Raw genomic sequence first — 57,671 nt, forward strand, 5'->3', positions numbered from 1 at the left:
CAAACGAAATTCTTTATGTTCTAAATAGCGAAGACCACCATGAATTAATTTGCTACTTGCAGATGAAGTATGGCTCGCGAGATCGTCTTTTTCGCAAAGCAAAACACTTAAACCACGCCCCGCTGCATCACAAGCAATACCAACACCATTGATTCCACCACCAATGACCACCATGTCATATATTAATTGTTGTTGTGTATTCATCGCTCCCTCCCACTATACCTTTTTATTCAACAATGCTTCGTTTTCTTTGCTTTATTATTTTTCTCATTGATCATCATTTTTTGATCACGACACCTATGTTAGTCACAACATCCTTACACTGAGTTTTTGTATCCTTTATTAAATGAGAAGTTATATTTTAAATGTACGTTTAAACGGTTGCTGGCTCAAGCATGAAATCAATCATTTTATATACAAACCCTTATTCAAAGCAAAATTCATGACAAGCCGTTGATTTGTACACTTTTTCAACAAAACCTCTTTTTTAGTTTACATTTCATGCTTTTCGATACGCATAAGATATTTTTACACAATAAAAAAAGATGGATTTTAAAATGACGGAAGAAATTGTTACTCAATCAAATTTAGATACAAAGACCCGAGTGAAATCCATTCTCGGTGGTTCAGCTGGTAATCTTGTTGAATGGTACGATTGGTATGTCTATGCGGCATTCACCCTCTATTTCGCCCATGCTTTTTTCCCTCAAGGCAGCCAGACTGCACAGCTTCTCCAAGCTGCGGCCATCTTTGCAGTGGCTTCCTCATGCGGCCCATTGGTGCATGGATTATGGGGATCTATTCAGACAAAAAAGGTCGAAAGTCAGGTTTAACCCTCTCCGTCACACTCATGTGTATCGGCTCATTGATGATTGCCATTTCTCCAACGCATGACCAAATTGGTATTTTGGCGCCGATTATTCTTGTGGTTGCACGACTAATTCAAGGTTTAAGTGTCGGCGGTGAATATGGCGCCAGTGCTACCTACCTCAGTGAAATGGCTGACCGCGACCGTCGTGGTTTTTTTTCAAGCTTTCAATATGTGACACTGATTGCAGGTCAGTTGACTGCACTGTGCGTACTACTTATTTTGCAATGGTTGCTGACAGAAGAACAATTGCATGATTGGGGCTGGCGTATTCCGTTCTTTATTGGTGCGTGCTTAGCGGTAGTGGTTTTCCGTATTCGACGTGGCCTGCTAGAAACCCAGTCCTTCAAAAATGCACAAGAGCAAAAGGACCAGCCTGAATCAGGCTTATTTTCTCTATTTAAGCATTATCCGAAAGAAGCATTCACGGTGTTATTTTTAACAGCTGGGGGTACATTGGCTTTTTATACCTACACCACCTATTTGCAAAAATATCTGGTCAATACCTCTGGCTTTAGTAAACCTGAGGCCACGCAAATCACCACTTTAGCACTGTTTATTTTTATGTGCTTACAACCGCTAGCAGGTGGTCTATCCGATAAAATTGGTCGTAAGCCTTTAATGATCGCTTTTGGGATCTTAGGGGTGCTGTTCACCTATGTTCTATTTAGTGCATTAGGACAAACTCAAGATTATTGGACTGCATTTTGGCTCTGTCTCGCAGGTCTAGTGATTGTTACGGGATACACCTCGATCAATGCGGTTGTAAAAGCAGAAATGTTCCCTGCGCATATTCGCGCATTGGGTGTTGCACTGCCTTATGCTCTTGCAAATACCATCTTTGGTGGTACGGCAGAATTCTTCGCGCTGAGTTTTAAAGAAGCTGGTCACGAGTCATGGTTCTTTATCTATGTGACCATCATGATTTTTATTTCGTTATTGGTCTACGTCTTTATGAAAGACACCAAACACCATTCCAAAATTCAGGAGCATTGATCAGGGTTATTTGAAGATGAGTTATTGATCAATCTGATCAAAAACAGCATGTTTTCCCCATCAAAGCTTCAGTCTATGAGGCTTTGTTTTTTTCATTTAGTCGTGAAAAATGTATCTTGTCAAAAATATCGCATTTTATAGACTAAAGTCGCATGATTTTCTGCGACAACAGGAGTATAAATTAAATAAATATAGTTCCATCTCCCATTTCGACAAAATATATTGATTTAAACTTTTCCCAAAGAGTTTAAATGGATATGTTTTGCATTCATTCCTTGGAGAATGATGTGTCAAACTCATCTGAGCCAGTTGTTCCTGAACAATTGGATAGAAAAACTCGTGTCAAATCTATCCTCGGCGGATCTGCCGGCAACCTCGTTGAATGGTACGACTGGTATGTCTACGCTGCCTTTACCCTTTACTTTGCACCGCAATTTTTCCCTGACGGTGACAATACTGTAAAACTCTTACAAGCAGCTGCAGTCTTTGCACTCGGTTTCTTAATGCGTCCAATCGGCGCATGGGTCATGGGTATTTATGCTGACCGTAAAGGTCGTAAAGCAGGTTTAACGCTGTCTGTATCGTTGATGTGTGTCGGCTCACTGATGATCGCATGTGCACCAACCTACGATTCTGTAGGGATGCTCGCACCCGCTATTCTACTTTTAGCGCGTTTACTCCAAGGCTTAAGTGTCGGCGGTGAATATGGCTCTAGTGCGACCTATTTGACTGAAATGGCAGGTAAAAACCATCGCGGTTTCTTCTCAAGTTTCCAATATGTCACACTGATTTCAGGTCAGCTATTGGCTCTTTGCGTTTTAATTATCCTACAACGCAATTTCTCCGAACAAGCTTTAACTGAATGGGGCTGGCGTGTTCCATTCTTCATCGGTGCGGTGCTCGCTATTGTGGTGTTTTGGATTCGTCGCGGTTTAGTTGAAACTCAATCCTCTAAAGAAGCCCAAGAACAGGCTAAAAATGGTGGTCCAAAATCAGGTGCTTTAGCGTTATTTACCAAATATCCTAAACAAGCCTTCACTGTGATCATGTTAACTGCCGGTGGTACTTTAGCGTTCAACACCTTTACCACTTATTTGCAAAAGTATTTGGTCAACACGTCTGGCTTTGAAAAAACCACAGCAACTGAAATTACCACTGCTGCAATTTTCATCTTTATGCTTTTACAACCTGCTGTCGGTGCGCTTTCAGACAAAATTGGTCGTAAGCCAATTATGATCGCCTTTGGTGTGCTTGGTGTACTCTTCACCATTCCAATTTTCAACGGTATCGGTTCTACGACTAGCCCAACCACAGCATTTATGCTTTGCATGAGTGGTATGGTGATTGTCACTGGTTATACTGCGATTAATGCTGTAGTGAAAGCAGAGTTGTTCCCTGCACACATCCGTGCCTTAGGTGTTGCATTACCTTATGCCATTGCAAATACACTCTTTGGTGGTACAGCAGAACTTGTGGCTTTGAGCTTCAAAAATGCAGGCCATGAAAACTACTTCTTCTACTACATTACGTTCATGATTGGTTTATCTTTGATCACGTATGTCTTCATGAAAGATACGAAAAAACATAGCATGATCACTGACGATTAAGTCGCTCAGCCCTGCTATTCCACTTAAGCTCATCAAAGCCTATTTTGATGAGCTTTTTTTATATCAATTTCCATCTACTCATCGTTTCGGCTGCATCAAAGATTTAATCAAACTTCTTTTGCTTTCTTGGTTTTCCCATCGAGTCGACAGACGGACTATGGCATACTGAGCATACAAATACACACGGCGAATGAATGATGAAAAATATTTACAAAGTTTTAAGTTTGGGTATTGTTGCAATGTCGATGGCTGCTTGCCAAAGCACTCCACGTGCTTTTAATGGTCAAACAGGCTTTCAAATAGAGTCCAAATCTGCAGATAGCGCAACACTTGCATATACTTTAGCGGGTCGCCAAAACCAACAACTGGATGCCAATAAATTACAACGTGCTTGCCAAAAAGTATTAAATACGCAAAAGACCTATAAATTACAAATCTTAAGCGTGAACGAAATTGCAAATCCTGCTCTAGAAAATACCCAGTACGGCCGTCAAATTGGTAATACACGTGCGAACTTCGGTCTATCAAATACTCCTGATCTACGTAACTCTGAAAACTTAGGCGCGCGTGATGCACTCGATGCTCGCCCTGCAACCTTACGTGTGGTTCGCTATACCTGTTCTTAATCAAATTTGCAGTCTAAAAGACAAAAAATAAGACGCTTAAAGCGTCTTATTTTTTTATCGGTTCAATATTTATAGGGTTTTATAAAAACTCACATTTCGAAACTCAGGTGATTCATCCAAATCAGGCCATGTCGTTGCGCTTCGTTCATCGAGTTTTTCATATTTCGGATGACTAAAGTTTTTCACACGACTGTCTGCCACCCACACTTCTGGAGCAAACTTTAAAAATTCATCCAAAAAGAAACGGTTGCATTGGTCATACAGCACATCGGCAGCCAATAAAATATCGACTTGTTCGGCTTTATACAGATCGTCCAAATATTCAAGTTCGACATTATTCAACTCTGCATTGGCACGGCAGGCATCTAGGCTCACTTGGTCGATGTCACAGCAGATCACGCGTTTCGCCCCTGCCATTTTCGCGGCAATCGCCACCACGCCTGAACCTGCACCAAAGTCCAACACCACTTTATCTTTGACATGATGCGGCTCTGCCAACAACCACTGCGCCATTGCAAGCCCTGAAGCCCAACAAAAGATCCAATACGGCGTATCATTCCATATACGACGAATGACTTCATCATCCAATTTATCGGTTGGAAATACAGGCGGTATCAACCATAAAGAAATGGGGGTTTCAGGCAACTGTTGTGCATGTAATTCACAATGCGGAATGACTTCATGCAGTGCTTTCAGTAAATGTTCAGGGGCTTTGGGGAATTGGAAAGTACAGCTCATTGGAATTTTATTTTTCGAATATGCAGAATTTTAGTGTCATAAAAGCCTAAATTAAGATCGGAAGTTCCCTCTCCTTTTAAAGGAGAGGGTTAGGGAGAGGATTATTTATAAAAAAGCACCCTCACCCCAACCCTCTCCCACAGGGAGAGGGAGCAACATAGAATCAATTTGAGACGATCAGTTCCCTATACTTTTAGGAGATGAGAAGCACTGCTTCGCAAGAGAGAGGTCTAAAGATTAACCTAACGCTTTTTCAGCAGCTTCAACAGTTTGACGAATCAACGTTGTAATGGTCATAGGACCTACACCACCCGGTACTGGTGTATAAGCAGAAGCAATTTCTTCGATACCCACCAATTGGATATCACCTACACCGCCGCCATCACGTGGATGAAAGCCAGCATCAACAACCACTGCACCTGGTTTGATCCAATCTTTTTGAATCAATTCAGCTTTACCTACCGCACCTACAATAATGTCAGCTTGTTTAACAAAGTCAGCCAAGTTTTGAGTACGTGAGTGGCACGTAGTCACTGTTGCATTCGCTTCAAGTAGCATCGCAGACATTGGTTTACCCAAAATTGCAGAACGACCCACAACAACCGCGTGTTTCCCTGCGATTTCAATATTGTTTTCTTTTAGAATGGTCATGATACCTGCAGGAGTCGCAGAACCATATGCAGCTTCACCCATTGCCATACGACCAAAACCTAAGCAAGTTACGCCATCTACGTCTTTTTCAAGAGAGATCGCATCGAAACATGCACGCTCATCAATTTGAGCAGGTACTGGGTGTTGTAACAAAATACCGTGAACATCTGGGTTTGCATTTAATTTTTCAATTTCAGCAAGTAATTGTTCAGTTGTGGTTTCTTTAGGAAGCTCAACTTTTAATGAATCCATACCAACACGGCGGCAAGCATTCCCTTTCATACGTACATAAGTTGCAGATGCACCATCGTCACCTACCAAAATAGTCGCAAGAATTGGGGTACGACCAGTTTTCTCTTTTAGCGCTTCTACGCGAGTCAACAAGTCAGCTTCAATTTTCTTCGCCAATGCACGACCATCTAAAACTAATGCCACGGCACTTCTCCAAGTGATGATATGAATCAATTTTGCACATAATACATGATTATTTTAAATTTTTTACCTTGTATGCTGCTTTTATGCTCATACAGATGAATCTGCTATTGTTTTTTTTTCAGAGCTTGCTAATATACGCATCAACAAGACATGGCGGGGTGGCAGAGTGGTCATGCAGCGGACTGCAACTCCGTGTACGCCGGTTCGATTCCGACCTCCGCCTCCAATCTTGTTAAGCCCGAGTGGTGAAATCGGTAGACACAGGGGATTTAAAATCCCCCGCCCACAAAGCGTGCCAGTTCGAGTCTGGCCTCGGGCACCATTCTTCTTCTACTGAAGATGGTGTAATAAAGAACCCAGCGATAAGCTGGTTTTTTTATGCCTAAAATTTAACACACCAATAAAAAAAAGAGGGACAACGCCCTCTCTTCTTACTTTAGAACTGTATTTCTTAAATACTTTATTCTCAAAAATTTATATTTAAATTACTTCGACCACAATCTTACCCACATGATCACCTGTATCCATGGCTGCATGTGCTTCTTGAATTTGATCAAACTTAAATGTCTTGTAGATCATTGGCAGGCATTCACCTTTAGACCATAACGGAACAACATTTTCCTGAATGCCTTTAGCAATCTCTGCTTTTTCTGCAGTATTACGCGCACGCATGGTTGAGCCTGTAATGGTCAAACGCTTCATCATGATTTGCCCCAACTTCACTTCTTTGGCTTTTGCACCACCTAAGAAGGCGATATAGACCAAACGACCATCACGACGTAATAGATTGAGGTTCTGTGCTAAATACGGTGCACCCACGATATCTAAAATCACATCGACGCCTTGCTCAGCGGTCGCTTCATTAATCACTTGCTCAAAGTCTTGAGTTTTATAGTTAATGGCATGAGTGATATTTGAAATCGCAGCGACTTTTTCATCTGAACCTACCGTCGCAAAGGTTTTCATACCTAAAGCATTACACAACATAATCGCTGTAGTACCAATACCGCTAGTACCGCCATGAATAAGTACCGTTTCACCTGCTTTGGCTTTACCCATTTGGAATACATTCGCCCATACGGTAAAGAACGTTTCAGGAATCGCTGCTGCTTGAATAAAGCTTACACCTTCAGGAATACGAATGGTTTGGCTTTCAGGCACCACGCAATATTCTGCATAACCGCCACCATTGGTCAGACCGCAGACTTTATCACCTACTTGGAATAAAGTAACCTGTGCACCGACAGCAACCACTTCACCCGCCACTTCCAGACCCGGTACTGGTGTTACCCCTTTCGGCATTGGGTACAAGCCTTGGCGCTGTAAAATGTCTGGACGGTTTATACCAAAGGCATGCACTTTAACCAACACTTCATCCGCTTTCGCATCTGGGATGGCAACGCTTTCATACGCCAGTTTATCGACACCGCCCGGTTCAGTAATAATGACCTGCTGCATGCTTTGCTGTGACATTGTTTTTCCTTTTCAATTATTGACTATTCATCTATATCTGCACTATTTGAACATAGAAAGCATACAGATTGAATAACAATGGACTTATGTATAATTGGCTGACTATTTAGCAAATTAATAATAGGCAGCACATGGTTCAGGTTGTTGAATATAACGAAGATAACGCCAGCGACTATGAATGGTTCGATGGTTTTGCCGTGATTCGTTTCTATGCAGACTGGTGCGCGCCCTGTGTGCAGAACTTCCCTGTATTTGAGCAGTGCGCAAGTCAAATGTCCGCACAGCATGCACAGCTCAAATTTGGCAAGGTAAATATTGATTCCTCACCGATACTAACCTTGCGCTATAACGTTTATGGATTACCTTCAACCTTAGTATTTTATCGCGGGCAAGTCATTCAACGTATTGCAGGTGTCAAATCACTGACTGAATTAACAGCCATCATTCAAGATGCTATGCAGTCACACTCAATACATGACTAAATAGATGTGCCTTTTATTTGGATGCAGCCTCATTCGGCAGACGGACAAACTTCATTAGCGTATTACGCACCAATGGCAACACGATCAAAATGAGCGGAAAGGCCATCATCCACGACATGCTCCATGCGCGCAGCCAAATGCCAAGAAAGCCTTCAACTAAGCCTTTATTTATCAGCATGTTAAAGCAGGAAATTGAACCGCTCATAATGCCGGACAAGATTAAGGGCATCAGCCAAGTCATGTGTTTGGGATGAAATTTTGGGAGTTGATTCATCTGTAAATACCTATTATTCGTCTTGGGCTGCGTTCTGGGCTTTTACGGTTTGTTTTAGTGTTTTCATAAACTGGCCGAAATGCGGCATGAAATCTCTAAATAAAGGATGGTCTTTATTTTCCAGCAAAGTTTCACCAAACAGTTTCAGACCCACGGCAAAGGCTTTGGTTTTTTCATCATCTAACAATTGTGCTTTGATCAAATGCTCCAGCACCTTAAACATGTCATCATGGTTGTAGGCATTAAACTGCAACGCTTCAGTATAAGTCGAAGGATTGCCCTGTGCATCAGCAATGTGTTTGAGCGTGATTTCATATTGATGCTGTTTCATTGTGTCACCTCCATACGGCTGATTTCGACTGCCGCCTGATCGATTTTTTCTGCAATGGCATAGACCTGTTCAGGTGTTAGTTCACAGTGCTGAATTTTGATGCGCAGTGATGCTTTTAAGTTTTCCATCGCACGTTTGATGTCGACGTATTGTTCATTGTTATGAATCTGCTTACGGGTATCAAAACGACACAGAATTTTCTCTACTGTGGCTTTTTCTGCCTCTAAATGCACTAAGCCTGACTGTGTGACGCTGTATTGTTTACGGTCTTCGGCATTTAGTTCTGCATGGATGTATTGCTGTTCTTCGAGGTAGTTCAGCGTTGGGTAAATCGTCCCTGTGCTTGGGCTGTAACCGCCGCCAACGATTGCGCCGACATCTTTAATGATGTCGTAACTAAACTTAGGCGCTTGGGAAATAAGATGCAGCACCAATAGTTTCATGTGCCCTGCTTCAAACAGGCGTTTTCGGGTTTTGACAGGACTTTCGATGTCTGCAATCAGGTCAGAATTTGGCATAGCAAAGATACACCTTAAGATTAATTAAGATATATCTTATCAGTTTGAGATTTTAAGTTCAATATTACGAAACTACTGGCTCTCTTTCTACATACTGTGCTTTTATCAAATGAATGAATCCTAAAAATGTTAAAAAGTTCCTAGAATCCGCAAAATAGTTTGGATATGCCTGCTTTATACCATCCACAGCATTACTCGATACCAACGCAACAATCCAATTACTTCCTTCCTGTATTGTGGATTCTAATAATGTGTAATACTCAGAAGCTTTTTCAGCTTCCTCCTTTTTAAAGTAATCACATTGAATACTTTTAGTATTTGTATTTAATCTAACTAATATATATCCATCTGGACAATTTTCTAACCGTTCTGATTGGTCCATAATATTGATAGATCTAGCAAAAGAATTAAGGAGTTGTGGTACCTGTAGTTTTTTTGATATGTATTTAATTTCTGCAACTTCTCGCAATAGTTTTTCATCTTTAAAAACATATAAAATATATTCCCTCATTAAATCTTTTTCATTTTTGATTCCATATCCTGGTAAGGACTCAATAATTGCTAACTGATTTGAAACTAACATAAAAAATCTTTGCCAGGACATACGCCCTTGATTAGTTTTCAGGTTTTGCTTAGTAAATAAATCAACAATTTCTAATGTCGTTGCCCAAGTATGTTGCATCTGCGTTCTGAGTTGTAATTCTATATTTCTATTTTCTTTTTCGTCATTTAAAAACTTTCCAACTAAATGAACACCCCTATAACCGTCAGGCTTAGGATTTTTTAAATAATCTTTTTTCCTTAACTTATTTTCATTGTTATAAAATCTCTTATCACTTTGAATTTGCTTCAATATTTTTTGCAATTTTTTAGAACTAGAAACAACTACACGAACTCCCCCAATGTCCTGCATATTTTTAAGCATCATATTATCAAAACGAGATAATTTTTTGATTATGGAATTACTACGCTTCAACCTTTTTGCCAAGAATGCAGATTTATCAAATTTTACTGTCGCCTCTTTCAATAAAACTTCCGCACTATTCATTGAACTTTCGTGGCTATACCGCCAATATGTCAAAACATCCATCGTTGCCCTAAATAGTACCGGGTTTTCTTTAAGCAATGGATTCTGTAGATCATTTCCCGCCTGAGTAATTCTTTTACCTGTATATTTCATATTAATTAGTGATCAATTTTTTAGCATGTTATCAAAAAATCTGTAACTCATTAATATTTTTTATTTTTGCTATACTCTACCTTTATATTCTCTCACCATCCGATCACTCACATCTTCAGGATAACAAAGTGGCGCATAACCACCTGCACGGTTGTAGGCACTACGCTTACCGCACCGACTACCATTACTTGCAGTATTGTAAGGACAAGGGCAATTTCCCGGATAACTATCAATAGACTGCTGTATTATTTTCTGTTTAATTACCTCTGTACTTTGCCCATTTTGCTTAGCCTCTACTGTAAAAGCCAAACATAACCCTATTAAAAATAAAAACTTTTTCATAAAAATCCCTCTATATAATCATTTTACAGAGAAAATATTTATGTGAACCATCACACATAATTTAAGTGTTTTATTTTTCAGCAATTAATCTATAGCAATAAAAAACCCGCCATCAGGCGGGTTTTTTATTTGAAGTGGATCAATCTATTACAGACGAACCAACTCAACAATTTTCTCAGCAACTTCTTCAGCAGCATCGAATGCATAAGTCACATCAGTGCCTTCGGTCGCATCTGTAATCACAACCACACCAGTTTCACGAACCAGCGCAACTTGATCAGCAGAAAGACCCGCTTTCGCAATCGCAACCACACCTTGCTGAATCAACAAGCTTTCAATCGCTTGCGCATTTTCAAGGGCTTTAGCAGTCACAGTTACCGCAGCAGGTTTTTGACCTAAACGTGCAGCACGCGCTTCAGCAGTTACAGGCTCGTTGTGTGCAGTCCATTCAACCGCAGACTCAACCATACCCGCACCAACGGTCACGTTGCTTAAACGGTCAATAAAGATGAATGAACCTGTGTAACGACTGTCTTGATAACGGTCAAATACCACTGGCGCATCAAACTCAATCATTACATCTGCAATCGCATTCAATTCAAGCTGTTCAACTTCCGTTTTTTCCAATGTGTTTACATTGGTACGGTAGTTAATTTTAGCTACTTTGGCAGGAATAGTTTGCGTACCAAACTTCACGTTATACAGCTTGCCAACCACTAAAGGCGCATCTGTCATCCATACCACAGAGGCACGTGCAGAACGTGAAATTAACGGCTGTTCGCCCGCTTTTACCAACACGTTACCACGTGAAATATCAATTTCATCGTTCAGTGTTAAAGTTACCGCTTGACCTGCAACAGCATGGTCTAAGTTACCGTCAAAAGTCACGATTTCTTTAACAGTCGAAGACTTACCAGATGGTAATGCAGTAATGGTATCGCCAACTTTTACTTCACCAAGTGCAATCGTACCGCAGAAGCCACGGAAATCGAGGTTCGGACGGTTGACATATTGAACAGGGAAACGGAATTCGTGCTTGCTTGTATCATGCGAAATTTCAACAGTTTCCAAAGTCTCCATTAAAGTCTGACCTTGGTACCACGGCGTATTTGGCGATTTGTTTACAACGTTATCACCATTCAACGCAGAAATAGGCGTGAAGATAATGTTCGCAGGTTTACGGTCGCCCAATTGGTTTACGAACTCATTGTACTCTGCTTGAATTTCATTAAAGCGCGCTTCAGAGAATTCAACCAAGTCCATTTTGTTCACTGCAACCACGATATTACGAATACCCAAAAGACTCGCAATAAATGAGTGACGACGAGTTTGCGTTTGAACGCCATAACGCGCATCAATCAAGATGATCGCTAAATCGGCAGTCGACGCACCAGTCGCCATGTTACGTGTGTACTGCTCATGCCCTGGGGTGTCAGCAATGATGAACTTACGTTTTTCAGTAGAGAAATAACGGTAAGCCACGTCAATGGTAATACCTTGTTCACGCTCTGCTTGTAGACCATCGACAAGTAAAGCCAAGTCAGGCGCATCACCCGTAGTACCCACTTTTTTAGAGTCACGAGTCACAGCTTGTAATTGATCTTCATAAATCAATTTTGAATCGTAAAGCAAACGGCCGATTAAAGTCGATTTACCATCATCTACGTTACCGCAAGTCAGGAAACGTAGAAGGTCTTTATTTTCGTGTTGTTTTAAATACGCCAAGATGTCTTGGCTAATTAAATCTGATTGATGAGACATTGCTCAAAGCTCCACATATTCTTTTGAAATCGGTTTCTGAATCTTTTTAATCCCTCTAAATCTCCCTTTAAGAAAGGGAGACTTTGCTCCGTTCTTTCTCGGGAGTTCCCCCTCTTTAGTAAAGAGGGTGAGCAGCACTGCTGCGCAAGGGAGATTTCTTAAGATTCTTAGAAGTAACCTTCCTGCTTTTTCTTTTCCATCGAACCTGCTTCATCATGGTCGATCATACGGCCTTGACGTTCAGATGTGGTGGCTAAAAGCATCTCTTGGATAATTTCCGGCAAAGTTGTTGCAGTTGATTCAACCGCACCTGTAAGTGGGTAACAACCTAAGGTACGGAAACGCACCGATTTCATTTGTGGCACTTCACCTTCGTTCAAACGCATACGCTCATCATCAACCATGATCAGAGTACCGTTACGCTCAACCACTGGACGTTCAGCAGCCAAGTACAAAGGAACCAATTTAATATTTTCGAGGTAGATGTATTGCCAAATATCCAACTCAGTCCAGTTAGACAATGGGAACACACGAATACTTTCGCCTTTGTTCACTTTACCGTTGTAAAGATTCCAAAGTTCAGGACGTTGGTTTTTAGGGTCCCAACGGTGTTTAGTATCACGGAATGAGTAAACGCGCTCTTTGGCACGAGATTTCTCTTCGTCACGGCGCGCACCACCGAAAGCCGCATCAAACTGATATTTATCAAGTGCTTGTTTTAAGCCTTGAGTTTTCATGATATCAGTATATTTTGAGCTACCGTAATCGAACGGATTCACGCCTGCGTCTTTACCTTCTTTGTTTTGATGCACGATCAAATCAAAGCCATGCTCTTTTGCCATGTTGTCACGGAAAGTAATCATGTCTTTAAATTTCCAACCCGTGTCTACATGCAGTAGTGGGAATGGAAGTTTGGCAGGATAGAATGCTTTTAAAGCAAGATGCAGCATGACCGCTGAATCTTTACCGATTGAATACAGCATGACTGGGTTTTCGAACTCAGCAGCAACTTCACGGATGATATGAATACTCTCAGCTTCAAGCTGTTTAAGATGAGTAAGTCTTTCCTCATTTAATGACATGGACAACACCAGCTTAGAATATGTGTACTTATTACACTTTTAAAGATATATATACATTATAGTGATTAAGCTTTCATAACGATTGCTTGTTTTGTGATATTGATATTCTTATTCGTCATATACAAATTGTCTGATACTGCTTATCAATTTTAATTAATTTAATACGATAGACTTATCAATTTCAGTATTATTCTAGTCCGAGATCCGTAATTTTACGCAATTTTTTATCAATTAACTAATCGCTAAATCCTCTAAACAATCGGTATTCAAACTCGCTCAAACTACCTAAAGTAGCTATATCACTCTCCAATAGTTATTGATATGCCATATAGTCACTGTACGCTTGAAACCTTAAAGTCGCTGATTGAAGCCGCAGGTCTTGCTGGCTATATTTATCAGCATTCTTCACACATGCTCGTGCTCCAAGAAGCCTTAAATGATGACGGCAGCCCGCTGAATAACTTTATCCAACATGAGCTGAGTGCTGACCAAATTGGCCTTCAGTTCGGCCTACGACTTTTGGACAATAAACTCGAATTTTTGATTGGGGTGACTCACAGTAACCAAGATCGCGGCTACGAAATTGGCGCTGGCAATTTAAAGGCCGATCAACGCGCATTTAATCTGCTCTATGCTTTTTATAATTTTCCCAAAGCATTTCACTTAATCCATTTCCCGCTCGCAGCCAATAGCACCCAGTTAGAAGAAGAGATCGAAAAGCAACTGTTTCAACTTGAAAGCATGGGCTTTTTAGACACTGCAATTAAAACCAATCCGATGGGCGAACAAGTGAAGTGGATGAAAAAATTTATTGTTCAAGCGGCTTTAGATATGAAAGTACGCATTCAAACTTCATTGTTATAAAAAGGGTTAAAGCTTACTAAAAAGCGCTCTATTGAACGCCAGTTCAAATCTTCATATGACATCGAAAGTCACAGCAAAGCCCTCAGCACTGCCGTGACGCTTATAAATTTACATTTCCTAACATTGTTTTCTGTGCCGTTTAACAGGCCATTTCTCTCCCTTGAGCACGACCACTTATATATCTGCAATTAGACTGAAAATTTGATTGATCACAATGACTTAAATCTTAAATGGGTAAAGCAGAAATACTATTAACTTTAGATTTAGATAATCCTGACTTAATTGATCACCTATTTTTAAAGAAAAACTTAGTAATAGCTCACATAAAAGCCGACTTTTTGTTAATCTGATCTGTAATTTTTTTACACAATTTCGACAGATAATGTTATTTTATTTACTGAAAAAAATTCGGCCAGAATTATTTTTTTTTGATTTTTTATAAGCATAAATATAGAGATAAATATAATGTGGGAATTGTTTACTCACCCGTCTAATATCGTGTTTAGCATCAGTCTCTGCTTAATGTTCTTGTTTGGACTTTTTGAGATTGTGTTAACAATTTTAGGGGGTGGTTCTCAAGGCTTCTTAGATCAATTCCTACCTGAGGATGTTGGTCATAATGCAGAGCTAGGTGTAGATGCCGATGCAGGTATCGTGACACGTGTGCTCGATTGGTTGTATTTGGGTCGTATTCCACTGTTTGTATGGCTCATCATTTTCTTATGTGTCTATAGTTTGTTGGGCTTTGCTATTCAAGCCATCGTTAACCAAATGACCAGTATGATGTTCAGTGCATGGATTATTGCACCAGCCTGTATTTTTCTGTGCATGCCCTTCGTACGTTTTAGCGCAATGCTCATTGCCCGTATTTTACCCCAAGATGAAACCACTGCCATTTATAGTGATGAATTGATCGGTAGAACGGCCACGATCATTTTGGGTGATGCACGACCCCAGTCTCCTGCTCAAGCCAAAGTCAAAGATCAACACGGATTGACCCATTATATTTTGGTTGAACCTGAACAAGATGAAATTTTCAGCCAAGGTCAATCAGTGGTTTTAACCCAAAAAACAAATGTAGGCTTTCAAGCCACCATGCTCTAAATTTTGAATGAATTGATGCTCGATCAGTTCTTCAAACAACATATAAATACATTTAACGCGTCATATGTTCAGCAAATCTCGAAGTCATGATGAGTCAACAAAATACTGATTTTTAAACCAAACTTGTTAGCACTTTAGAGGGTTAACTTGAACTACAACAAAAGAGATAAACGTCCATGTTAGACATTATTCCAAGCGGTATCCTTGTAACAGTCGGGATAATTTTTGCCGCACTTATTTTTATTGGTTTTATTATTGCTCGACTTTATCGTCGCTCAAGTAAAGAAATTTCATTTGTGCGTACAGGCTTCGGCGGTGAAAAAGTGATTTTAGGTGGCGGTGCCATTGTGCTTCCGGTGCTACATGAAATTATCCCTGTCAATATGAACACCCTACGTCTTGAAGTACGCCGTGCAGATGACCAAGCGCTGATTACACGTGACCGTATGCGTGTCGATGTGATGGCGGAGTTCTATGTCCGTGTGAAACCAACAGCAGATTCGATTGCTACCGCAGCACAAACGTTAGGTCAAAAGACCATGTCGCCAAATGAGCTTAAAAATTTGGTTGAAGGAAAATTCGTTGACTCTCTACGTGCAGTTGCCGCAGAAATGGCGATGGAAGAGTTGCATGAAAAACGTGTCGACTTCGTACAAAAAGTTCAGCAAGTGGTGTCTGAAGATTTACATAAAAACGGTTTGGAACTTGAAACCGTTTCATTAACTGGCTTAGACCAAACAGGCTTTAAATACTTTAACCCACAAAATGCGTTCGATGCTGAAGGTTTAACTAAACTGACAGAAACCATTGAAGACCGTCGTCGTAAACGTAATGCGATTGAACAAGATGCAGATCTTGCAATTAAGACCAAGAACTTAGAAGCAGAACAAGCACGTCTACAAATTTTGCGTGAAGAAGAATATGCAAAACTGCAACAAGAACGTGAAATTTCAATCCGTCGTGCAGAACAGCTTGCAGAAATTGCATCACAAGAAGCTGCTAAAAAACGTGAAGCCGAAGAAGCGCGTATTGCTGCTGAACGTGAAGTTGACTTAAAGCGTATTACCGCTGCACGTGACGTTGAAAATCAAAATATTCAAAAGTCACAAATTATTCAGCAAGCCCAAGTGGAACAAAAGAAAACCATTGAACTCGCTGAGCAAGACCGTGCAATTGCCATTGCTGAAAAATCTCGTGCTGAATCTGAAGCTAAAGCACATGCCGATCAAGCCCGTGCTCAAGCGGTAAAAGCCGAAGAAGAAGTGATTACCGTTCGTCAAATCCAACAAGCTGAACGTCAAAAAGCTGTTGAATTGGTCTCTGCGAAAGAAAAAGCGGAGAAAGATGCGATTGCCATTACTGTCGCGGCTGAAGCGGGTAAACAAGCAGCCGCAGATGATGCTGAAGCGATTCGTATTGCAGCTGAAGCCGAAGCTGAAAAAGTTCGCTTAAAAGCCAAAGGTGAAGCTGACGCAAAAGTTCTGTTAGCTCAAGCGATGGAAAAACAATACCAAGTTGATGCTGAAGGTACACGTGCAGTGAACGAAGCAAACAACGTATTGTCATCTGAACAGGTTGAAATGCAAATTCGTTTAGCGATGCTGAAATACTTACCAGAAATCATTCGCGAAAGTGTTAAACCAATGGAAAACATTGATGACATTAAGATTTTGCAAGTAAATGGTCTAAATGGTGGTCATGCAGGTTCTTGCCAAGGTGATGCTCACCACGAAGGCAGCGGCAATGTTGCCTTGTCAGACCAAGTGGTGAATAGCGCCCTACGCTACCGCAGCCAGGCCCCACTGATTGATAGCTTGATGAGTGAACTTGGTATCCAAGGTGGCGATATTAATGGTTTAACTCAGAGCTTAAACAAAAAAGCTGGTTAATTCGTTTTACACGCTAAAAAAACCGCAGCTTAATCCTGCGGTTTTTTTTTATTGAGATCATCGACAAGGAAGACTTACGAGAGCTTAAAAAATTCGTTCAGTACCAAATCATGACTTTAAAATGACGAAATACTGGATCACAACAAAGTGCAAACCAAATCACACTTTTAAGAATAACCCTTCCCCTGCAATCTTGCTACAATCTTCAAATTCATCATATTCTGCTTAGCTGTACTTGCTAAAACGTGCAGCAAAATATGCGATGAAAACATTTACGAATGATAATACGCTCAGTGCAAGTATAAATATGACTTCTTCCTTAAATGCCGTTACTTCCCTACGCCCCTTTAAAAAATTAATAGGTCTAATGACCTGCTTCGGTTTGGTCTTTTCAGGCTGTAGCAGTGCTGAAACGGTACGTATTACCCACCACCCTATACAAGATTTGGTCAAGCAATATGCATCAGCCAATCCTTTACATCAAACCTTGACCAGCAAAACACCAAAGCCAAGCACTACAGAGCATATGCGCATCATGCATATCGACTTAGATTATGTTTATGATGCCAATCAGGCTCAACAAGAAAAAAATATCCGCGCTTTGATCGAACGTATCCGTCACATTGAAGCCAATACGATTTTTCTACAAGCTTTTGCAGACCCTGATGCCAATGGTTCGGCTGATGCTGTGTATTTTAAAAATCGCTATATCCCAATGCGCTCAGATTTATTTCAACGTGTTTTGCACGAAATACGACAGCAGACTCAAGTAAAAACCGTATATGCATGGCTGCCTTTAATTGCGTGGGAGTTCCCGAAACAATACCCGTTGCAATATGTAAAAAGCCAAAGTGAAAAGAAAGGTTATATTCGGATATCGCCCTTTGACCCGAAAAACCAACAATACACAGCAGAAATTTTTCTAGATTTTATTCAGCAAAATAAAGTAGATGGCATTCTTTATCACGATGATATCACTCTCAATGATTTTGAGGATAATAGTACTGCAGCGCTTCAGACCTACAAAACATGGGGCTTCGATCAACAATTGATTGGACAGCCAAAGCATGCGCAGCAGCTTGAATTTTCACGCTACAAAACCGCTTATCTAGACCAATTTGCTGAAGGCATCAGTCAGATTTTAAAACAGCAGCAACCCGACTTACATTTTGCTCGCAATATGTATGCTGAAGCTGTGCTGAACCCGAACAGTGAAAAATGGTTTAGCCAGTCCAATGCCAGCACCTATCAACATTATGATTACAACGCCATCATGGCCATGCCCTATATGGAAAAAGCAGATGACCATCGTCAGTTTTATTTAAACTTGATCGAGCGTGCCAAAAAATATGATCCCAATTTGAGCCGTACCATTTTTGAACTTCAAGTGACCGATTGGAATCATCAAAAACCTATTTCCAATCAGGAACTGACTGACACCATCCGTTTACTGGAACAACATGGTGTGCAACATATCGGGTATTATCCAGATGATTTCGTGCAAAATCATCCAGATGCACAGCAAATAAAAAAGGCATTTGCACCTGCCCTAGCTAATGACTGATACAAATGCCTACATCATCAGATCTAGGATTCTAGATCTGATGAAGAACGCTGATTAGCTGTTGATTTTATAGTGTTCTAATTGACCATCATCCGTATAGTGCAACGTGATATTTTTTGATTCTCGCATCGTGGCTATATCACTGGCTTTTACGTGAAAGCTTTTCGCCAAATCTTCATCTTGAGCATTCTCTGGCGCCTTTCTACGGTCTTCCCCATGAAAACGCATCCAGTTATAACTTGCCCAAACAAATAGACAGCAAATAAAGATTCCGATTGAGAAAATCAATTTCATGATCGATAGACTGGTCATCGGTTGGGACTGATCCATAACCTGTGAATACACCACCGTGCCTTCAAACCACCAAAACACAAGGGTTAATAGCGGTAAAAACAACCACATCCAAAGCATCCACCCGACTGCCATCAGACCATAGCCTGCTGACTTGCGTTTGACGTATTCAGGTTTATCAATATATTCAGGTAATTCAAGCAATGATTCATCTTGAATAATTTTAAAATCTGAATCTGCAACCGGCTTCTGATTTTGTAAATTAACTTGGTTCATTGTTTTCCTCCCCTCTAAATCCACGGTCTGGACTGACCCAACGCGCACGCTTTTGGGTTTTAAAAATAGTCTTTGGCAAAGCAACGACCGTTGTCAGCATGGCTAAGATCCAGAAAAATAAGGGATACCAAATCACCCAAAAATAATTTCGCAGTAAGCGTTTTTTGTCGTAAGCGCGATCGATCCATAAACTCACGAGGAACTGGAATAAACAGGTCACGCCTAAAATCACTCCATACCATTGAGGTAAAAGTGATTGAATCGCCCACTCACCCGGTAATGAGAAAAATAGACCATAAAAATACAAGACAAAAATACTGAACATGACATATGCCCAGATCACGCTAATGATAGATTCGAATGCAATCGGCCACATCCGACGTAAACGCCATTTAAATATTTTAGGTAAATAGGCAAATAGTACTTCGATGCCGCCTTGAGCCCAACGTAAACGTTGTTTCCAAAGTCCATTAAATGTTTCTGGCATATAGATATAGCAAAGGGCTTGCGGTACATAGTGCAAATCCCAATGATCAAACTGCAAACGCCATGACACATCAATATCTTCTGTGATCATGTCATCACGCCAATAACCAATGCGGTCTAGTGCCGTTTTTCTGAAACCTGCAATTGCACCTGATACTGTAAAAATACGACCATAGGTTCTTTGAGATCGCTTGATTAAGCCAATAATAGAAGAAAACTCTCCAACCTGAATTTTACCCAAGATGCTTGAACGGTTCACAATACGTGGATTACCGGTTACAGCGCCCACGCGTGGAAAACTGGTCAGATGATGCATCATCCAAAGTGCCGAATGCGGATGCAGCAATGCGTCACCATCTATACAGATCAAGTATTCAAATTGGCTGACCATCGTGCCTGCACGTAATGCATACGCTTTACCCTGATTCTCAGCCAAATGCACCACACGCAATTTAGGATATTCGAGTACCAATTGGTCTAGAATTTCAGCGGTTCGATCTTTACTTCCATCATTCACCGCTATCACTTCAAAATTTGGATATTGGCTCTGCATCGCATATCGAATCGTGTCACGTACCTGTGCTTCTTCATTAAAGCAAGGCACAATAATGCTACAACCGTGTACGGTTGGCACGGGAAGTTCAGGTTGTTTCCATTCACGCTTTAAGTAGAACCACACGCCTCCAGCAATCCAAATCCACGCCATAAACAAGGGATATAGGAAAGCAAAGGCAAAAAACAGATCGTTAAAACTCAGTTCCCATTCTTGCATTACTGACCTCCTTGTATATACGGATCACGGTAAGTCAGTGGACTGCCATTCAAGCTGATGCTTTGATATAGGTGATGTTGAACGCGTTCGCCATCCTGAAGCTGATAATTATTCAGTCCGATTTTTTGAACCGACGCTGCGCGCAAAGCCTGATAGTTTTGCTGATACTGCGTCCAATCTTTCTCGGACATATTTGGATTGATATCCAAACTGACAATCAAGCGTTGCTTTTGCTCTGTATTCAAAGTCTTCAATGCGGACATAAAGGCTTTAAAACTTTGCGGATGCTGACCCGGGTTAATACTTAAATACAGAAAGTCTGACGCTGTTAAGGCACGAGTCACCAAAGGTTTTAATCCAGAAAACTGATGTCCAGTTAAATTCACCTTGAGCGCGGTTTGGTTGTCATTACTAATATTGGAATAAAAATGCGCTTGCGCCTTACTACGCTCTTTAATCGCAATAATTTTTTGCACTTGCTCAGTACATGCGATTGACCACTGTGCTGAATGAATTGCACAATCCAAGCTGTTACCGGTGTTAATAATTAAACCTTCAAGCGAACTATTGTTTTTCAATAGATCTGCCGTTAGGTCTGCCAAATTAATCCCCTGCTGTAACTCCAAACTGATTGGGAGCTGTGCATAGACTCGATTACCAATTCGTGTACGGGCTTGCCATACAGTGCGATTCAGTAAATCTTGTTGCATCGGCAGTTTTGAATTTGGGAAAAATAAGGCATCAATTTTACCGTCACCATCATGATCAACTGCGGCATTTAAAAGCAATGTATTAGTTTTTAACGCATTGACCTGATCTAATAATCTCCCTAATTTCTGATCTGATTGCTCAGCCGTTGGTGCTTGTAATTCAGCCAAATTAAAATTCAGGAATGTTTTACGTTGTTTATAAGGCGCACGAGCTTCAACGATAAAGTCTTCCATATTTTGGTGGATAAACTCTGGTGTTGGGTTATCCATAATCAAGGCACGCTGATAGGTATGCACTGAATCTGCCTGACTGACCACATTACCTAAGCTAAAGGACATGGGTAGTCCTGCTTTACGTGCATATCCCTCAATTTCCGGTGTAACTGCACCGTATGGCCAGAAGATTGCCATACTATGAATACCCAATTGACGATCGAGTTCTTGTTTAGATTTCTTCAAATCTTGCACAATACGCTGCTCAAACTCAGCATCGGTTTCATAACGATTTTGAGCTGGAAAATACTGACGTGTAATCGCAGCAGGTTCCATATTTTTTTGTGGGTTTGCCAAAATACCATGATGCAGATCATCCGAATGCGATACAAATTCGGCATATCCCGACTTTTGCATTTCCCGCATTTGATCCCAATTCATCAAATTACCCACACCATAAGCTTCATAAGCATCTTTGGTATTGCCATTGATCCAACTGGTTGGAATAGCAAAAACTGCAGGAAATTGATATTGCTTTAACAATGGAAAGACTTTGCTATAACTACTTAGCGCACCATCATCAAAGGTTAATAACAGCGCCTTTTCAGGTAACTTTTTCTTTTGTAAGCGAGCCTGCATGACATCTTCTAAACGAATGGGTTGCCAACCTTCTCGTTTAATCCACGCAAAATATTGCCCAAGATTTTGCGTACTTATCGCATAGACATCTCGATCACCACGTTTGGCGACATCATCTCGAACATCATGGAAGGTCAGCGTTACAAATTGGTTATGTGCGGTACTTTCTTCAAGTTCAGGCATCGCCGAATTTGCAGTTTTTAGCACATTATTTTCAGCAAACAGATATGTCGTACTGATGGGCAAAGTTACAGCTAGAACTAAGCTTTGCTTCAACATGCGGTGTATTAATGTATTTTTCATTAGAAGCGCCCCTCAAATCCAACAACTGCATAACTACGATCTTCATCTTTTCCGTCATACGGATGTGAACCCCAACCTATGCCGTAGTTCAGTTTCCACGTGCGTGAGAGTTGCCAATCATGTTGATAATACAAATTATAAATCGGACGACTTGAGTAGCCTTTTTGTCCGAATGTACCGATAGTTGCTGCAAAGTGCTGATTAAAATGACGTTCATAATCACGCCATGTCATCCAATCATGTTCCAATGTCACTTCAGCGCTATAGCTATGTTCGGGGTTAAAATAAGGCACATCAACCGGATCATTTTTTCCGTAATAACCACGCAGTGTTGCCGCAGAAATATGATGTGGAGATTGTTGGAATTGCTGTTTAAAATACCCTGACAGTTCTTGGCGTAGATTGCCATCATCAATATCGGTCAATTGATAACTTGCGCCTGCCTTGCGTGATTCATTTTGTTGCCAGTTCAATGCAAAACGATAAGCCTGCCCTTCGTGGTCCTGTGCCAAAGATTGCAATGGAATATCCGCTTGGCTATCGTAACCCAGTGCATAGTTCCAATGATCATTCAGCCAATGTGACCAATCTAATTGCACACCAAAACGGTCGCCATCGGTGCTTTGAGAGAATAATGTAGATGCAGCTTTACGATCCGAAGCCCACTCTAAACCCATGCCAATCCGCTGGTCTTTTAATTTGCCAGACTCATACTTCGACCAACGATTGCTATGGTCTGCAAAGAGTCGATAATTATCGTAAAACCATGGGCTATTGATACGCGTCCAGTTTTCCTGTTCACGTGAACCTTTCAGGCGATTTTGTACACGAGGATCATCCGACTCACTTTTTGCAAAGCTACTCTGATGTTGAATTGACGCACGATTCCGATCATCTAATTCTTTTTTACTTTGTTTTACGCCCGTATCATCACCGACATGACTGACCATATATTGATTGAGTTCACGCCAAGCTTGAATTTGACTCAAGGCTTGGAAATTCTGCATGCGGTTAATTTGCGTTCCCTGTGAAATGGGCTCTAAGCTATTCTGCTGCGCCAAAGTGTGCTGGGATTGCTCTGGTTTTTCACGCCAACGTTGAATTAATGCCAAATTATTTTGATACCCGATATTGCCGGGAGCCTTAGCGGTTAAGTCATTAAAGTAACGTTCCGCTTTTTCATGCTCGTTGCGATAAGCATAGTTCAATCCCTTCAACGCAATAAATTCAGTACGATCATCGTGTGGCGCCTTATCAACACCTTTTGCATTACTATAAACAAAGGTCGGTAACTGTTTGTCCATGGTGTCGATTAACTGATTGGCTTGTTTAAATTTTTCTTGTTCAATCAAGCTATAGTACAAACCAGCATAGACGTTATAGTCCGCATAATTTTTTTCAGCAAATAAACTCTGATATAAAGGCTCAGCTTTTTCAGGTTGACGTAATTTTAAATAACTGTCTGCCAAAGCATGTCGTACATAAGCAGGCATTTCTTTAGTTGTTTGACCTGTTTTATCTACTTGTACCAGTGCCTGCTTTGAAGCATTACGTGCATTTAAGGCATAGATATATTCATAGTAAAATTTACGTTTACTGGCTTCATCTGTAGGAAGTTTGTCTTCATAAGCTCTCATTTCAGCCAGAACACGATCTAGTGGTTCAAATGCCGTTGCTCCACGCTTCATATCAAACGCATTTTTTGAAGCTTGAATGCCTTGTTGGATACGCTGTGAGAACTCATTCATCTTGAGCAAATGTTGCAACACTGGCTTAGAACTGTTGAGTCCATTGGCCTGAATATAGCTTTGCGCAGTGGCAAAATCGCTATTTTGCAATAGAGCCAATACGAACTGTTCTTGGGTATCTGCATTGGGCTGTTTTTCTAACGCATATTTCGCTGCATTGAGGGATTCAGCAGGCATATCCAATAATCGATAGGCATAGGCCAATTGCGAAAGATAATCTGCACCAAGCAACTGTAAGTTTAGATTTACCAGTTTTTGTTTTGCTTGATCTTTTTGACCTGATTCTGCCAGCAACACACCCTGCCAAATCAACCACTGTTCCGATTGATCCTGCTGATAAAATTTTTGTGCCCACTGTAAGGCTTGATCATATTGTTTAAGATCGCGTAAAGCTTTGATGACACTGACTTTGCCATAATCTGGAAACGTCGTTGGACTAATCTTCGCCAAGTAGGCCACATCTGTAGAGCTAAAGGTTGCATTTGCATAACGCAGGAGCGTGTAATCTGCAATGAGCTTCTGATTTTCAGGATGTTGCGCTAATAAAACTTGTAATTGGTTAAATCCCTGATCCACTTTACCGACACGGATATCTGCAACACTTTGTTCTCTTTGCTGATCAATATTATCAACTGCAAATACAACCGTAGGAAGGCTCGAAAAAATCGACAAGAAACATAGACGAGATAAATAAGATTTATAAATCATGATTATTCACGTTAGAAGAGTAATTATTCATCAAATTAAATTAATGTGATGTGTTTCACATTATATCATATTTTGACCGATTAAATTTGGTTAATTATTCATACTAAAGTGTTAATAATGAATGAGAATATGCTGATTTTATAAATTTTCTTTACTATTCACCCACTATTATTAAATAAAAATAAAAAAACCCCTCATTTGAGGGGTTTTTATTAACAGAAACTTACCGTACTTAAGCAAGACCTTTTGACTTTAAGACTTCAAACATAGTTGAGCCTAATTCAGCAGGACTACGGGTATAGGCCATTCCGGCTTTTTCAAAAGCAGCAAATTTCTCTTCTGCTGTACCTTTACCGCCCGAAATGATCGCGCCTGCATGTCCCATACGTTTACCTTTTGGTGCAGTCACACCCGCGATATAACCGACAACAGGCTTAGTTACATTCGACTGGATATATTCAGCCGCTTCTTCTTCTGCTGTACCACCAATCTCACCAATCATGATGATCGCTTCAGTTTGCGGGTCGTCTTGGAACAGCTTTAAGCAATCAATTTGGTTCATGCCCGGAATTGGATCTCCCCCAATACCGATACACGTCGACTGACCTAGACCCAGCTTCGTGGTTTGCGCTACAGCTTCATAGGTCAGAGTCCCTGAACGCGAGATAATGCCGATTTTACCCGGTTGATGAATATGCCCCGGCATAATACCGATCTTACATTCACCCGGAGTAATAATCCCTGGACAGTTCGGACCAATTAGACGTGCATTGTTACCATAGGTTTCTAGGTAACGTTTCGCTTTTAGCATATCAAGTGTCGGTACACCTTCCGTAATTACAACGATCAGCTCTACACCTGCATCTATAGACTCAATAATTGAATCTAAGACAAATGGTGCAGGTACATAAATCGAGGTTGCCGTTGCACCCGTTTCACGCACCGCTTCTTTCATGGTATTAAATACGGGTAGATTCAAATGTTGTGTGCCGCCTTTACCCGGAGTCACCCCACCGACCACTTTTGTGCCGTAAGCAATTGACTGTTCAGAATGGAATGTGCCGTTTTTACCGGTAAAACCTTGTACCAATACTTTGGTGTCTTTATTAACTAATACGCTCATGATCTCTACTCCCTTAGCCTTTTACCGCAGCAACGATTTTTTCTGCAGCATCGGCCAAGCCATTTGCAGAAATCAATTTCAAACCTGATTCATCAAGTAATTTTGCACCCAACTCTGCATTGTTCCCTTCTAAACGAACAACCACAGGTACAGTCACATTTACTTCTTGAACCGCTGCAATAATTGCTTCAGCAATCATGTCACAACGTACAATCCCACCAAAAATGTTGATTAATACACCTTGTACAGAACTATCGGCCAAAATGATTTTAAAGGCTTCAATTACGCGTTCTTTGGTCGCGCCACCGCCTACATCTAGGAAGTTTGCAGGTTGACCACCATAGAGTTTAATGATGTCCATGGTTGCCATCGCTAGGCCAGCACCATTGACCATACAGCCAATATTGCCTTCTAAGGCAACATAGTTCAAATCAAATTCTGATGCTTTCAGCTCACGCTCATTTTCTTGCGTTTTATCGCGTAGTGCTGCGATTTCTGGTAAGCGATATAAAGCATTTGAGTCGATACCAATTTTTGCATCCACACATAAAATCTCGCCATTTTCACGTACGGATAACGGATTAATTTCAAATAAAGCAAAATCATTTTCAATGAATGCTTGATAAGCCGCAGACATGATTTTGACAAATTGATTCACTTGACCATCTTTTAGGTTTAAAGCAAACGCCACTTCACGTGCTTGGAATGGTAACAATCCAACTAGAGGATCTACTTCAACTTTAATAATTTTTTCAGGCGTTTCTTCTGCAACTTTCTCAATTTCAACACCGCCTTCAGTCGATGCCATAAAGGTCACACGACGGCTAGAACGGTCAACTACAGCACCTAGGTACAATTCACGCTCTACTGGATAAACATCTTCAGATACCAAAATACCGCTGACGGGTTGACCTAATGCATCTGTTTGATAAGTGACTAAGCGTGAGCCGACCATTTGGTTCACATAATCAGTGGCTTCTTGTGCAGATTTTACGACTTTAACGCCGCCTGCTTTACCACGACCACCTGCATGCACTTGGGCTTTGAGTACCGCAAACTTACCACCCAGTTGCTCAAAAGCTTTGACTGCTTCTTCTGCGGTAGTTACAAATACGCCTTCTTGGACTGGCATACCATATTTTTTTAATAACGCTTTAGCTTGATATTCGTGTAGATTCATTGAACAACCTTTTACTCTTTTTTCGCTTTGTTATGACCCATTAAAGCCCAGACATCCGTCAAAGCAGCTTTAACCTTTTTAAATCTTAAAATATTTCTTATCTTTATTTTTAGATGATTATTCAAATTAAAACAACCATCTGAAACAAAAAAGAGCGGCCTAAGCCGCTCTTTTTACATCTTATTTACGTTTACGCTGAATCGCGTGAATTGCACGCCCATCGACTGCAAGTGCAGCTTCGTGAACGACTTCAGAGAATGTCGGGTGACCGAAAGTCATTAACTGTAGGTCTTCAACACTTGATACGAACTCAAGTGCGATCATGCCTTGGTGTACGATGTCAGACGCAGCAGGTCCAATCACGTGCATACCGAGTAGACGATCTGTCCTCGCATCAGCAACAAACTTAACAAAGCCTGCGTTTTCACCAGCAGCCATTGCACGACCATTTGCAGCGAAACCAAATTGACCTGTTTTAACTTCGTGGCCTTTTTCTTTCGCTTGCTCTTCTGTTAAACCAACCCACGCCGCTTCTGGGTGTGTGTAAATTACAGAGATAATAGTGTCATAGTTCACTTGAGCTGCATGACCGTGGATACGCTCAACAGCCATTACGCCTTCTTCCATTGCTTTATGTGCAAGCATTGGACCACGTACCAAGTCACCAATTGCGTATACACCTTCAACTGAAGTTGCACACCAATCGTTTACTTCAACTAGACCGCGCTCAGTGAGTTTAATGCCTGAATCTTCAGCCAATAAACCTTCTGCATATGCTTTACGGCCCACACAAACGATCAATTTATCGAAAGTTTGAGTTTTGTCTTCGCCGCCTTGAGTGTACTTAACAGTAACTTCACGACCATTGACTTCTGTACCAGCAACTTTAGCGCCAACACGGATATCAAGGCCTTGTTTAGTCAATACTTTTTGGTAGTCTTTTGCCAAAGCCTTATCAGCCATTGGCAAGAATGCATCCATTGCTTCAAATACAACAACTTCAGCACCTAGACGACGCCATACTGAACCAAGTTCAAGACCAATTACACCCGCACCGATTACGCCAAGACGTTTAGGCACTTCTGGGAACTCAAGCGCACCAGTAGAGTCAACAATAATGTCTTGGTCTACAGGAGCAACAGGAATATTTACCGGCACAGAACCCGATGCAAGGATTACATATTTAGGTTCTAAAATTTGAGTTTCACCTTCGTGAGATACAAACTCAACTTTCTTACCTGCAAGTAATTTACCTGTACCTTTTAACCATTCGATACCATTGCCTTTAAGTAGGCCATCAATACCCATCGTCAATTGGTTAACAATTTTGTCTTTACGATCAAGCAGTTTTGCAAGATCAAATTTCACTTCACCAGTCGTAATACCGTGGTCATCTAAGTGATGAACGGTATCTTCATAGCGGTGAGATGAATCAAGTAATGCTTTAGATGGGATACAACCCACGTTTAAGCAAGTACCACCTAAAGATGGTTTACCTTTATGAATACGTTTTTCAATACAAGCTACTTTAAAGCCTAATTGAGCAGCGCGGATAGCAGCTTCATAACCACCAGGACCGCCACCAATAACAACTAAATCAAATTGAGACATGTGTATCTCCAAAAATGGGCTTAGAGGATCGCTCTAAGCCCATTGCATTATTCTGAAGTATTAAAGATCAAGGATTAGCTTAGCTGGTTCTTCTAACAATTCTTTGATTGTTACAAGGAAGCCTACTGCTTCTTTACCATCGATTAGACGGTGGTCATAAGAAAGCGCTAAGTACATCATTGGCAAGATTTCAACTTGACCATTTACAGCCATAGGACGTTCTTGGATTTTATGCATACCCAAAATCGCAGTTTGTGGCGTATTTAAGATAGGTGTAGAAAGCAAAGAACCGAAAGTACCACCATTAGTAATAGTGAATGTACCGCCAGTCATATCTTCAATACCCAATTTACCATCACGCGCTTTACCAGCGTATGCACGGATACCATTTTCAACTTCAGCATAGTTCATGCGGTCAGTATCACGAAGAACTGGAACTACTAGACCACGGTCGCTTGATACAGCAACACCGATGTCGTAGAAACCGTGGTAAACGATGTCATTGCCATCAATCGAAGCGTTTACAGCTGGGTAGCGTTTAAGTGCTTCAGTTGCTGCTTTAACGAAGAATGACATGAAGCCAAGACGTGCCCCATGGCGCTTTTCAAAAGCATCTTTGTATTGAGCGCGCATGTCCATGATTGGTTTCATGTTTACTTCGTTGAACGTAGTCAACATTGCAGTTTCTTGAGTTGCAGCAAGTAGACGTTCAGCAACACGCTTACGAAGACGAGTCATAGGAACACGTTTTTCGATACGTTCACCAACAGCAACGCTTAATGGCGCAGCAGCAGGAGCAGTTGGTTTAGCTTGATGGTTTGCAACATCTTCTTTAGTGATGCGACCGCCACGGCCAGTGCCAGCAACGTCAGCAGCAGCAATGCCAGACTCAGTCAATGCTTTACGCACTGCAGGAGCTTGATCAGCAACAGGTTGAGCACGTTCAACAACAGGAGCAGCGCCCGCTTGAGTTTGCGCAGCAGCTTGTTCTACTTTCTCTTCTGATTGAACAGCTTGAGTTTGAGCAGCGCCAGAAGCAGCACCTTCTTCAAAAGTCGCAATCACCTCAGCAGAAAGAACTGTATCGCCTTCGTTTTTAACGATTGCAGAAATCGTACCGTCAGCAGGAGCTACAACTTCTAAAACAACTTTATCTGTTTCAATATCACAAATCACTTCGTCACGTGATACTGCTTCACCTGGTTGTTTGTGCCAAGTTGCAACTGTACCGTCAGCAACTGACTCTGGGAATACCGGTGCTTTAATTTCGGTTGCCATTATTAAGAATCTCCTGTTATTCAGCTACGATAGCTAAAGCATCATTTACGAGCTGAGCTTGTTGTTTTGCGTGCAAATATGGTGAACCACAAGCCGGTGCAGCAGAAGCTTCACGACCTGCATAACTAATACGAACTTGTTTGCCCGCTTTCATCACGTCGTCATAAAGACGCGGAGCGATGAATAACCATGCACCTTGGTTCTTCGGTTCTTCTTGAGCCCAAACCAATTCTTTAACGTTTGGATATTGTGCCAGAACTTCAGCAAGACGTGCTTCTGGGTACGGATACAATTGTTCAATACGAACGATTGCTGTGTTGTTCAATTCTTTTTCACGACGTTTTTCAAGTAAGTCGTAGTAAACCTTACCACCACAAAGCACTAGACGAGTTACGTCTGACTTGTTGATATTGTCAATTTCATCGATCACAGTTTGGAATGAACCATTTGCAAGTTCTTCTAAAGTAGACGTTGCAAGTTTGTGACGAAGAAGAGACTTCGGTGAAGTCACGATCATTGGTTTACGGATTGGACGAAGTGCTTGACGACGCATCGCATGGTAAATCTGCGCTGGTGTAGTCGGTGTGATCACTTGCATGTTTTCTTCAGCACATAGCTGTAAGAAACGCTCTAAACGAGCTGATGAATGCTCAGGACCTTGACCTTCAAAGCCGTGTGGAAGAAGCATAGTCAGACCGCATACACGTTCCCACTTAGTTTCGCCAGACGCGATGAACTGATCGATTACAACCTGTGCACAGTTTGCGAAGTCACCAAATTGCGCTTCCCAAATGACAAGGCTCTTCGGAAGAGTCGTTGCATAACCATATTCGAATGCAAGAACCGCCATTTCTGACAATAATGAGTCATAAATAGCTGTACGTGGTTGGTTTTCTTTCAAGTTACATAATGGAATGTAAGTTGAACCATCTACTTGGTTATGAAGTTTTGCATGACGGTGTGAGAATGTACCACGACCAACGTCTTCACCTGTTAAACGAACAAGGAAACCTTCATCTAGAAGAGACGCGTAAGCTAATGTTTCAGCAGCACCCCAGTTCAATGGCATTTCACCAGTCTGCATTTTCAGACGGTCATCAATCACTTTAGCAACCTGACGTTGCATCACGAAGCCTTCTGGAAGCTCGCGCATTTTCGCACCAAGCTCTTTTAGACGTTCGATTGGGAAAGTGGTATCCCATTTGTCTGTGTATTCGTGGCCTAGGTAAGGTTTCCAGTCCACAAACATTTTTGTATTTGGCTCAAGTACCAACGCATTTGCAACGTGTTTACCTGCTTCAAGGTCAGAACGATACTGTTCAACCATTGCATCAGCAGAAGCGCGATCAATAACACCTTCTTGTACAAGCTTGTCAGCATAAAGCGTACGTGTAGTCGCTTTTTTATTGATGATTTGATACATCATTGGCTGAGTTGCAGCTGGCTCGTCGGCTTCGTTATGACCACGACGACGGTAGCAGAACATATCGATTACAACGTCTTTACGGAATGTATGACGGAAATCGTGTGCCAATTGAGAGACAAATAATACAGATTCAGGATCATCACCGTTCACATGGAAGATCGGTGCTTGGATCATTTTCGCGATGTCAGTACAGTATTCTGTAGAACGCGCATCACGTGGGTCAGACGTAGTGAAACCAACTTGGTTGTTTACAACGATATGAACTGTACCACCCACGGTATAACCGCGAGTTTGTGACATTTGGAAGGTTTCTTGGTTTACACCTTGACCTGCAAATGCAGCATCACCGTGAACGATGATTGGTAATACATCATCACCACCGATATCTTTACGACGTACTTGACGTGCGCGTACAGAACCTTCTACTACAGGTCCAACGATTTCTAAGTGTGATGGGTTAAACGCTAATGCCAAGTGAACTTCGCCACCCGGAGTCATGACGTTTGAAGAGAAACCTTGGTGGTATTTAACGTCACCAGAGCCTTTTTTATGCAGAGATTTACCTTCGAACTCACCAAATAGATCAGCTGGGTTTTTACCCATGATGTTTACAAGAAGGTTTAAACGGCCACGGTGAGGCATACCGATAACCACTTCTTTACAGCCTACTGAACCTGCGCGTTGAATAAGTTCATTCACCATAGGAATGAAAGATTCACCACCCTCAACACCGAAACGTTTCGCACCAACAAATTTGTTACCAAGATATTTTTCTAGGCCTTCAGCTGCAGTTAGACGTTCAAGGATGTGTTTTTTCTGGTCTGCAGTGTAGCCAAATTGACCACGAGTACCTTCAAGGCGTTGTTGAATCCAACGTTTTTCTTTTGTATCAACAATGTGCATGTATTCAACACCAATCGAAGCAGTATAAGTTGCTTCCATTGCTTGAACCATTTCACCAAGTGTTGCTTCAGACTTGCCGATTGCAAGGTTACCTGTATTAAACACAGTATCTAAGTCAGACTGAGTTAGACCGTGCGCAGCAAGATCTAGATCAGGCACGATTTCACGTTTTGCAAGACCAAGTGGATCTAATTTTGCGTTTTGATGACCACGGTTACGGTATGCAGCGATCAACTGTAATACACCGATTTGACGGCGTTCATGCTCAGAACTTACTGCACTTTGCACTACTGGCTGAACACGGCTTGAATTACGGCCTAATAATAGGAATTGCTCACGTACATTGCTGTGTGGTTGATCACCTTTCGGGAATTTATCGAAGTATTCACGCCAATCAGCCTCTACTGAGTCTGGAGCCGTTAGATACTGCTCATAAAGTTCTTCAATATACGCTGCACTGTCAGCGCTAAGTTCAGTGTCAAGACGCAGTGCGTCAGCAACTTCTTGCATTTGTGGACCCATTTCCTATTGCAAAACATTTCAGGATGCTTTTTAAGCGAACCCATGATTAGTAATGTCAAATTGGTAATATGACATTAGTCCCCATTAGGCTTAAGCCTTGAGGCGTTATCACTACATTAGGATTACCCAATGTGATTAATGAACAATAACGCCCTCAGCGGCATCATTACTCATTGAGAAATACCCGACATAAATCGGGCAATTTTTGCAAATCATCTTAGAAAAAATATTTTTTTCGCAATTATCTTTTCTAAAACGACTTTATTAACATTTATATACCTTCTACAGCGCTTAAATTGTAGAAAAAATGTACCTAATTCAAAGTCATTTTTTACATATAGTGATACTCTAAATGCTAACACGTTCGAGCATTTTCAATTGATTTTTTTGACACATACCTCTCATAAATTAGCGAAATACACTGTTTGTATTTTCATCTATGATATGGTGCTACATATAAAATGATCTTTCAATTAAGACAAAAGTCTACGTTCGATTATTACCTCATCTCATATACAAAAACAAAAGAGAGCTGACATTCCTATCCTCTCTCTTTTTACTACGTTACATAATAACATCTTCTAATCCTTTTGACAGACTTGAACGAGCGTTTCATCAATAAATAACCATTTATCTATCACTTTATACTTTTAATTCACTACGTTTCTATGAAATCCATTTATAACACTCTGCAATGACAGCGAATAACTTTCACTATCATCACTTTTATATATGACAAAAAAAGCGCACCCAATGGTGCGCTTCTTTTTACTGCTAAATCTATTAACCTAGATCTAAAAGCATATTACGGATGTGACCGATTGCTTTAGTTGGGTTAAGACCCTTAGGACATACAGATACACAGTTCATGATACCTTTACAACGGAACAATGAGAATGGGTCGTCAAGACGAGCCAAACGCTCTTGAGTTGCTGTATCACGAGAGTCAATGATGAAGCGATATGCGTTCAACAATGCTGAAGGACCCAAGAACTTGTCTGGGTTCCACCAGAATGATGGACATGAAGTTGAACAACATGCACAAAGAATACATTCGTACAAACCATCTAAATGTTCACGCTCTTCAGGAGACTGCAAACGCTCTTTTGGAGGCGCAGGCTGATTATTGATTAGGAACGGATGGATTTTATTGTACTGATCGTAGAACTGATTCATATCTACAACCAAATCTTTAATTACTGGAAGACCTGGAAGTGGACGAATTGTGATCACTTCTGGTAAGTCGTTTAGGTTCCAAAGACACGCCAAACCATTTTTACCATTAATGTTTACACCATCAGAACCACAAATACCTTCACGACATGAACGACGGAATGTTAATGATTCGTCTTGAACTTTTAATGCTAGAAGTGCATCAAGCAACATACGATGCTTATCAGTCAACTCTAGTTTAAAAGTTTGCATGTACGGAGCTGCATCCTTATCAGGATCGTAGCGGTAGATATTAAATGTACGAGTACCTCTACTCATCTTACTTCTCCCAATTAGAATGTACGTGGTTTAGGCGGAATAGCATCTACAGATAAAGGCTTGTAACGTACTGGTTTGTACTCAAGACGGTTATCTACAGAGAACCATAAAGTGTGTTTCATCCACTCATCATCACGACGACCGTATGGGTAGTCAGCATGATCAGGTGGTAATTCAAAATCTACCACTGTATGCGCACCACGACATTCTTTACGTGCAGCCGCAGAAATCAGTGTCGCTTTCGCAACTTCATACAGGTTTTCAACTTCTAGAGCTTCAACACGCGCTGTGTTAAATACTTTAGATTTGTCTTTCAAGTGAATGTTACGTACACGTGGTTCGAGCGCAAGAATCTGTTTCACACCCTCTTCAAGAAGTGCAGATGTACGGAATACACCAGCGTGATCTTGAACGATGTCACGGATTGCATCTGCAACTTCTTGAGCATTTTCACCAGAAGTTGATTCATCAAGATGACGAACACGATTCAAAGTTTTTTCAAGAACAGTTGTAGGAAGCGGTGCATATTCATCACCGTGGTGTTTAGTTACATAGTCAACAATATGTTCACCAGCAGCTTTACCAAATACAACCAAGTCAAGTAATGAGTTTGTACCTAGACGGTTAGCACCGTGTACAGATACACATGAACATTCACCAATTGCATAGAAACCTTTCACTGGTTTAGTGAAATCACGGTCACCCGCATTGTGTGAGTACACACCAGTTTCTTTATTGTAGTTCGCAACCAAAGCTTCAGTTTCACGAGATACAGGAACAACCACTTGACCATGAATATTTGTAGGAATACCACCCATTTGGTAATGGATTGTAGGTACTACAGGAATTGGCTCTTTAGTGATGTCAACGTTCGCGAATTTCTTACCAATCTCAAATACAGATGGAAGACGTTTCATGATTGTTTCAGCACCAAGATGCGTCATATCAAGCAAGATGTAGTCTTTCTTAGGACCACAGCCACGACCTTCTTTAATTTCTTGGTCCATTGAACGTGATACGAAGTCACGAGGTGCCAAGTCTTTCAGTGTCGGAGCATAACGTTCCATGAACGGCTCACCAGCATCGTTACGAAGGATCGCACCTTCACCACGACAACCTTCTGTCAACAATACGCCTGCGCCCGCAACACCTGTTGGGTGGAATTGCCAGAATTCCATATCTTGTAATGGAATACCTGCACGAGCTGCCATACCAAGACCGTCACCAGTGTTGATATAAGCGTTAGTAGATGCACGGTAAACACGACCAGCACCACCAGTAGCGAACAATGTTGCTTTACCTTGGAATACTGCAATTTTACCTGTTTCTTGGTCAATTGCTGTCACACCAAGCACATCACCCTCTTCATTACGGATCAAATCAAGTGCGATCCATTCAACGAAGAATTGAGTACCCATTTTCACGTTGCTTTGATAAAGCGTATGAAGAAGAGCATGACCTGTACGGTCGGCAGCAGCACATGCACGTGGAACTGGTTTTTCACCATAGTTCGCAGCATGACCACCAAACGGACGTTGGTAAATTGTACCGTCAGCATTACGGTCAAATGGCATACCTAGGTGTTCAAGCTCATATACAACTTGAGGCGCTTCACGAGTCATAAACTCAATTGCGTCTTGGTCACCTAACCAGTCAGAACCTTTAACTGTATCGTAGAAGTGGTAGTGCCAGTTATCTTCTTGCATGTTACCAAGAGATGCACCAATACCACCCTGCGCCGCAACAGTGTGTGAACGAGTTGGGAATACTTTAGTCAGTACAGCAACTTTCAAACCAGCTTGAGCAAGTTGGTAAGAAGCACGCATACCTGAACCACCACCACCAACGATGACTGCATCGAAAGTTAGGTGTGGAATATTTGTGTAATCTTCTTTAGGGGTTATAGCGCCCATGATATTTTCCTATCAATTTGCCCAAAAAATCTGGATCGCCCAGATCGCGTATGCAAATACTGCAACAATCACTGCAGAAGTCAGCACTAAACGCAGACCGTTTGCTGAAGGACCCATTTGACGAGTAGTCACATAGTCAGTGAATACTTGCCACATACCAATCCAAGCATGCGCAACAAGAGATAAGACAGACAATAAAGACATAATCTTCATTGGTGTTGTCATCATAAAGCCATACCATTGCTCAAAAGTGAATCCGCTATTGCAAAGGATCCAGCCCAGTACAACAATAGTATAAACAGCCAATACAACGGCACTTACACGCTGGATAAACCAATCGCGAGAACCTGATCCTGTTAAACCTGTAGCACTTTTCATTAGAGAACAATCCATACAAATGCTGCAACAATACCGATTGCAGACAAGATCAATGAAATAGTAGCTGCGATACGACCACTTTGAAGTTCTTCAGCAACGCCAAGATCTGCAAATAGATGCTTGATACCACCAATAAGGTGATAAATTAAGCCGGCTACAAATACCCATACGACAAAACGCACAATAAAGCTATCAAACACAGCTTGAACTTGCGCAAAACCTTCAGGTGAAGATAAAGATTTGTCTAAAATCCAAAGAAGGACCGGTACGAGTAAAAATACGATAACACCTGATAGACGGTGTAAAATTGATGCAATAGCCACAGGGGATTTTAAGTTTACGTCTAAAACTTGACCCATGGACAAATTGACAGGTCTGTTGCTTTTCACAGCGGGCATCCTGTAAGTAAAAACTCCATCCGGAGTTTGTTGGAATTAATTCGTAGGAAAGCTAGCATAGTCAGACATTACAATATAATAAACTCTGCAGCTGTCTGATCTTATAAACGACAGGGAATTATAAAACGTGAACTTTCAAAACACAAACGAAGACAATTAGGAATTTTGCAAAATATCCTTAAATAAGAATCATTAACAATAACTTTTCTAAAAAAAAATACCTTATTTATCTAAGAAAATCATACTATGTTATTGGTTTTAATAAGTTAAATGTAAGTTTCACTTATTGTTTTTGTGTGTATATGGCGATTTAAACTTTTAGACTAAAGATGAACAAATCTAAATCTTTCTTTTCCCACTACATTTTAAAATCTTCCAACACATTCGCCAAGCCATAATCATAAAAATAAATGTGCATCATTTTCTCAAATAATAAAACTCAAAGATCATGAAACGAAATAAGTACTTAGTCTGTGCATAAAAATCTTAGCAACAGCAAATCTGTTTAATAAAACGCCATTTTTTACCTTTCCAATGACAAAAATGCTCATTTATTGATCTTTTAAAGGCGTTTAATTAACTATTTTTTAACCAAACGAACTTTTTTTTTAGTACGATTAAGTCGTTTTAATTATGAATAAGAAAAAAGCAATTTAGAGCCACAGATGTGTGTAAGTTACGAAAATTATAATAATTTAATGAAATAGCGGTCTTGTAATTCATATTTGTTTCAGAGTTTTTAAGAATTAAAAATTGCTTACAATTAAGGCAATAGGCTTTTTTTAATCTGCACCTCCCCTGCAAATTGACTTATTATACTGCGTCGGCACTGTGATTTTACTCATTTTTTAAGCGGATGAATTGTGCTTCATTTCAAGGAATGATCCTCAATTTATATCCATAAGTATAATTGACAAAATTTCAGTTCCCTCTAATCTTAGAGCAAATTTTTGATCTGTCTGATTCTCGCATTAAAAGATTAGTACTGAGTCAGATAAAACATTCACCAGGACAGGAGATCTATTGAATGTCTGAAGCAACTGGCAAAAAAGCCGTTTTACAGCTTGATGGCAAAGAAATTGACTTACCAATTTACAGTGGCACTCTAGGCCCAGATGTAATTGACGTTAAAGATGTGTTGGCCGCAGGTCACTTTACTTTTGATCCTGGTTTTGTCTCAACGGCTGCTTGTGAATCTAAAATCACTTTCATTGACGGCGGTAAAGGTGTTCTTCTACACCGTGGCTACCCAATCGACCAGCTTGCTACTAAAGCAGACTACTTAGAAACTTGCTACCTTCTTTTGAACGGCGAGCTTCCTACTGCTGAACAAAAACAAGAATTCGATGCTAAAGTTCGTAACCACACTATGGTTCACGATCAAGTTGGCCGTTTCTTCAATGGTTTCCGTCGTGACGCTCACCCTATGGCGATCATGTGTGGTGTTGTTGGTGCGCTTTCTGCGTTCTATCACAACGGTTTCGATGTTGAAAACATTGACCACCGCGAAATCACTGCTATTCGCTTAATCGCTAAAGTTCCTACTTTAGCTGCTTGGACTTACAAATACACAGTAGGCCAACCATTCGTTTACCCACGTAACGACTTAAGCTACGCAGAAAACTTCTTGTACATGATGTTTGCTACTCCTGCAGACCGTGATTACAAAGTTGACCCTATTCTTGCTAAAGCAATGGACCGTATCTTCACGCTTCATGCTGACCACGAACAAAACGCGTCTACTTCTACAGTACGTCTTGCTGGTTCTACTGGCGCTAACCCATACGCATGTATCGCTGCGGGTATCGCGGCTCTATGGGGACCTGCTCACGGCGGCGCGAACGAAGCTGTTCTTAAGATGCTTGACGAAATCGGCACTGTAGAAAACGTTGCTCCGTTCATGGAAAAAGTGAAAACTAAAGAAGTTAAACTCATGGGCTTCGGTCACCGAGTTTACAAAAACTTCGATCCACGTGCGAAAGTAATGAAAGAAACTTGTGACGAAGTCTTAACTGCTCTTGGTATCAACGATCCACAACTTGCTTTGGCTATGGAACTTGAACGTATTGCGCTTTCTGACGAATACTTCATCAAACGTAACCTATACCCTAACGTAGACTTCTACTCAGGTATCATCCTTAAAGCGATTGGTATCCCAACAGAAATGTTTACCGTAATCTTCGCTCTTGCACGTACTGTTGGTTGGATCAGCCACTGGTTAGAAATGCACAGCGCACCTTACAAAATCGGTCGTCCTCGTCAGCTTTACACTGGCGAAACTCAACGCGATATCCAAGGTCGTTAATTCGAAAGAATTGTGCGAATCTAAAAACCGTCCTTTTGGGGCGGTTTTTTTATGCAGCTAGATTTATTTTGCGCTATTGAACAGACCCATCTGACTGAATTTTCCAACTCAATCATTAGATAAAACGATGCATCACAAGCTATAAAGTATGGTGTATATTGCTGAATGTATTTTAAATCGCCATTTTCTAGAAAATCTCACACTGTTTCATCAGATAGCGTCATAAAAAAAGCCTAATTTCACGTAGAAATTAGGCTGTAAACAAAAGGTTTAAATATTGATGATCCTTTATTTTGGCTTATTGAGTTAAATAACTTTTATTAAGCAACCTTCTCTAAGCAACCGTCTCATAGTCTGCCAAGTCTACCTGTTTAAGACGCTGCTTTAACTGTTTCAGTGACCACGGCCAAGCTGCAAAATTGCGGCCATTGGCATCTAAGTAATAACTCTTACAACCGCCACTATTAAAGACCGTAGTCTGTAAATGCGTCTGTACTTTTGCATTGTGATAGGCCAATACATTTGGCTTAATTTCAAGCCGTTGTATCTTCTCCTGTTTCATTTTTACTAAAGCATCAACGATATACCCAACCTGTGCTTCTGCAATCCCAATAAATGAGTCATAAACCAAAATATTTGGCCCAAGCACCAAGAAGGCATTAGGTACTTGCGCGATACTGGTACCCAAAAACGCTTCAGGAGAACTGTTTTTCCAAAGTTCTGACAATAACTCCCCTTTGGCATTTTTTACACGTTGCCCAATCGGCGGATGAGAAACTTCAAAACCTGTGCCCCAAATAATGACATCGACTTCATGACGTTCACCATTCGCAGCAATAACAGTATTACCTTCTATTTCGACTAAACCATGTGGTACAAGTTCGACATTTGCTTGCTGCAAAGCAGGATAATAGTTATTGGCAAATAAAAGACGCTTACAACCAATAGAAAAGTTTGGTGTAACTTTTTCACGTAATTCAGCATCTTGAATTTGTGTTTTTAACAACTGACGACCCAAATAATTCACAGGCTCTAAAAGCGAAGGATTACGTAGTCCTAAATTAATACCATTTAATATACCGGCCACACTTTTGCGCCAAGTTTCTTGCACTGTTGGAAAGCGGGTAATGATGCCTTTCGCACGGTCATTCAGTGGCAAATCTGCTTTTGGCAATACCCATGGTGCGGTACGTTGAAACACCACCACATTTTTGGCAATAGGTTGAATCTGAGGAATAAACTGAATCGCAGATGCCCCCGTACCAATCACCGCAATACGTTTATCTTTTAAGTCATAGGCATGGTTCCATCGCGCAGAATGGAACATTTCACCTTCAAAGCTTTTAATACCTTTAATTTTTGGAATTTGAGGTTCAGTAATCGGCCCAGTGGAAAAAATTACCGTTCTCGCCGCATACTTACCTTTACTGGTCTCCAATTGCCATTGCTTTAATTCCTCATTCCATTCCGCTGCAATCAATTCACAGTTGAACTGAATGTTGCGATAAAGCCCATGCTGCTCCGCAACATCTTCTAAATAATTCAGAATCTCAGGTTGCTTGGCAAATAAATGACTCCATTTATGACTCGGCGCAAATGAAAACGAATATAAAGCCGAAGGAACATCACATCCACAACCTGGATAGGTGTTGTCGCGCCATGTTCCTCCCACGCGATTGGCTTTTTCCAAAACCACATAATCGGTATAACCCCGTTCATTCATTTGATGAGCGGCAGCTAAACCGGATATCCCCGCACCAATCACAATGGTATCGTAGACACGCACTTGATTTTCTAGGCTTGGTTTTTCTAGGCTAGGCTCTGACTCTGATTGGTCTTGTGCTGCTTTTTTTGCTTTGGCAGAAGACGTTACAGGACGACGTGCATTAGTTTGCGTTGTTGCCTTTTTAGTTTGAGTTTTCTCTTGATCTAATGCTTTTACATCTTCGTCATGTAATTGTGTCGGCATATTCATGCTTTTGCTCCCGACTTTTTAATATAGTTGTTAAATAAGGGATAACCCACCCCCAATAAGCGGGTATAGGTTTGCGGGGATAGACGCTTTAACCACCAAAATAATTTGGCATCAGGTTGCGGAATGGTATACAACTTCCCTGCATCTAAATTATTCAATGTCAAATCGACGACATCGTGGCTCGTCGTAAATGCATGATTCATCAGCAGTTGATCAGCCAAGCCTGAATATCGATTGGGCAAGCGTCCATTTTTCATGATATTGGTCGGCACCAAAGTTGGACATAGTACATTCACACGGATATTTGCCGATCTGAGCTCTGCCGATAAAGTTTCAGACAATGCCAACACACTCGACTTCGTCACGTTATATGCTGTCATTTCGGGTGCTGCGGTATATGCCGCAGCAGAAGCAACATTAATAATCGCGCCGCCCTGCTTATTTTGTTTCAACTTGGGTACAAAATAATGGCAGCCATGCACCACACCCCACAAATTGACATGCATACACCACTGCCAGTCGTCTAAACTCAGCTCATCAAATTTACCACCCAGCCCGACACCTGCATTGTTGATCACCAAAGTCACAGCATGTCCCATCAACTGCTCAGCTTGCTCTGACAGTGCTTTAACTTCTTCAGCCTTACCTACATCACACTGCACTGCATAAGCATTTGATGAGGTCATGGATTGAATTTGATCCACTGTTTCTTGTGCTGCCTCTAAATGAATATCGGCACAGACCACTGTTCCGCCACGACGAGCCAACTCCAAAGCGAAACTTCGCCCAATACCACTGCCTGCACCTGTGACCACCGCATAGGCGTTTTCACTTGGCTTGTTCTTTTTTCCAAATAGACCCATGGTTTTGTCCTTTTATCGTTTTAATGCTGGTGTAAATTCTTTGACAAAATAAGGTGTTAACACGCCATCAACAGGGTTCAGCAAACGCTTTTTGTAATATTCAAGAAATGCAGAAGTGTCATGATCATTCGGGTGAAAACTTGGTCGTAGATAGTCAAAAATATGCCCGAGGCTACTGCCATAAACACCATCTCTTAGACCAAAAATCAGCTGGAAACTGCGCGGAACATCTTTCCAGTAGCTTAGGCTAATCAAATTTGATGGCTTTCTGTAGAACGGGACAATCGATGCACCAATTGAAATCAAACCCAAAATGGTAATTAATGCAGGGAAAAAGCCAGCAATACGTAAAGCATAATTACCTGATAATTCTTGATAAACATCATAGGCAATGTCTTTGTGTTCAGACTCTTCCAACATATGCCACATCCAAATGGCGCGCTGCTTTTCATCTATTGAATTAAAAAAGATTTCTTCATGATTCATCATGTATTCCGCAAGCACTGCGGTGAAATGCTCAATTGCTGCCATTAAGGATAACTTCATTGGCTGTGGCATACGTTCAAAACCATAGGCAAAGACGTAGTGTTCTAACTTTCTAAAAAATTGCACAGGCAGATTTCTTGCGCGATACGCTTCATTCATTTCTTCATGCATACGTGAATGAATGGCCTCTTGCCCAATCAACGACGTGACACGTTGTCTTAATACAGGATCTTGAATAAAGTCGCGATGATATCGAGCAGTATCAATCACTAAATCTTCGCCACGGGTTAAGAAAATAGATAAAGATGCAAAATAGGCACTGGCCAATTCTGCATTCATATAAAATTTTGGATCAATTTTTTCTGGTTCGAAATCAAATTTCATATGACGAATAGGAACAACGGCAGACTGTTTTGTTGGGTCAAAGACAGGGCCTGCAAATACGCGTGCTAAAGTTTTTTTTATCGGTTGAAAAGCGCTCATGATTATGCTCTCAATTTGGGTGTTTCCCCTTCATTGACTTCATGTCGATTGAAGGAAAAACACATAGATTGAGGATCAAATTAAGTGAGATAGATCACTAGACCATTAGCAAAACCGACCTCTCGATTTGCAAAAATGCTCAAATATTTTCTTTGTCAGACAATCTTTAAAACATCGATGCTGTATGGCTCAAAAGCTTGTCATTAAAGGTCATGGCGTATTTTTTGTGAGGCACGATTATTAGATTTTTTGCACTTCGCCAGTCGCAGATTGATAGACCCATTGATGATCAAACAGGCTGTCGTCTAAATGATCCAGTTTAAAATTACCGATAGCCACAGCATAGAATCCATTGCCCTGCTGCTTAAAATGTGTGATCTCTTGCATGAGTTCTTCAGTCAGTTGACCCATAATAAAGTCGGAAATCACCACCACATCGGCATGTACAAAATTCGGTTGTTTCAGCATGTCCACGGCATGATTCATCGCAGGGATAATATCCGTCCCCCCATGAAATGACTGCCCTAAAAAGTGAATGACATCATCCAAAGCACTATTATGCTGTAAATTCAGCGCAGTTAAATTGGTCGAGAAATTCACCAAATACATCGCTCGCTTTTCTTTTAGCGCTCGAATGGATAAATATAGACAAATCGCTTTGGAAATCAGTTCAGGTTGTCCATTCATTGAGCCACTGGTATCTAAGCAGACAATCATCGGGCCTTTTTGTCCGACTCGACGCTGTGTATGGCGTGGGTCTACGATCACCCGTCCCTGTTGCTGACCTTGTCGATTAAAACTCATCAGGTTAGATTCTAAATATTTCAAATCAAATAAAACCTGCAAGTCTGGATCGGCTAATAGCGCCAACTCGCTAGGTAAAGCCATACTGAGTTCTTGTGCCAATTTAATTCCAGTAATTTCCTCTTGCGCCATCGGGGTGTGAATAAGCTGCTGTGGTTCTTGTTCTAACTGAGCAGCAATCCGCTTACGTGGCATATTCGGCTGTGCGCTTCCAATCATTTGACATAGGCGTTTAAGCGCCCGATCTTGCTCGAGATAATTGGCCCATTGCTCAAAGTTCTGTACATCGTGTTCTGTTAATTGCCCTTTGGAATAGTCCAGAAAAATCCCAGTTTCAAAACCGACACTGTCATGGTGCTTGACCATTTTCGACAATGTCGCAAGAAAATCTTTGATTTCATCTAAAAAGGCATCGCGTTGTAACCTGAGCTGCTCAAACTCCCAATGCGCAATGGCTTCGGTCAATTTACGTTGCCATTTGCCTTTGAATAGCTCTATTTGTAATTGACGCTGCTGCTCGGTCTGCAACGACTGTTGGCTCTGTTGCCACATTTCAGTGAATTCTGGAATCCCCAAGGTTTGCATGAAGGCGGCATATTCAGTGTGGAATTGAACAAAATCGCCCTGCTCCCAATGGTTTAACACAAGCCAATGTTCCAATTGCTGCTGCGCCACTGCATAGGGATGCTGCTGATCTAAACTCGACTTTGCCTGAAAAGCCCATTCCTGAATTTTTTGATCGAGCTTTTTTGCAACTTTATGATCATCCAACCAATGTTTTAAGCTCGATTGTTTTAATTCATCATAAAGCTGCGAACTTAATTCATCGAGTGCCGATTGGGTTTGTTGTCGTGTCGGTTTTAATTGCGACATAACTCTTCCAGACGCTCACAATCTTGCAACTGCAATTGATATCTTGCCAATTGCTGCTCAATAGATTGAATTAAATCTTGAATATCCTGTTCAGTAACAAAGACCGATTTAAACTGATGCTTTTGACTGTTAAAGCGTTCCGTCAACAGATCCAATTCTGTTTGAAAATGCGCTTTAAGCTGTTGAGTTTCTTGTAATAGCTCATATTGGCTTTGTGCTGAAAGTGCGCTGCGCGGACTGCCTTTGGTATGTTTTATATACGGCGTCACCACTTCCTCTAAGCCGTAATATCCACCTTTTAACGTACACACTCTTGAACCATTAAAATTACATACGATGCCACGCACTTCTTCACCAGTATCATCTAAGGCAAAGAAGTCCTTTTTCGTATCCATTTTATCCAGTTCGAGATACAACACTTTATCTTTATAGTGTCGATCTAGATTGGTCACTGCACGCAAGTAGTCAGTGCCATGAATTAAATAACTCTCATACACATCATCAGTATAATAAAAATGATTGAGCACCCGCTGTTCAAGTGCATCCTTCTCTGCCACATGCTGTTCGAACTGCAACCCGTAATTTAAGCTATTTTCAGCCAAGACTTCATCTATCTGCTGCGAAACAAAAGCGATGTCTTCAGGCTGATTCCATAAGCAATGTTTTAAAATTAATAAATCACTCAAAATCACCGATGGACGATCATTTAAAAATGCACAGGTTTTGACTAAATAAGCCACACGTTGCCAACGACGGTCAGAGACATAGACCACGTGATCTTCAAAGTTATGGTTGAGTCGAGTTTTAAGTTGATCAAACAGATTTAAAATCGATTCGGGTAATTCCACCTGATAAATCTGTTCCCGCCAATCTTGCAACTCCGCTTTTTTTATTTTTAAGGTCGCATCGACTTCAACACTGACTTGACTCGGCTTGGCCTGTAACAGCGCATGAAAGTTTTCTGCAACAGCAATCGGCGGCACTTCTAAACGCAAAATAAAACGATCATACAATGCATCTAGACCTTGATTTGGTTCGGGAATTTCATTCGATGCACTGACCAAAACATTCAATGGAACTTTTTGGACAATGTCACCATTTTTAAAACTCCGCTCATTCACCAAGGTCAGTAAAGTATTTAAAATCGCAGGGCTGGCTTTCCAAATTTCATCTAAAAAAGCAAAATCTGCCCGTGGTAAATAATGTTCTGTTTTACGAATATATTGATCTTCTTTTAAGGCTTTGATCGATACCGGTCCAAAAATTTCTTCCGGTGTACTGAAACGATTCATCAAATATTCAAAGTAGTCATGGACTTCAAAAGCAGAGGCGATTCGACGTGAAATCAAACTTTTTGCTGTGCCGGGCAAACCATATAAAAAGGTATTCATGCCCGCAACACCAGCCAACAAACTCAAAGCAATAATCTGCTCACGTTCATACATATTTTTGCTGATTTCAGAAATTAAAGTATTGATCCGTGCTTGCATCTGACTATCTGTTTGACCGAAAACTGAATTGTAACGCCCTAACCGATTTTTCGCTGTAGCAGATGCAAAAATATCGCTTTTTAAATACAGCGCAACAGCGCGATATCTTTTTTTCAGGTTATAGTTAAACTGCACATCCCTTTAGAGATTTAGACACCTTTCATCATGTTGCCTTTCTTTTACACGCTCATCCGACTATTAAAACTTGAAGGTTTTAAATATCGATCTCTCACGGCAGGTGAAATATCCATGTGTCGGAGTGTATTTGGCGATTTGATTCAATATGAGCAAGTGAAAGTGATGAATCACCCTTTCTTGCCTTGGCAATCGGCGCATGTGGTCATGGCGCCTCAGGGGTATATTCATGCACGAAATTTACTGTTTAAAGCGGACTATGCCAAAGCGTCTTTAGGATATCGCGCCCTGTTTATTCATGAGATGGCCCATGTTTATCAATACCAGCAGCAGATCAATGTTTTGGGTCGGGGTGCTGTTTTACAGATGGCGTATTTCTTTAGTTTTAAAAAATATAATCCCTACCGCTATACCCTCAAAGCACACAAAGCATTTTTTGACTACAACATTGAGCAACAAGGCGACATTGCTCGTGACATCTATTTAAAGCGAATTAAAAATATTATTTTATATCCAGAACTTGTTCATCAAATTGAACTGTAAAGCGTCCATACACTTAGTCGAATATTTTTAGATAAAATTGAATATCGCCTGATCATTCTATTTCACACTATTGCTCGACCATTGACGCTATTTTAAGTACAAAAAAACAGCATTAATATTTACTTTATGGCACATAAGCTTAGCTAGGCTTTTAAAAGCTATGAATACCTCTAGTATCTCGCTTAAATTCAGATAAAATAGGCTCACCTTATTTTTTTGCTTTGCATCAAAACAAGTGAATTATCATACGATGATGGTGTTTTGTTTTCGCCTTTCGGCAGTATTTTTCGTATCTAAATACACTCGCTGAATAATCACAATAATACAAATCAGTGTGTTAAGTGTATTCACCTATAGGAATAGGATTTAGTTGGAATGAATAGTTTTAAAATTGCACTTGCTCAGTTCTCTCCGCATATTGGTAACCTAGAATCAAACGCAGCAAAAATGCTTCAACAAGCCAATGCTGCAAAAGAACAGAATGCAGATATTATTGTTTTTCCGGAACTTTCTACAGTTGGTTATCCTGCTGAAGATTTATTATTACGTCCAAGTTTAAATAAACGTACACAACAAGCTTTTGAACAATTAGCGAGCATTAAGGACATCGTTTTAGTCTTTGGTTTTGTAAATCAAACTGAAGATGGTCAGCGCTATAACTCTGCTGCTGTCATGAAAAATGGTCAAGTTCTCGGGATTTACAATAAACAAAATCTTCCAAACTATAGCGTTTTTGATGAAAAACGTTATTTCAGTGAAGGTCATCAACACCTTGTCTTTGAATATTTAGGTCATAAGTTTGGTGTGTTGATTTGCGAAGATGTTTGGGCATTACCAACTGTTCAACAACTTGCTCAGTTAAATGTTGAAACCGCTTTGGTGTTGAATGCTTCACCTTATGAAGTTGGTAAACCACAGCATCGCATTGAAACCATGGCTGCATTGACCAAACAATTGAACATCAATTTGGTTTACTGTAACCAAGTCGGCGGTCAAGATGACCTTGTCTTTGATGGCACAAGCTTTGTGATGAACAATTCAGGTGAAGTTGCATTGCAAGCACCGAGTTTTGTTGAAAATCTATATATCGCAGAATACGATGCTGAACAAAAAGCCTTTAAAACAGGTGCAATCACGCCTGTATTAAATACCATGGCTGAAATCTACCAAAGCCTTGTGATCGCAACACGTGACTACGTACAACGTTCAGGCTTCCCAGGTGTGATTTTAGGCCTTTCAGGAGGTATTGACTCAGCATTAACTTTAGCGATTGCTGCCGACGCGATTGGCGCCGATAAAGTTCAAGCAGTCATGATGCCATATACCTATACCGCACAAATCAGTGTTGAAGATGCTGCTGAACAAGCCAAAAATATGGGTGTGACTTTTGGAATTGCCGAAATCAATCCAATTGTGAATGGTTTTATGCAAACCTTGTTCCCATTCTTTGGCGATGCACCGACAGATGCAACTGAAGAAAACCTACAAGCGCGTTCTCGCGGTACATTGTTAATGGCCTTATCGAATAAGTTCGGTAATCTTGTACTTTCTACAGGGAACAAGTCTGAATTGTCTGTTGGTTACTGCACATTGTACGGTGACATGGTCGGTGGCTTTGCGGTTCTTAAAGACGTTTATAAAACGATTGTATTTGAACTAGCAAAATACCGTAACAGCATTTCAGAAACACCAGTGATCCCTGAACGTGTAATTACTCGTCCACCTTCTGCGGAACTTCGTCCAGATCAGAAAGACCAAGACTCATTACCTGAATACGAAGTATTAGATGCCATCTTGTATGCGTATATCGAAGAAGACATGAGCCAAGATGACATCATTGCTAAAGGTTTTGATGCTGAAATTGTGAAAAAAGTCATCCGTTTGGTTGATCTAAACGAATACAAACGTCGCCAAGGCGCGATCGGTCCACGTATCAGCTCACGTGCATTTAGCCGTGAACGTCGCTACCCGATCGTGAATGGTTGGAAACCGGGTATCTAATTACTCGATTCAAATCAAAAAAGCCCAGTTTTAAAACAGGGCTTTTTTATAGGCGCAAAAAACACAGCAGTAAATATAAAAAGTAATTGAGATGTGTATTTCAAAAGTTAGGTCATCAAATAATGCAGTTAAAGATTTAAGTTCTCTTTTTTCTACATAAACACCGTTAACAGATCATTTTATTAGTGCAGTAATTATTTCAATCTATTTGACTTTTTCTAGGCACAAAAAAAGAGACCAAGCTGAGAGCTTGGTCTATAAAAATGGTGGCTATGACGAGACTTGAACTTGTGACCCCCGCATTATGAGTGCGGTGCTCTAACCAACTGAGCTACATAGCCGTAAACTGTGGTGGCATTATCTAGATTTCACACATTATCGTCAAGCATTTTTGTATGCAATTGTTCAGAGTTTAAACAAGCAAAGTTCAAGATGTTACTATTTAAGCAAATCATGCTATTTTTAGCCCTAATTACTATATTTTTTGATTAAAAATTAGAGTTTTATCATGCAATTCAATTCGATAAAAAAAGCCTGTCTGACCCTCAGCCTAGCCGTCATGACATTAACGGGCTGCCAAATCGTTTCGCCTATTTTTGTTGACTACTATGGTGTGCGACGTGATGTGGCGACTTGGATTAATAAACAGCCCTTATTGAGCATGCAACAAAAGCGCAGTATGGCTCAACTTAGCCGAGCACAACAACCAATCATTCGACTCGACTTCAATGATCAGGAGAAATTAGTCAGTGTTGCTCGCGCCAATGAAGCTGCGATGTATTGTGCCAATCAGCATTTATCAGCACGACAGATTCAACGCCTGCAAAAACAGATCTTTCCTGAAGATGCGTTGCATAAATTAAGCTTGCTTGAGCGACAAGCGTTGCATATTACCCTGACAGAGCAAGAAAAACAGTGTGATTAAACCCTGTCCACTGATGGATGAATTCATCTAGGCTCAATTTTTTCAGCACCAAATTGTCTTACAATCTAGACATAGCTGCTTACATTATTGAGCATTTTTGCTATCGCTAAGCATGGTGAAAACAAGTCCATATTTTTGCAATATTTTTATTGCTAATTTCGCAATATCCTTATGAATTTACTTGGTTTTATTCCCAAATAAAAAAGCGTATGATGAAACTATGATCAATGTAAGTAGCGCTTTTTTTCAGGTTTTTCCATCCAAATTCAATTGATCAGATAAGGAGAAATAAGATGGCTTTAAATAATATTTTAGTTCCAGTGGACGGTTCAGAAACTTCTTATGCTGCGGTGGCTAAAGCTGTCGAGTTTGCAAAAACTTTTGGCAGTAAAATTACTGTGGTTCAAGTACTGACGCTCGATCCATATATTGCTGCAGAGTATATTTCAGCAGCACAAACCAATGATTTAATTGAACGTGCTCGTGCATCGATTTTAAATACACTTGAAGAAGCAAAAGCGAAATTTTCAACTGAAGGTGTCACTGTTGAAACTCGCTTACTTGAAGGTCAAGTGGTGCATACAGAACTGGTTAAAGCTGCAGAAGAAACACATGCGGACTTGATTATTATTGGTTCACATGGCCGTACAGGGATTAAAAAATTCTTCTTGGGCAGCGTAGCTCAAAGCGTACTAGGTGCTTCAGACATTCCTGTTTTGGTTGTACGCAAATAAGCCATTAGATTTATAGCTTAAAAAAGCCTTCTAATCCTAGAGGGCTTTTTATTGACTACTTCATCAATTATAAAATTAAAATTCTATGTTTAAGGCAAGGATTTTTTAAGGTATCCATTGATATTGTTTCAATGAGATGCATCCATTCACTACAAAGACATTTTCGGCTTCCAGCTTCAACTGCTGGATATTTTCACCTTTTTCATTGCAACGCTGCGTGCTGATTTTTCCTTGCGCATTGACCACCCGATGCCATGGGATCGTTGATGTTGCATCTAGATGCTTAAGTACATAGCCAACCAGTCGTGCATGCTTCGGTAAACCCGCTAATTTGGCAATTTGTCCGTAAGTGGAAATTTTTCCTTTAGGTATTAAAGCAATTGTTGATAAGATCATTTGATGTAATTCAGCCGACATCCTGTATTTACCATCATTAATTATAATGAAATTTTTAAAAACGTATCTAATTCTAAATCATATAAAATAGTAGTTTCCCTAATAGTCAACTTTAAACAATCAAACACAATACGGTTTTGGTCTAATTTGCTTAGCGAATCTATATCATGCGCAGGCAGCCGAGACAAATTGTTTAAAAAGTGAAGTAGTAAATTAAGCTTACCCCAATCCTTTACCCTTACAACCTTAGAACCATCAACATAGCTTATTGCTTTGATCTCTTCGGGAACTCCTATCTTAACTTTATCTTTCTGTGTCAAATAAGCTAAGCGGTACCATATTGCATTATAGGGAACATTGAATATATTTTCCTCTAAGCTTACTTTATCCTGAGGCAATGGTATTGCATACTTAGGATTACTTTCATCAAAACGAAGTAACCTCTCTGCCCAATTAGCAGTACTTTCTAAATACCAACTTACTCTTAAGTCACTCAGAATGAATTGATAAAGATGAAATACTTCATGTGCAACTACTGTCCAATAATTTCCAGGAAAGTCGTGAAGCTTATTATTTATTTTAATAATAAAAAAAGCCAGATCATTCTTGATTTCAGCCTTTGGAAAATAAATAGGCTTTTGCAATGCCAACCCATTTCCATTAAAAGCACTAACATGCACATCGATCTTCTGACCGATGTTTTTAAGGCCTTGCCATGGTGGTGCAAAGCCTAAAGTTTTCATGATTTCGACAAAACAATCTAATTGAATGGCAATATTCTGAATATAATCTGGTATGCCAAATTCACGACTATCAAGCAGAGGAATGCAATCAACTTCATGCGGTTCATCACAAAAAAAAATTCGTCCATATCGACTTTCATAACATTGATTTAATGTAGAAAGTGGATTAAATGAACGAATTGTTTTCATATATATTACTCTAACTTATGAGGCCTTTCGATCTCGAAGATGAATAGGTAAAAAGTAATTATTAAAAGGTGGCTTTGCCGCATCTTTCAACCATTCATAATATTCAACTTGTGCTTTTGCTACAGGATAAGCCATAAATCCAATACCTGGACCAGCATTCACTTCAAATATTCCAATATTCCCTTCTTGATCAATACCTAAATCTAAACCTAATGCATCCAAGCGCCACGCATATAGTTTTTGAAAAGCCGTAGGAAAAATTTTAAAAAGCTCTCTTATACTTTGTTGTATATCATTGTGACAAGTTGGATAATTTTGTTCTAAAAAAAGCTTTTCACGCGTTGTAATTAAGGCCCCTTGCATACCATTGGTAATGTCAACATTCGGATTAATATTGACGTAAGGGAAAAATTTAATCATTTGCCAGCGGCCACCCGCACCTCGAGTGAGGTGCATACGAAATACCGTAGTTTGCTTATTTACAGCTTCACTACGGAAAAATGGACTGATTGAATAATTTCTATTTTTAATATGTTCATTAAAAAATTCTTTTAATTGTTGTTGATCTATATTTTGTTCTTCATCAAATTTTTTCAGAATATATTTACCACTATTCTGTTCTATACTATAAATACCTTTACCTTGATTACTCGCTAACGGTTTTAAAATAATTTTAGGGTATTTATCCAAATATTTTTCAATAGTTTCTAAATCTTTGCAATCTTCAACTTCAATGAGGAATTTTTCTAATTCAGGAACACGTTTTAATCTTTGCTCAACCTGTTTTTTTGTACCTACACGATTTGTAGAAAATGGTATCATTTCAGCCAACTTAATATAAGTTTCCTTATCTTCCGCTTTCACTGCCAATCTATTTTGTACTACATCCGGAAAATCAAATTCTTTTTCGACTATGCGTCCATTTTCAATTGTTCTGCCAAATATTTTTCTGCGTTCGAAATCAACATTTTTGGCGACAAAAACATAGGCTTCATGCCCTCTATTTTGTGCAACAGTAATAAAAATTTCTTCGACATCAGTCATAACTAAGTTTGGTTTTAAAACGGCAAATATACTCATCGTTCTGTCCTATAGTAATTTTATGATTTGTTGAATATCTTGTGTACGGGTTAAAGTACTTTTCGAATAACCAAGACAAGCGATTAAAAAAATGTTTTGAATAGGTAAAATAAGAACTGTATTAAATACATTCGGAAAGAGTGAACCTGTTTTCAAAAAATATGAATTTTCATTCGAATGCTGGTATATCGTAATTTTTTTTTCATTACGCAATATTTTTACCTTACATTTCTGTGAGTATTCCTGCAGAAATTTTAATAATTTTCTATTTTTTAAAACCCATTTTGTGATTTGCAAAAACTCATAAACAGTTGTAGCTTGTTCTTTATTAAATAAACCATGCTCATTTCGTACTTGTGTATGTTGTAAAGATAAATTTTCAAATCGCTCTGCATAAAAATCAAAATAACTTTTATTTAAATGATCTTCAATTTGTTTACGTATTACCACTGCACTTGAATTACTTGAACTAAAAAACATATTCTTTGCAAGTTGTTTAATACTAATTACATCACCTACTTGTAAATTATTACCACTCCCTTTTGTCACATCTTCTTGTTGGATCACAATTTTATGTTTAAGGTTCACACCTGACTCAAATAACAAATACAAAGTGATTAACTTATAAATTGAACCCGGCATAATTAATTTATTTGGATTTTTCTGATGCACATTTTCACTTTGATCAGCGTTCAAATCATAAATTTCAACACAATAAGTCTGTGCAGTAATCTGAAGCAATGCCTTTTCAATATCAGAAAAATCCTTTAAGGACTGTAGTTTTTGAAGTACATCCATCATGTATGCCTAATGAATTAAAAATATACGCTACACTTGTTTCTCAAAATAGTTTAAATAAGCAACAAAACCTGATAAATTGTGCTCTTGATCATCTATACGAGTCCTAAAACGGTCATGGCGCACATAAAAAGCATTTAAAATCTGACTTGGTTTTGCGGTATACATGGCAACTTCTGGATAAAAAAAGCCCGTACTGCGTTGGAACTCAACACGATGTTCAATCAAATGACTTAATTCTTCTAGTTGTGCCTGCTCATATAACTCAGTTAGGTTTAATTCCTTTATACGTTGAATCATTTTATATGCAGACATCATCATTTCTAAAAAGGTTGCATAGGCCGTTTTACGATTCAAAATAAACTTCATATGTTTTAAATAATTGCTTAAACCAAATTTAAAGTATTTTTCTTCCGGGCAAATTTTAGTCAACTCATTCGTACAATAACTTAACCAATGATCGTGATATTTTTCATAGCCTTTTAGAATGAAATGCTCAAACATTAACTTGACCAATTCTAATAAAGTTTCGTCACCATTTAGTTGGTATAGACGTAATAAACCTAATGCAGCCTCACCATCGTAGTAAACGATCCTAAATTTTTCTTTTTCCTCCAAACTTGGGAAATGAAGCACATGAGTCGTTTCCCCATCACTATTCACCATATGCCGTATACCTTTTGCCAGATTTTCTGCATATGGTTGATATTGATCATCTTTGGTAATTTCTTGATATTTTGCAAACATAAATATAGCTGCTGCATTTGAACCTAATTTGACTTCAAAATTAGGTTCAACGCCATCAATCATAAATGCTAGGTCATTAACTTCCCTATAAAATGTATCGATTGCGTATTGTATAGCTTTCTTAATTTTAGGTAGATAATTTTGATTATACTCAACTTCTAATGTTTCTAATAAAGCATATACCGCCGTACAGTGACGTACTGTGTTGTACCCTCTAAGTTCACGATTATATGCTGGGAAATAACCATAGACAAAACAACCACTGTCTAAAATTTCTCGATGTAAAAAGTCAGCATTTTTTAATATTAAATCTTTGATTTCTGCTTTTTTGTTGTCCTGTATAAAACGCACACCATTTTCAGGCCCAGTCGACTGCAATGCTAAAAACTCACCATTTTCGTAGAATACTGCAGTAGTATCAAAGACCCAAACTTTATTCAATTCCGTAAGCTTTATTGTTTTTTTGAGAATTGGATATTTGGCTTTAATTGCATTGTTAATATTAATTTCATCAAAGAAATTCGGCTTATTGTAGACAAGCCCTTTAATTAGCGCCTTCCCATAAATTTCTTGTTCTAAAAATGCGACATTAAAATTCTCATCAAAACTAATCCCTTTTCGATAGTGATTGTTGTGTTTTTGATTATTTACTTCCGCATCAACATCTTGCCAACTTTTTTCCTCAGTATGTGAAACCACATCGAATTTCATCAAAGCAGGTAGTTGGCGATTTTTTTCATAATACTGGTCTAAAAATTTAATGGCACGTTTTATCACTATAAAATGATCAACATCTGTACTATGCCAAACCTTACACCGTTCGTCTAAACTACCATAAGAAATAAATATTGTAGACACTGGCTGATCATTTTTCAGTAATTGTGCTTTTAGCCAATATGTGAGTTGTTCTTTAAAATTTTCTACATCTTTGAAAGTTGATAATTGCATCGTTTTCGTCACGTGTTTTTAAGTTTTTTCTAAAACTGAATATAGCATAAAACATTTTTTTCGCTATTACTTTGGCCTAAATTTTCACTTTTATAAAATAAAAAAGAGAGCCTGAAGGCTCTCTTTTTTTCTATCTTAGATTATTAGTACAATAAGTGATTATTATCTAGAAGATCCTGTAAAGTCACATCTGTATTTTTTAAAGTAATTAAATCTACTTTAGAACTATACGCTGCACCCTTACCATCACGATCAATGCTAATCACGACATCCGATCCTTTTTGAGTCACTGACACATAATCCGCAATATTTGCTTCAGTTACAGTTTGTCCCTCTAATAATTTCGAGATATCAACACTATCTTTTTCAGCTTTATTGAAATCTGTCCAAGTATCTTGACCATTTCCACCAAGTGCATCGTTTGCAAGGACATTAAAGATCACCTTATCTGCAGCTGTACCCAATGCGAATTGATCATTAGAGCCTGTAGAAACAAATGCTTGGCCAAAATCAATGGTTAATTTCGCTGTTTCTTCCACACCATTTGCAGCAACAAGCTTATAGTCAAACGTTACACTACCACTTCCTGATGTTGCATTTGGAGTGAATTCATACTCACCGCTTTGTTGTAACACCAACTTACCAGCAGAAACTGTGATGACATCACCTTTAGCAATTTCATATGCACCTGTCGTAGGGTTTTTAATCCACAACTTCGCATTTTCATTCGCCAAGTGATCTACACCAAAACCTGTATCATCAGTAATAATGTTACCTATAGCTTTCGTTACGCCACCTGTAGCACTAACATTCAAGTTTGTTACGGTTGCTTGCACAGATGTATTTACATTTGTGCTAGTTGTACCAAACCACGGTGTTGAAGCAGACTCTGTACTTGTAAACTGAACTCTCCACTCCGTGCTTACAGATGATTGCGCTGTATAAGACGTATTAATCAATGTTGCACCTGAGCTTTGATAACTCGTAGGCCCAGTTACCGTACCTGAAGCGTTGCTACCTGTTGCATTTACCCAATTACCTGAAGCATCTTTATACTGTACTTGATACTTAAACGTATCATTAGCAGTATCTGTACCAGATGAAGGTAATGTCACTTTGATTGCTAACTTCGCTACAGTATCTGCAGCTAATTTAGTAACAGCTAAAGTACTTGTTCCTCCGATGCGCGTACCATTTGTAGTCACGCTTGATGTCATTGCTCCTGTTACGGCAGTTTGAGTTGTTGAAGCTTGTTGAACATTGATTTGAGCTGTATTTACATCATCATTCGCTACCAAATTGGTTGTTGCATTTTGATATGGATCTGCTGCATTCCAACTCAAATCTAGACCAGACTTAGTTCCAATTTGGATAATTAAATCTGCTGTATCAGTTTTACCTGTTACTGGGTCCACAACTGTGTACGTGAACACTTCTGTTTTACCAATTACGGATAGAACTTTATTCGGTGTATAGGTATATGAACCGTCCGCCTTGATGACCAATGAACCATAATCACCAGTAATAGTTGTTGAACCACTTACAGTGACACCATCAACTGATTTCACCACCGCGCCTGCAACAATATTATCTTTACCGTATGTTGTATCAGTATCAGTTAATACATTACCTGTTGCAGGACTAAGCGTTGTTGCCACTGGTTGTGTCGATGGATCATATTCTTTGATCACGATATCGGTTTCTACAAATCCTGGTAAAGCAACCGCGTTCCAACTCACCATATCAACTTTGTATTGACCAGGTTGTAAATCTTTGACCTGTACCTTAGCCACTTCACCGAAGATACCAATAAAATCAAGGAAACCAGTAGAGCTATTGTTTGCAATCACGTCCCATTGTTTGGTCACATCATTATATTTCGATAATGTGATCCCCACTTGATCTAGGAATGCCCCCCAAGATCCAGATTTAATTTGTAGCTCAATATCTGCTGTTTTGCCATTTGCAATGGCAAATTGAGTCGAACCACTATCCTGAC

47 protein-coding genes, 3 tRNA genes and 1 pseudogene (2 of these 51 cut by a window edge) are annotated in these 57,671 nt (G+C 40.0%); 15 read left to right on the forward strand and 36 right to left on the reverse strand.

The features are described from left to right. Nucleotides 1–204 carry the start of a glycerol-3-phosphate dehydrogenase gene (glpD, locus tag FTT92_RS08470; protein WP_180171866.1) on the reverse strand. Its footprint begins 1,314 nt before the window's first position, so 204 of the gene's 1,518 nt are visible here — the first part of the coding sequence; the start codon lies at nucleotides 202–204; its stop codon lies beyond the left edge, outside the window. Nucleotides 205–545: 341 nt separating this feature from the next. On the opposite strand from glpD, the pseudogene FTT92_RS08475 reads away from it, so the two are divergent. The 3 genes and pseudogenes from FTT92_RS08475 (at nucleotide 546) to FTT92_RS08485 (ending at nucleotide 4,097) form a co-directional block, all read left to right on the forward strand. Further along, nucleotides 546–1,864: pseudogene (locus FTT92_RS08475) on the forward strand (MFS transporter). A gap of 287 nt (nucleotides 1,865–2,151) precedes the next feature. Beyond that, on the forward strand, nucleotides 2,152–3,471 hold the full coding sequence (locus FTT92_RS08480) for an MFS transporter (RefSeq protein WP_180171867.1): 1,320 nt from the start codon (nucleotides 2,152–2,154) through the stop codon (nucleotides 3,469–3,471). A gap of 197 nt (nucleotides 3,472–3,668) precedes the next feature. Continuing rightward, complete coding sequence (locus FTT92_RS08485) at nucleotides 3,669–4,097, forward strand: hypothetical protein (protein WP_078193296.1); 429 nt, start codon at nucleotides 3,669–3,671, stop codon at nucleotides 4,095–4,097. A 69-nt stretch (nucleotides 4,098–4,166) separates the two neighbouring features. Here the strand turns inward: FTT92_RS08485 and FTT92_RS08490 are convergent, their stop codons facing one another. Together FTT92_RS08490 and folD are read right to left on the reverse strand one after the other, a co-directional pair. Further along, a complete protein-coding gene (locus FTT92_RS08490) occupies nucleotides 4,167–4,835 on the reverse strand; it encodes a methyltransferase (RefSeq protein ID WP_078189884.1) in 669 nt (222 codons plus the stop codon). Between the two features lie 237 nt (nucleotides 4,836–5,072). Further along, a complete protein-coding gene (gene folD, locus FTT92_RS08495) occupies nucleotides 5,073–5,921 on the reverse strand; it encodes a bifunctional methylenetetrahydrofolate dehydrogenase/methenyltetrahydrofolate cyclohydrolase FolD (RefSeq protein WP_078189885.1) in 849 nt (282 codons plus the stop codon). Nucleotides 5,922–6,073: 152 nt separating this feature from the next. On the opposite strand from folD, the gene FTT92_RS08500 reads away from it, so the two are divergent. Beyond that, nucleotides 6,074–6,147, forward strand: a tRNA-Cys gene (locus tag FTT92_RS08500). 10 nt (nucleotides 6,148–6,157) lie between these two features. After that, nucleotides 6,158–6,243 (forward strand) — tRNA-Leu (locus FTT92_RS08505). 158 nt (nucleotides 6,244–6,401) lie between these two features. On the opposite strand, the gene FTT92_RS08510 is transcribed toward FTT92_RS08505, so the two are convergent. After that, entirely contained in the window at nucleotides 6,402–7,394 is a 993-nt protein-coding gene (locus FTT92_RS08510) for an NAD(P)H-quinone oxidoreductase (RefSeq protein WP_180171868.1), read from the reverse strand. Between the two features lie 131 nt (nucleotides 7,395–7,525). On the opposite strand from FTT92_RS08510, the gene FTT92_RS08515 reads away from it, so the two are divergent. After that, on the forward strand, nucleotides 7,526–7,876 hold the full coding sequence (locus FTT92_RS08515; RefSeq protein WP_180115380.1) for a co-chaperone YbbN: 351 nt from the start codon (nucleotides 7,526–7,528) through the stop codon (nucleotides 7,874–7,876). A 13-nt stretch (nucleotides 7,877–7,889) separates the two neighbouring features. Here FTT92_RS08515 and FTT92_RS08520 read toward each other — a convergent pair whose 3' ends face one another. The 7 genes from FTT92_RS08520 to cysD all read right to left on the reverse strand — a co-directional run bounded on the left by FTT92_RS08520 (nucleotide 7,890) and on the right by cysD (nucleotide 13,364). Then, nucleotides 7,890–8,150, reverse strand: a complete 261-nt coding sequence (locus FTT92_RS08520; protein WP_180171869.1) for a DUF2798 domain-containing protein — start codon at nucleotides 8,148–8,150, stop codon at nucleotides 7,890–7,892. A 13-nt stretch (nucleotides 8,151–8,163) separates the two neighbouring features. Further along, nucleotides 8,164–8,481 carry a DUF3861 domain-containing protein gene (locus tag FTT92_RS08525; RefSeq protein ID WP_180115382.1) on the reverse strand — a complete coding sequence of 106 codons (318 nt, stop codon included), beginning with the start codon at nucleotides 8,479–8,481 and terminating at the stop codon, nucleotides 8,164–8,166. Then, nucleotides 8,478–8,999: a PadR family transcriptional regulator gene (locus FTT92_RS08530; protein ID WP_180171870.1), complete on the reverse strand. Its 522-nt coding sequence runs from the start codon at nucleotides 8,997–8,999 to the stop codon at nucleotides 8,478–8,480. Before FTT92_RS08530 ends, FTT92_RS08525 begins: the two co-directional genes overlap by 4 nt. 64 nt (nucleotides 9,000–9,063) lie before the next feature. After that, entirely contained in the window at nucleotides 9,064–10,179 is a 1,116-nt protein-coding gene (locus FTT92_RS08535) for a RelA/SpoT domain-containing protein (protein ID WP_180011010.1), read from the reverse strand. A gap of 69 nt (nucleotides 10,180–10,248) precedes the next feature. Beyond that, complete coding sequence (locus FTT92_RS08540) at nucleotides 10,249–10,521, reverse strand: hypothetical protein (RefSeq protein ID WP_180011012.1); 273 nt, start codon at nucleotides 10,519–10,521, stop codon at nucleotides 10,249–10,251. Nucleotides 10,522–10,668: 147 nt separating this feature from the next. Continuing rightward, nucleotides 10,669–12,282: a sulfate adenylyltransferase subunit CysN gene (gene cysN, locus FTT92_RS08545; RefSeq protein WP_180171871.1), complete on the reverse strand. Its 1,614-nt coding sequence runs from the start codon at nucleotides 12,280–12,282 to the stop codon at nucleotides 10,669–10,671. 167 nt (nucleotides 12,283–12,449) lie between these two features. Beyond that, nucleotides 12,450–13,364 (reverse strand): sulfate adenylyltransferase subunit CysD, encoded by a 915-nt coding sequence (cysD, locus tag FTT92_RS08550; protein WP_078189893.1) that lies wholly within the window; start codon nucleotides 13,362–13,364, stop codon nucleotides 12,450–12,452. 321 nt (nucleotides 13,365–13,685) lie between these two features. Here cysD and FTT92_RS08555 point away from each other — a divergent pair, with 321 nt between their 5' ends. From FTT92_RS08555 to pgaB (FTT92_RS08570), 4 genes are all read left to right on the forward strand, one after another. Beyond that, complete coding sequence (locus tag FTT92_RS08555; RefSeq protein WP_180171872.1) at nucleotides 13,686–14,228, forward strand: hypothetical protein; 543 nt, start codon at nucleotides 13,686–13,688, stop codon at nucleotides 14,226–14,228. A gap of 465 nt (nucleotides 14,229–14,693) precedes the next feature. Beyond that, on the forward strand, nucleotides 14,694–15,332 hold the full coding sequence (locus FTT92_RS08560) for a YqiJ family protein (protein ID WP_180007473.1): 639 nt from the start codon (nucleotides 14,694–14,696) through the stop codon (nucleotides 15,330–15,332). A 176-nt stretch (nucleotides 15,333–15,508) separates the two neighbouring features. Further along, nucleotides 15,509–17,221, forward strand: coding sequence for a flotillin family protein (locus FTT92_RS08565; RefSeq protein ID WP_111884397.1), 1,713 nt, complete (start codon nucleotides 15,509–15,511; stop codon nucleotides 17,219–17,221). Nucleotides 17,222–17,528: 307 nt separating this feature from the next. Next, nucleotides 17,529–18,785 carry a poly-beta-1,6-N-acetyl-D-glucosamine N-deacetylase PgaB gene (gene pgaB / locus FTT92_RS08570; protein WP_180171873.1) on the forward strand — a complete coding sequence of 419 codons (1,257 nt, stop codon included), beginning with the start codon at nucleotides 17,529–17,531 and terminating at the stop codon, nucleotides 18,783–18,785. A 54-nt stretch (nucleotides 18,786–18,839) separates the two neighbouring features. On the opposite strand, the gene pgaD is transcribed toward pgaB (FTT92_RS08570), so the two are convergent. From pgaD to sdhC, 13 genes are all read right to left on the reverse strand, one after another. Continuing rightward, nucleotides 18,840–19,352 (reverse strand): poly-beta-1,6-N-acetyl-D-glucosamine biosynthesis protein PgaD, encoded by a 513-nt coding sequence (gene pgaD, locus FTT92_RS08575; RefSeq protein ID WP_111884399.1) that lies wholly within the window; start codon nucleotides 19,350–19,352, stop codon nucleotides 18,840–18,842. Then, entirely contained in the window at nucleotides 19,339–20,610 is a 1,272-nt protein-coding gene (gene pgaC / locus FTT92_RS08580) for a poly-beta-1,6-N-acetyl-D-glucosamine synthase (RefSeq protein ID WP_180092156.1), read from the reverse strand. The genes pgaD and pgaC overlap by 14 nt, the downstream gene beginning before the upstream one ends. Next, nucleotides 20,610–22,475, reverse strand: a complete 1,866-nt coding sequence (gene pgaB / locus FTT92_RS08585; protein ID WP_257231647.1) for a poly-beta-1,6-N-acetyl-D-glucosamine N-deacetylase PgaB — start codon at nucleotides 22,473–22,475, stop codon at nucleotides 20,610–20,612. The genes pgaC and pgaB (FTT92_RS08585) overlap by 1 nt, the downstream gene beginning before the upstream one ends. Further along, a complete protein-coding gene (gene pgaA / locus FTT92_RS08590; RefSeq protein ID WP_180171874.1) occupies nucleotides 22,475–24,931 on the reverse strand; it encodes a poly-beta-1,6 N-acetyl-D-glucosamine export porin PgaA in 2,457 nt (818 codons plus the stop codon). The genes pgaB (FTT92_RS08585) and pgaA overlap by 1 nt, the downstream gene beginning before the upstream one ends. A 232-nt stretch (nucleotides 24,932–25,163) precedes the next feature. Then, a complete protein-coding gene (gene sucD / locus FTT92_RS08595; RefSeq protein ID WP_180024115.1) occupies nucleotides 25,164–26,054 on the reverse strand; it encodes a succinate--CoA ligase subunit alpha in 891 nt (296 codons plus the stop codon). Nucleotides 26,055–26,067: 13 nt separating this feature from the next. Beyond that, entirely contained in the window at nucleotides 26,068–27,234 is a 1,167-nt protein-coding gene (gene sucC / locus FTT92_RS08600; RefSeq protein WP_078192988.1) for an ADP-forming succinate--CoA ligase subunit beta, read from the reverse strand. Between the two features lie 180 nt (nucleotides 27,235–27,414). Continuing rightward, complete coding sequence (lpdA, locus tag FTT92_RS08605; protein WP_180171875.1) at nucleotides 27,415–28,845, reverse strand: dihydrolipoyl dehydrogenase; 1,431 nt, start codon at nucleotides 28,843–28,845, stop codon at nucleotides 27,415–27,417. A gap of 60 nt (nucleotides 28,846–28,905) precedes the next feature. Next, a complete protein-coding gene (gene odhB, locus FTT92_RS08610; protein ID WP_180171876.1) occupies nucleotides 28,906–30,123 on the reverse strand; it encodes a 2-oxoglutarate dehydrogenase complex dihydrolipoyllysine-residue succinyltransferase in 1,218 nt (405 codons plus the stop codon). Nucleotides 30,124–30,139: 16 nt separating this feature from the next. Beyond that, nucleotides 30,140–32,962, reverse strand: coding sequence for a 2-oxoglutarate dehydrogenase E1 component (locus FTT92_RS08615; protein WP_078193297.1), 2,823 nt, complete (start codon nucleotides 32,960–32,962; stop codon nucleotides 30,140–30,142). A gap of 795 nt (nucleotides 32,963–33,757) precedes the next feature. Further along, nucleotides 33,758–34,465: a succinate dehydrogenase iron-sulfur subunit gene (locus FTT92_RS08620; RefSeq protein WP_078189905.1), complete on the reverse strand. Its 708-nt coding sequence runs from the start codon at nucleotides 34,463–34,465 to the stop codon at nucleotides 33,758–33,760. A gap of 14 nt (nucleotides 34,466–34,479) precedes the next feature. Further along, nucleotides 34,480–36,378, reverse strand: a complete 1,899-nt coding sequence (gene sdhA / locus FTT92_RS08625) for a succinate dehydrogenase flavoprotein subunit (protein WP_078192991.1) — start codon at nucleotides 36,376–36,378, stop codon at nucleotides 34,480–34,482. 12 nt (nucleotides 36,379–36,390) lie between these two features. Next, nucleotides 36,391–36,756 (reverse strand): succinate dehydrogenase, hydrophobic membrane anchor protein, encoded by a 366-nt coding sequence (gene sdhD, locus FTT92_RS08630; RefSeq protein ID WP_078192992.1) that lies wholly within the window; start codon nucleotides 36,754–36,756, stop codon nucleotides 36,391–36,393. Further along, a complete protein-coding gene (sdhC, locus tag FTT92_RS08635; protein WP_078192993.1) occupies nucleotides 36,756–37,154 on the reverse strand; it encodes a succinate dehydrogenase, cytochrome b556 subunit in 399 nt (132 codons plus the stop codon). Before sdhC ends, sdhD begins: the two co-directional genes overlap by 1 nt. A 1,027-nt stretch (nucleotides 37,155–38,181) precedes the next feature. Between sdhC and gltA the strand changes: the two genes are divergently transcribed. After that, nucleotides 38,182–39,459: a citrate synthase gene (gene gltA / locus FTT92_RS08640; RefSeq protein WP_078189909.1), complete on the forward strand. Its 1,278-nt coding sequence runs from the start codon at nucleotides 38,182–38,184 to the stop codon at nucleotides 39,457–39,459. Between the two features lie 334 nt (nucleotides 39,460–39,793). Here gltA and FTT92_RS08645 read toward each other — a convergent pair whose 3' ends face one another. From FTT92_RS08645 to FTT92_RS08665, 5 genes are all read right to left on the reverse strand, one after another. Then, the gene (locus FTT92_RS08645) at nucleotides 39,794–41,434 is read right to left on the reverse strand and encodes an NAD(P)/FAD-dependent oxidoreductase (protein ID WP_180171877.1); all 1,641 of its coding nucleotides are present in this window, start codon (nucleotides 41,432–41,434) and stop codon (nucleotides 39,794–39,796) included. After that, nucleotides 41,431–42,297, reverse strand: coding sequence for an SDR family NAD(P)-dependent oxidoreductase (locus FTT92_RS08650; RefSeq protein WP_111884406.1), 867 nt, complete (start codon nucleotides 42,295–42,297; stop codon nucleotides 41,431–41,433). Before FTT92_RS08650 ends, FTT92_RS08645 begins: the two co-directional genes overlap by 4 nt. Nucleotides 42,298–42,309: 12 nt before the next feature. Beyond that, nucleotides 42,310–43,266, reverse strand: a complete 957-nt coding sequence (locus FTT92_RS08655) for a metal-dependent hydrolase (RefSeq protein WP_111884407.1) — start codon at nucleotides 43,264–43,266, stop codon at nucleotides 42,310–42,312. A gap of 240 nt (nucleotides 43,267–43,506) precedes the next feature. Next, nucleotides 43,507–44,943: a VWA domain-containing protein gene (locus tag FTT92_RS08660; RefSeq protein ID WP_180171878.1), complete on the reverse strand. Its 1,437-nt coding sequence runs from the start codon at nucleotides 44,941–44,943 to the stop codon at nucleotides 43,507–43,509. Continuing rightward, nucleotides 44,931–46,568, reverse strand: coding sequence for an AAA family ATPase (locus FTT92_RS08665; RefSeq protein ID WP_373684108.1), 1,638 nt, complete (start codon nucleotides 46,566–46,568; stop codon nucleotides 44,931–44,933). The genes FTT92_RS08660 and FTT92_RS08665 overlap by 13 nt, the downstream gene beginning before the upstream one ends. 30 nt (nucleotides 46,569–46,598) lie before the next feature. Here FTT92_RS08665 and FTT92_RS08670 point away from each other — a divergent pair, with 30 nt between their 5' ends. After that, complete coding sequence (locus tag FTT92_RS08670) at nucleotides 46,599–47,111, forward strand: hypothetical protein (protein WP_180024108.1); 513 nt, start codon at nucleotides 46,599–46,601, stop codon at nucleotides 47,109–47,111. A gap of 375 nt (nucleotides 47,112–47,486) precedes the next feature. Further along, nucleotides 47,487–49,112, forward strand: coding sequence for an NAD+ synthase (locus FTT92_RS08675; RefSeq protein ID WP_180171879.1), 1,626 nt, complete (start codon nucleotides 47,487–47,489; stop codon nucleotides 49,110–49,112). Between the two features lie 264 nt (nucleotides 49,113–49,376). Here FTT92_RS08675 and FTT92_RS08680 read toward each other — a convergent pair. Continuing rightward, nucleotides 49,377–49,453 (reverse strand) — tRNA-Met (locus FTT92_RS08680). A gap of 167 nt (nucleotides 49,454–49,620) precedes the next feature. On the opposite strand from FTT92_RS08680, the gene FTT92_RS08685 reads away from it, so the two are divergent. Continuing rightward, nucleotides 49,621–50,037 carry a hypothetical protein gene (locus tag FTT92_RS08685; protein ID WP_180171880.1) on the forward strand — a complete coding sequence of 139 codons (417 nt, stop codon included), beginning with the start codon at nucleotides 49,621–49,623 and terminating at the stop codon, nucleotides 50,035–50,037. A gap of 293 nt (nucleotides 50,038–50,330) precedes the next feature. Further along, the gene (locus FTT92_RS08690; protein WP_078189919.1) at nucleotides 50,331–50,771 is read left to right on the forward strand and encodes a universal stress protein; all 441 of its coding nucleotides are present in this window, start codon (nucleotides 50,331–50,333) and stop codon (nucleotides 50,769–50,771) included. Between the two features lie 105 nt (nucleotides 50,772–50,876). Here the strand turns inward: FTT92_RS08690 and FTT92_RS08695 are convergent, their stop codons facing one another. From FTT92_RS08695 to FTT92_RS08720, 6 genes are all read right to left on the reverse strand, one after another. Continuing rightward, entirely contained in the window at nucleotides 50,877–51,188 is a 312-nt protein-coding gene (locus FTT92_RS08695; RefSeq protein WP_180171881.1) for an MGMT family protein, read from the reverse strand. 20 nt (nucleotides 51,189–51,208) lie between these two features. Then, nucleotides 51,209–52,099 (reverse strand): hypothetical protein, encoded by an 891-nt coding sequence (locus FTT92_RS08700; RefSeq protein WP_180171882.1) that lies wholly within the window; start codon nucleotides 52,097–52,099, stop codon nucleotides 51,209–51,211. 15 nt (nucleotides 52,100–52,114) lie between these two features. Next, a complete protein-coding gene (locus FTT92_RS08705; protein ID WP_180171883.1) occupies nucleotides 52,115–53,179 on the reverse strand; it encodes a YheC/YheD family protein in 1,065 nt (354 codons plus the stop codon). Nucleotides 53,180–53,188: 9 nt separating this feature from the next. Then, nucleotides 53,189–53,977, reverse strand: coding sequence for a serine hydrolase (locus tag FTT92_RS08710; RefSeq protein ID WP_180171884.1), 789 nt, complete (start codon nucleotides 53,975–53,977; stop codon nucleotides 53,189–53,191). A gap of 30 nt (nucleotides 53,978–54,007) precedes the next feature. After that, nucleotides 54,008–55,672 (reverse strand): poly alpha-glucosyltransferase, encoded by a 1,665-nt coding sequence (locus FTT92_RS08715; RefSeq protein ID WP_180171885.1) that lies wholly within the window; start codon nucleotides 55,670–55,672, stop codon nucleotides 54,008–54,010. Between the two features lie 143 nt (nucleotides 55,673–55,815). Continuing rightward, nucleotides 55,816–57,671, reverse strand: partial view of a BapA/Bap/LapF family large adhesin gene (locus FTT92_RS08720; protein ID WP_373684110.1) — the 3' portion only. 838 nt of this gene lie beyond the right edge of the window; only the last 1,856 of its 2,694 coding nucleotides appear in the window; the start codon falls outside the window, past its right edge; the stop codon is at nucleotides 55,816–55,818.

The sequence above is a fragment of the Acinetobacter sp. YH12023 genome, from assembly GCF_013420135.1.
Classification (GTDB): Bacteria; Pseudomonadota; Gammaproteobacteria; order Pseudomonadales; family Moraxellaceae; genus Acinetobacter; species Acinetobacter amyesii.

Coding starts and splice junctions, on each gene's coding strand:
- FTT92_RS08485 (WP_078193296.1), top strand. CDS start 3,669: ATGAAAAATATTTACAAAGTTTTAAGTTTGGGTATTGTTGCAATGTCG.
- FTT92_RS08490 (WP_078189884.1), bottom strand. CDS start 4,835: ATGAGCTGTACTTTCCAATTCCCCAAAGCCCCTGAACATTTACTGAAA.
- FTT92_RS08510 (WP_180171868.1), bottom strand. CDS start 7,394: ATGTCACAGCAAAGCATGCAGCAGGTCATTATTACTGAACCGGGCGGT.
- FTT92_RS08515 (WP_180115380.1), top strand. CDS start 7,526: ATGGTTCAGGTTGTTGAATATAACGAAGATAACGCCAGCGACTATGAA.
- FTT92_RS08520 (WP_180171869.1), bottom strand. CDS start 8,150: ATGAATCAACTCCCAAAATTTCATCCCAAACACATGACTTGGCTGATG.
- FTT92_RS08525 (WP_180115382.1), bottom strand. CDS start 8,481: ATGAAACAGCATCAATATGAAATCACGCTCAAACACATTGCTGATGCA.
- FTT92_RS08530 (WP_180171870.1), bottom strand. CDS start 8,999: ATGCCAAATTCTGACCTGATTGCAGACATCGAAAGTCCTGTCAAAACC.
- FTT92_RS08535 (WP_180011010.1), bottom strand. CDS start 10,179: ATGAAATATACAGGTAAAAGAATTACTCAGGCGGGAAATGATCTACAG.
- FTT92_RS08540 (WP_180011012.1), bottom strand. CDS start 10,521: ATGAAAAAGTTTTTATTTTTAATAGGGTTATGTTTGGCTTTTACAGTA.
- cysN (WP_180171871.1), bottom strand. CDS start 12,282: ATGTCTCATCAATCAGATTTAATTAGCCAAGACATCTTGGCGTATTTA.
- cysD (WP_078189893.1), bottom strand. CDS start 13,364: ATGTCATTAAATGAGGAAAGACTTACTCATCTTAAACAGCTTGAAGCT.
- FTT92_RS08555 (WP_180171872.1), top strand. CDS start 13,686: ATGCCATATAGTCACTGTACGCTTGAAACCTTAAAGTCGCTGATTGAA.
- FTT92_RS08560 (WP_180007473.1), top strand. CDS start 14,694: ATGTGGGAATTGTTTACTCACCCGTCTAATATCGTGTTTAGCATCAGT.
- FTT92_RS08565 (WP_111884397.1), top strand. CDS start 15,509: ATGTTAGACATTATTCCAAGCGGTATCCTTGTAACAGTCGGGATAATT.
- pgaB (WP_180171873.1), top strand. CDS start 17,529: ATGACTTCTTCCTTAAATGCCGTTACTTCCCTACGCCCCTTTAAAAAA.
- pgaD (WP_111884399.1), bottom strand. CDS start 19,352: ATGAACCAAGTTAATTTACAAAATCAGAAGCCGGTTGCAGATTCAGAT.
- pgaC (WP_180092156.1), bottom strand. CDS start 20,610: ATGCAAGAATGGGAACTGAGTTTTAACGATCTGTTTTTTGCCTTTGCT.
- pgaB (WP_257231647.1), bottom strand. CDS start 22,475: ATGAAAAATACATTAATACACCGCATGTTGAAGCAAAGCTTAGTTCTA.
- pgaA (WP_180171874.1), bottom strand. CDS start 24,931: ATGATTTATAAATCTTATTTATCTCGTCTATGTTTCTTGTCGATTTTT.
- sucD (WP_180024115.1), bottom strand. CDS start 26,054: ATGAGCGTATTAGTTAATAAAGACACCAAAGTATTGGTACAAGGTTTT.
- sucC (WP_078192988.1), bottom strand. CDS start 27,234: ATGAATCTACACGAATATCAAGCTAAAGCGTTATTAAAAAAATATGGT.
- lpdA (WP_180171875.1), bottom strand. CDS start 28,845: ATGTCTCAATTTGATTTAGTTGTTATTGGTGGCGGTCCTGGTGGTTAT.
- odhB (WP_180171876.1), bottom strand. CDS start 30,123: ATGGCAACCGAAATTAAAGCACCGGTATTCCCAGAGTCAGTTGCTGAC.
- FTT92_RS08615 (WP_078193297.1), bottom strand. CDS start 32,962: ATGCAAGAAGTTGCTGACGCACTGCGTCTTGACACTGAACTTAGCGCT.
- FTT92_RS08620 (WP_078189905.1), bottom strand. CDS start 34,465: ATGAGTAGAGGTACTCGTACATTTAATATCTACCGCTACGATCCTGAT.
- sdhA (WP_078192991.1), bottom strand. CDS start 36,378: ATGGGCGCTATAACCCCTAAAGAAGATTACACAAATATTCCACACCTA.
- sdhD (WP_078192992.1), bottom strand. CDS start 36,756: ATGAAAAGTGCTACAGGTTTAACAGGATCAGGTTCTCGCGATTGGTTT.
- sdhC (WP_078192993.1), bottom strand. CDS start 37,154: ATGCCCGCTGTGAAAAGCAACAGACCTGTCAATTTGTCCATGGGTCAA.
- gltA (WP_078189909.1), top strand. CDS start 38,182: ATGTCTGAAGCAACTGGCAAAAAAGCCGTTTTACAGCTTGATGGCAAA.
- FTT92_RS08645 (WP_180171877.1), bottom strand. CDS start 41,434: ATGAATATGCCGACACAATTACATGACGAAGATGTAAAAGCATTAGAT.
- FTT92_RS08650 (WP_111884406.1), bottom strand. CDS start 42,297: ATGGGTCTATTTGGAAAAAAGAACAAGCCAAGTGAAAACGCCTATGCG.
- FTT92_RS08655 (WP_111884407.1), bottom strand. CDS start 43,266: ATGAGCGCTTTTCAACCGATAAAAAAAACTTTAGCACGCGTATTTGCA.
- FTT92_RS08660 (WP_180171878.1), bottom strand. CDS start 44,943: ATGTCGCAATTAAAACCGACACGACAACAAACCCAATCGGCACTCGAT.
- FTT92_RS08670 (WP_180024108.1), top strand. CDS start 46,599: ATGTTGCCTTTCTTTTACACGCTCATCCGACTATTAAAACTTGAAGGT.
- FTT92_RS08675 (WP_180171879.1), top strand. CDS start 47,487: ATGAATAGTTTTAAAATTGCACTTGCTCAGTTCTCTCCGCATATTGGT.
- FTT92_RS08685 (WP_180171880.1), top strand. CDS start 49,621: ATGCAATTCAATTCGATAAAAAAAGCCTGTCTGACCCTCAGCCTAGCC.
- FTT92_RS08690 (WP_078189919.1), top strand. CDS start 50,331: ATGGCTTTAAATAATATTTTAGTTCCAGTGGACGGTTCAGAAACTTCT.
- FTT92_RS08695 (WP_180171881.1), bottom strand. CDS start 51,188: ATGTCGGCTGAATTACATCAAATGATCTTATCAACAATTGCTTTAATA.
- FTT92_RS08700 (WP_180171882.1), bottom strand. CDS start 52,099: ATGAAAACAATTCGTTCATTTAATCCACTTTCTACATTAAATCAATGT.
- FTT92_RS08705 (WP_180171883.1), bottom strand. CDS start 53,179: ATGAGTATATTTGCCGTTTTAAAACCAAACTTAGTTATGACTGATGTC.
- FTT92_RS08710 (WP_180171884.1), bottom strand. CDS start 53,977: ATGGATGTACTTCAAAAACTACAGTCCTTAAAGGATTTTTCTGATATT.
- FTT92_RS08715 (WP_180171885.1), bottom strand. CDS start 55,672: ATGCAATTATCAACTTTCAAAGATGTAGAAAATTTTAAAGAACAACTC.